We start from the raw sequence: 52,827 nt of genomic DNA, 5'->3' as shown, positions 1-52,827 counted from the left end.
GCCCAGGCACGAGGTCAATCAATAAATTGGCATTGACAATGTGCACGCTGTTGAGTTCTCAAGGACCAGACGCACTCCCCCGCTCGACACCCGAAGATGCTCCGCCAGAGAGGCTGGTGAATCCGCTGCCCGGGGAAGAACCGTGGCGGACAAGATCCCCGGGTAAACCCAGTGACCGTCTCAGCCGTTCCGTTCTCCGCCGCCGTGGCAACGAGTGATTACTTTACGCAGGGACGAACGGCTGCGCCAAGCCAGGCTGCATCCCGGGCGTGTCGCCCGGATCGGCGCCGAACGCGGAACGGCCCGCTCCCCCGAGGGGGAACGGGCCGCAAGGTGACGAGCCGGGTCAGTGGCGCGCGATCACCGGGTTCTTGAGCGTGCCGATGCCCGAGATCGTGACCTCGACGACCTCGCCGTCGCGGATCTGGCCGACCCCGGCGGGGGTACCGGTCAGGATGACGTCACCGGGCAGCAGGGTCCAGATCGACGACACGAACTCGACCAGCGAGGGGATGTCGTGGACCATCTCGTTCGTCGAGCCCGCCTGGCGCAGGTCGCCGTCCACGCGGGTCTCGATGCGGATGTCCGACGGGTCGATCTCGGTCTCGATCACGGGGCCGAGCGGGCAGAAGGTGTCGAACCCCTTCGAACGGGTCCACTGGCCGTCGCGGGCCTGCAGGTCGCGGGCGGTCACGTCGTTGGCGATCGTGTACCCGAGCACGACGCTCGCGAAGTCCTCGCGCCGGACGTTCTTGGCGAGCGATCCGATCACGATGGCGAGTTCGCCCTCGTGGTCGACGCGGCCGATGTCCGCCGGCAGACGGATGGGTTCGTCGGGTCCGATCACCGAGGTGTTCGGCTTGAGGAACACCACCGGGTCGTCGCCGGCACGCTCGTCCATCTCCGAGGCGTGCTCGAGGTAGTTGAGCCCCACCCCGACGACCTTCGACCGCGGAATGACTGGGGCGAGGAGCTTGGCGTCGGCGAGTGCGACGCGCTCCCCCGTGGTCTCGAACCCCTGGTACATCGGGTCCCCGGCGAGCACCACCAGGTGCCGCTCGTCGAGGATGCCGTACCGGGGGTCTTCACCCTTGCTGCTGAACCGTGCGATCTTCACCGTTCGACCCTACCCACGCCCGAGCCTCGATCAGGACGCGTCGGTCAGCTTCGTCATCCACCCGTGCGGGTCGGGACGACGGCCGTACTGGATGTCGGTGAGCTCGTCGCGCAGGGACATCGTGAGTTCCCCGGCGCCCTCGGTCGGCGAACCGATCGTGAAGCCCTCGCCGCGGAGCTCCGCGATCGGCGTCACGACGGCGGCCGTCCCGCAGGCGAACGCCTCGGTGATGGAGCCGTCGGCCACACCGTCACGCCACTCGTCGAGGGTCACCCGGCGCTTCTCGACCGTGAGCCCGCGGTCCTCTGCCAACTGCAGGATCGAGTCGCGCGTGATGCCCTCGAGGATGGAGTCGGAGTCGGGCGTGACGAGCGTGCCGTCGGACTTCACGAGCACGACGTTCATGCCGCCGAGTTCTTCGAGGTACTTGCCCTCGACCGAGTCGAGGAACATGACCTGCTGGCACCCGTGCTCGTAGGCCTCCTGCTGGGGCAGCAGCGACGACGCGTAGTTGCCACCGGTCTTGGCGGCACCGGTCCCGCCCTTGCCGGCGCGGGCGTACTGGGTCGACAGCCAGATCGAGACCGGCTTCGGGCCCGAGGTGAAGTACGCCCCGGCCGGGCTCGCGATGCAGTGGTACGCCACCGCCTGCGCGGCACGCACCCCCAGGAACGACTCGGTCGCGATCATGAACGGCCGGAGGTACAGGCTCGTCTCGGGCGCGGACGGCACCCAGTCGACGTCGGTCTGCACGAGCTGCCGGATCGACTCGACGAAGGCCTCGACCGGCAGTTCCGGCAGCGCCAGCCGACGGGCCGACCGCTGGAACCGACGAGCGTTGGCGTCCGGGCGGAAGGACCACACCGACCCGTCCGCGTGCCGGTACGCCTTGAGCCCCTCGAAGATCTCCTGCGCGTAGTGCAGCACGCTGGCGCTCGGGTCGAGCGAGAGCGGGCCGTAGGGGTGGATCGAGGCACCGTGCCAACCACCGTCGAGCGTCCACTCGACGGTGGCCATGTGGTCCGTGAAGTGCTTGCCGAAGCCCGGGTCGGCGAGGATCTCCTCGCGCTCGGCGGCGGCGCGGCGGTCCGCCGACGGGGTGGTGGCGAACTCGAGTCCGAAGGCGGTGTCGGTGCTCATGGGGAGGGCTCCTTCTCAGGCGGTGGTGGTGCGTGCCGTGGCCGCGGCGGCGATGGCGTCGCCGATCTCGGCCGTGCGACGCTGCGTGGTGCCCCGGTCTGCCAGGTCTGCCTCGACGGCCCGCGTCACCGCCGTCGCCAGGTCGCTGCGACCGATGTGGTCGAGCAGCAGGGCGACGGAGAGGATGGCGGCCGTGGGATCGGCCTTCTGCTGACCCGCGATGTCCGGCGCGGAGCCGTGGACCGGCTCGAACATGCTGGGGAAGGTGCCGTCCGGGTTGATGTTGCCCGAGGCCGCCAGACCGATGCCGCCGCTGATCGCGCCGGCCAGGTCGGTGATGATGTCGCCGAAGAGGTTGTCGGTGACGATGACGTCGAACCTAGCAGGATCCCGCACCATGTGGATGGTGACCGCATCGACGTGCTGGTAGTCCACCGTGACGTCCGGGAACTCCGCCCCGACGGCCGCGACCGTGCGCTGCCACAGGGCCCCGGCGTGCACCAGGACGTTGCTCTTGTGCACGAGCGTGAGGTGCTTCCGTGCCCGACGGTTCGCCAGGTCGAAGGCGTAGCGGACGACGCGCTCGACACCGAACGCGGTGTTCAGCGAGACCTCGGTCGCGATCTCCTGCGGCGTGCCCGTGCGGATGGCGCCGCCGTTGCCGACGTACGGCCCCTCGGTGCCCTCGCGGACGACGACGAAGTCCACCGCGCCCGGGTCGGCGAGCGGCGTCGCGACGGCGTCGTGGACCTTGGTCGGTCGCAGGTTGACGTAGTGGTCGAACGCGAAGCGCAGCTTCAGCAGGAGCCCACGCTCGATGATCCCGCCGGCGAGCCGGGGGTCGCGGGGGTCCCCGCCGACGGCGCCGAGCAGGATCGCGTCGTGCGACGCGATGGCGGACATGTCGTCCTCGGTGAGGATGTCACCGGTCTCGAGGTAGCGCGTCGCACCGAGGGAGAACGGGGTCTCCTCGATGACGAGGTCGTCCGGGGTCACGGCGTGCAGGACCTTGAGGGCCTCGTCGACCACCTCTGGTCCGATGCCGTCCCCGCGGATCACCGCGAGCTGGAGCGTCCGGACGGCCATCAGAGCGTGATGTCGATCTCGCGGAGCGAGGAGGCGTCGATCGCCCGGCCGACGTGCTCGAGGATCTCGGCGGGCACCGGCGAGTCGACGGTGAGGACGCTGAGCGCCTGGCCGCCGGCGGCTTCGCGCGAGATCTGCATCGCCGCGATGTTGATGCCGGCCTCGCCGAACTCCTTGCCGTAGACCGCGACGATGCCCGGGCGGTCGACGTACTCCATGACGACGTGGTGCCGGTCGAGCGGGACCTCGACGTCGTGCCCGTTGATCTCGACGAGCTTCTCGACCTGCTTGGGGCCGGTGAGCGTGCCGGAGACGCTGATCGCGGGGCCGTCGGACTGGGCGCCGCGGATCGTGAGCACGTTGCGGTACTCGGGGCTGTCGGTCTCGGTGATGAGCCGTACGGTGACACCGCGCTGCTCCGCGATGAGCGGGGCGTTGACGTAGGAGACCTGGTCGCTGACGACGTCGGTGAAGACGCCCTTGAGCGCCGCGAGCTTGAGCACGCTGACGTCGTACTCGGCGAGCTCGCCGTGGACCTCGACGTCGATGCTCGTGACGGGCGACGTGGCGAGGGCCGTGAAGACCTGGCCGAGCTTCTCGACGAGCGGGATGCCGGGGCGGACGTACGGGTCGATGACGCCGCCGGCGACGTTGACCGCGTCCGGCACGAGCTCGCCGCCGAGCGCGAGACGCACCGACTTGGCGACCGAGACGCCGGCCTTCTCCTGCGCTTCGTCCGTCGAGGCACCCAGGTGCGGCGTGACGACGACGTTGGGCAGCGCGACGAGCGGGGAGTCCCTCGGGGGCTCCGACACGAAGACGTCGAGACCGGCACCCGCGATGGTGTTCGCGGTCAGTGCACGGTGCAGGGCGTCCTCGTCGATCAGGCCGCCGCGGGCGACGTTCACGACGAACGCCGTCGGCTTCATGAGCGCGAACTGGTCGTCCGAGATCATGCCGAGGGTCTCGGGCGTGCGCGGCATGTGGATCGTGACGAAGTCGGCACGCCGCAGCAGGTCGTCGAGGGAGACGAGCTCGACCCCGAGCTGCTGGGCGCGAGCCGTCGTGACGTAGGGGTCGTACGCGATCACCTGGACGCCGAAGGCCTGCAGGCGCTGCGTGATGAGCGCGCCGATGCGGCCGAGACCGATGATGCCGACGGTCTTCTCGTAGAGTTCGACGCCGGTGTACGACGAGCGCTTCCACGCACCCGCGGCCAGCGACGCGTGCGCGGCCGGGATGTGGCGGGCGAGCGACAGGATGTGCCCGACGGTGAGCTCGGCGGCGGAGATGATGTTCGACGTCGGCGCGTTCACCACCATGACACCGGCGGTGGTCGCCGCCTTGATGTCGACGTTGTCCAGGCCGACACCGGCACGGGCGACGACCTTGAGGTTCGGGGCCGCGGCGATCGCCTCGGCATCGACCTTGGTGGCGGAACGCACCAGCACGGCATCCGCGTCGGCGAGGGCCGACAGGAGCGCGGGGCGGTCGGTGCCGTCCACGTTCCGGATCTCGAAGTCGGGCCCGAGGGCGTCGACCGTGGCGGGCGAGAGTTCTTCGGCGATCAGGACGACCGGCTTCGACACAGCTGCTGTTTCCTCACGAGAGACGGTTGGTATCCCACCATGCTATCGACGTGCGCGGCCCGTTACGACCGCGGGCGCCTAGAACTGCAGCAGGCTCGGCACGAACAGCTGCAGGTCGAGCCAGAGGGCGCCCGCCGCCGCGAAGGCGAGGACGAACACGGCGAGGGTGACCGCGAGCCGCGCACGGCGCGTGATCACCAGGGCGACCACGAAGGCGACCGGGGCGATCAGGATGTCCAGGACCAGCCACACCCAGGGCGTGCTCGCTTGCAGCGACTCGCCACCGGAGGTGGTCGCGAGGAACGCGTTGAACTCGTCCACCCGCTGCGAGATCTGCGTGAGGTTCCCCACCGCCTGCACCGTCATGTAGGCGAAGAGCACGGCGAACACGAGCCAGACCGCGATGCGGCCGACGACCGGTCCGCGCGACCGGCGGTCGACCGGCGTCGCGGCGGTCACCCGAAGCTCCGCGTCAGCAGGAACGGCCACGGGAACAGCACCACGGCGCCGAGCAGCATCCAGAGCAGTCGTGTCCGGGTCCGGCTGCCGCGGGCGGCCCACAGCACCACCGTGAACCACAGCGCCGGCGCGAGGATGGCGAGGAACCGGAGCACCTCGACGAAGACCGTCAGGACGGTGTCGACACCCGAGACGTACGAGGTCGACGCCGTCAGCAGCCAGGCGACCGTGTAGAGCAGGTAGAGCCCACCGAACACGCCGAACCCGACGAGGGCGCCGGAGGTCTCCGGTGCCTCGGGGTCGCGGTCGCCACGGTCCTTGACGGCGACCGGGTTGTGCGCGGCGTCGACGTGGGTGGCGTCGTCGGCGTCACCCCAGCTGAGCGCCTCGTCGTCGTGGTCGACGGCGTTCGTCACGTCCGGGTCGACCGACCCGTCGGGTGGGGATGCTGCCGTGTTCATGCCTCGATCCTACGAGGGACCGGCGCACGGGGAGACCACGGGTTCCCGGTGGGACGTGCGCTCAGGCATCGGCGGGCTGCGTCGCGAGCACCTCGGCGACGACGTCCCGCACGGCGGGGAAGAGCGGGTGGCTCTCCATCAGGCCGGTGAGGATCTCGGTGAGCGCGTGCGCCGTCGCGCCGGAGCGGAGCAGCGCGTGCAGCTCGATCGACTCCGGGTCGTTCTCGTCGTCGAACGCGAGCGCGACGCGGACGGCCCCGAGCAGGTGCTCGACCGGCAACCCGCGTTCGGCGAGCTGCGCGGCGGGACCGACGAAGCGCTCGCGTCGGCCGAGCTTGCGGAGCGGGTTGCGTCCGACGCGCACGGTGGTGTCGGGGAGGTGCGGGTTCGCGATGCGCGACAGGTTCGCCGCGACGTACCGAGCGTGGTCCTCCGGGTCGAAGCCGTGCTTCGCGACGAGCAGCGCGGTGGTCTCGGCGAGCACGCCGTCGACCTCGGCACGGACGGCGTCGTCCTCGAGGGCTTCGCGGATGAGCCGGATGCCCCGGACGTAGCCGTGGTAGGCGGCCGTCGCGTGCGCGGTGTTCACCGTGTAGAGCTTGCGCTCGACGAAGGGCTGCAGGTCGTCGACCCAGGTGACGCCCTCGATCGTCGGGGGTTCGGCGTCGGAGCCGAGGAACGGCGTGCGCTCGATGACCCACTCGTAGAAGGGCTCGAGCACGACGTCGAGGCCGCCGGACTGCCCGAGCACGCCGGACTGGTCGGGGACGATGCGGTCGATGGCGCAGTTCGCGAAGACCGCGGCGATGTCGCGGTCCTCGAGCACCGGCGCACGCCGGATGCTCGCGTGCAGCGAATCGGTGGCGTTGAACGCGTTCTCGCACGCCACGATCGTGACGTCGCCGCGCTCGAGCGGACGTGCCGCGAGTCCCTCGGCGATGAGCGGTGCGACGAGCGGGAGCGTCCGGGCGCCGACGGCGGTCGTCACGACGTCCGCCTCGGCGATCGCCTGGATCACGCGGTCGCGGTCGGTCTTGCTGCTGAGCGCCCGGAAGCCGTAGACGAGGTGCTCGACCGGCATCTCGCCGACCTCGTGCACCACGAAGCGTCCGGCTTCGTTCAACGCGGACACCACACGGTCGTCGACGTCGACGAAGGTGAGCTCGTAGCCGCTCGCCACGAGGAACTGGCCCACGAACCCACGCCCGATCTTGCCGGCGCCGATGTGGACCGCTCGTTTCGTCACCGCCATCCGATGATCATCCCATGCTGGTCGGTCCGCCCCTGACCGCTCGTGCGGACCGCGGACGACGGCTGTCGCACATCGTCCGGGCGCACGCCGAGGGGACGCCGGTCCACGGCGTCGGGGCTGGAGAAGAGCTGCTGCATAACGTTCGGGTCACGTCGCGAGGCGGCGGTGCAAGGGCTGCACCGCCGCCTCGTCATCGAGTGTTCCTCGGAAGACTACCGCGCTGCCGAGCCGTCCACGTAGTCGCCGTCGTTCTGCTTCCACGCGAAGAGCGCGCGGAGCTCGCGGCCGGTCGCCTCGATCGGGTGGCCCTCGCCCTTGGCGCGCAGCGCCTTGAACTCGGGTGCGCCGGCGTCCTGGTCGTCGATGAAGCGCTTCGCGAAGGCACCGTTCTGGATGTCCGCGAGCACCGCCTTCATGTTCTCCTTGACGTCGGGCGAGATCACGCGCGGGCCGGAGACGTAGTCGCCGAACTCGGCGGTGTCGGAGATCGACCAGCGCTGCTTGGTGAGGCCGCCCTCCCAGATCAGGTCGACGATCAGCTTGAGCTCGTGCAGGACCTCGAAGTACGCGATCTGCGGCTGGTAGCCCGCCTCGACCAGGGTCTCGAAGCCGTACTGGATGAGCTGCGAGGTGCCACCGCACAGGACGGCCTGCTCGCCGAACAGGTCGGTCTCGGTCTCCTCGGTGAAGGTCGTCTTGATGCCGCCGGAGCGCAGACCACCGATGGCCTTCGAGTACGACCAGGCGAGGTCCCAGGCGGAACCCGACGCGTCGACCTCGACGGCGACGATGACGGGGACGCCGCGGCCGGCCTCGTACTCGCGACGGACGGTGTGACCCGGGCCCTTCGGGGCGACGAGCGACACGTCGACGCCCTCGGGCGCCTCGATGTAGCCGAAGCGGATGTTGAAGCCGTGGCCGAAGACGAGCGTGGCGCCCGGCTTGAGGTTCGGACGGATGTCGTCGGCGTAGACGATGCGCTGGACCTGGTCCGGCGCGAGGATGACGACGACGTCGGCCCAGGCGGTGACGTCGGCCGGGGTGAGGACCTCGAAGCCGGCCTCTTCGGCCTTCTGGCGGCTCTTCGAGCCCTCCTTGAGGCCGATCTTGACCTCGACACCCGAGTCACGGAGGTTGAGGGCGTGGGCGTGGCCCTGCGAGCCGTACCCGATGACGGCGACCTTCTTGCCCTGGATGAGCGTCAGGTCGGCGTCGGCGTCGTACACGATGTCAGTCACGAGGGTGTGTCTCCTTGGTTCTGGTGGATTGTGGGGGTGGCGGACCGCTGGTCAGCGCACCCGGTCGGTGATGCTCTTCGGTCCGCGACCCATGCCGAGGAGTCCCGCACGGGCGAGCTCCTTGATGCCGTAGGGCTCGAGGACGCGGAGGATCGCCTGGATCTTGCCGGGGTCTCCGGTCACCTCGACGATGAGCGAGTCGTTCGCGACGTCGACGACCTGTGCGCGGAACAGGTTCACTGCCTCGAGCACGGCCGACCGTGTCTGGTTGTCGACGCGGACCTTCACGAGCATGTGCTCGCGCTGGACGGACTGCGAGAAGTCCAGTTCGACGATCTTGATGACGTTGACGAGCTTGTTGAGCTGCTTCGTCACCTGCTCGAGCGGGAGGTCCTCGACGTCGACGACGACGGTGATCCGGCTGAGGCCGTCGACCTCGGTGTTGCCGACGGCGAGCGACTCGATGTTGAACCCGCGGCGGGCGAACAGGCCCGCGACGCGGGTCAGCAGACCGGGCTTGTCCTCGACGAGGAGGGACAGGACGTGGCTCATGCGGTTTCCCCCGTCATGTCGGCGTCCTCATCGTCCCAGGTGGGTGCGAGGGCCTGGGCGTACTCGATGGACGAGTTGCTGACTCCCTGCGGGACCATCGGCCAGACCATCGAGTCACGGCTCACGACGAAGTCGATCACCACGGGGCGGTCGTTCGTCTCGAGTGCGAGCTGGATGGCGGCGTCGACCTCGTCGGCCTTCTCGACGCGGATGCCGAGGGCACCGTACGCGTCCGCCAGCTTCACGAAGTCGGGCACTCGGCGCGAGTCGTGGCCGGTCTCGAGGTCGGTGAACGAGTGACGACCGTCGTAGAACAGCGTCTGCCACTGCCGCACCATGCCGAGCGACGAGTTGTTGATGATCGCGACCTTGATCGGGATGTCGTTGATGACGCAGGTCGCGAGTTCCTGGTTCGTCATCTGGAAGCAGCCGTCGCCGTCGATCGCCCAGACCACGCGGTCCGGCTGGGCGACCTTCGCGCCCATCGCGGCGGGGACGGAGTAGCCCATCGTGCCCGCGCCGCCGGAGTTCAGCCAGGCGTTCGGGCGCTCGTACTTGATGAACTGCGCCGACCACATCTGGTGCTGTCCGACACCCGAGGCGTAGACGGCCTCGGGTCCGGAGAGCTCGCCGATGCGCTTGATGATGGCCTGCGGGGCGAGCAGCCCGTCGGTCGGCTCGGCGTACCCGAGCGGGAAGTCGACCTTGAGCTGGCGGAGCTTCGTCCACCAGTCGGCCGTCGAGGCGCGGTCGTCGACGGCGATGCCGCCCCACGCGTCGAGCAGGTCGACCAGGACCTCACGGGCGTCGCCCACGATCGGGACGTCGGCGAAGCGGATCTTCGAGATCTCGGCCGGGTCGATGTCGACGTGCACGACCTTGGCGTTCGGCGCGAACTCGTCGGCCTTGCCCGTCACGCGGTCGTCGAAGCGGGCACCGAGCGCGATGATCAGGTCGCTGTCCTGCAGACCGAGCACCGCCGGGACGGTGCCGTGCATACCGGGCATGCCGAGGTGCTGCGGGTGCGAGTCCGGGAAGGCGCCGCGTGCCATCAGCGTCGTCACGACGGGCGCACCCGTCGCCTCGGCGAAGCGGAGCAGCTCGGCGGTCGCACGGGAGCGGATCACGCCGCCGCCGACGTAGAGCACCGGACGCTCGGCCTCGGCCAGGAGCTGCGCGGCCGCGGTGATCTGCTTGCCGTGCGCCTTGGTGACCGGTCGGTAGCCGGGCAGGTCGATCTTGGGCGGCCAGACGTAGGGCGCCGACTTCTGCTGGGCGTCCTTCGTGATGTCCACCAGCACGGGGCCGGGCCGACCGGTCGTCGCGATGAGGTGCGCCGCGGCCAGGGTCGCCGGCACGTCGGCCGGGTCCGTGACCAGGAACGAGTGCTTCGTGATCGGCATCGTGATGCCGACGATGTCGGCTTCCTGGAACGCGTCGGTCCCCATAAGCGTCGAGAACACCTGGCCGGTGATCGCGATGAAGGGCACCGAGTCCATGTAGGCGTCGGCGATGGCCGTGACGAGGTTCGTCGCACCGGGGCCGGACGTCGCGATGGCGACACCGACCTTGCCGGACGCCGAGGCGTAGCCCTCGGCGGCGTGGCCGGCGCCCTGCTCGTGGCGGACGAGGATGTGGCGGATCGTCTTCGACGCCATGAGCTCGTCGTAGAACGGGATGATGGCACCGCCCGGCAGGCCGAAGACGTCGGTGATCCCGAGGTGCTCGAGCGTCCGGAGGACGGCTCCCGAGCCGGTCAGGATCTCCGGCGACCGGCGTGCACCGGCGGCCGCGGACAGCGGAGTTGCTTCCGTGGGCATGAGGTGGTCCTTGCCTGGAGAGGTGGCGATGGTGCGTGTGTCGAACGCTAGCCCGTGACCGCGCCCTGGGCGGCGGACTTCACGAGCTTGGCGTACTTCGCGAGGACTCCGCGGGTGTAGCGCGGGGGCAGCGGGGCCCAGCCGTCACGGCGGGCCTCCAGCTCGGTCGGGTCGACCAGTAGGTCGAGCGAGCGAGCCGCGATGTCGACACGGATGCGGTCGCCATCGCGCACGAAGGCAACTGGACCTGCGTCCACTGCCTCGGGTGCGATGTGGCCGATGCACAGGCCGGTTGTGCCGCCTGAGAATCGTCCGTCGGTCAAGAGTAGTACATCCTTGCCGAGGCCCGCGCCCTTGATGGCTGCGGTGATGGCGAGCATCTCGCGCATGCCCGGGCCGCCCTTGGGGCCCTCGTAGCGGATGACGACGACGTCGCCCTTCTGGATCTTCCCCTCGGTGAGGGCGTCCATCGCGGCACGCTCGCGGTCGAACACCCGCGCGGGGCCCTCGAACACCTCGGCGTCGAAGCCCGCGGTCTTCACCACGGCACCCTCGGGGGCGAAGGTCCCCTGCAGGACGGTCAGGCCGCCGGTCTCGTGGATCGGGTTGTCGAGCGTGCGGAAGACCTCGCCGTCGAGCGCCGGCGGGTCGATCTCGGCCAGGTTCTCGGCGACGGTCTTGCCCGTGACGGTGAGGCAGTCACCGTGCAGCAGGCCGGCGTCGAGCAGCGCCTTCATGATCACCGGGATGCCGCCGTTGCGGTCGACGTCGACCATGACGTACTTGCCGAAGGGCTTCATGTCGGCCAGGTGCGGGACCTTCGAACCGATGCGGTTGAAGTCGTCCAGCGACAGCTCGACCTCGGCCTCGTAGGCGATGGCGAGCAGGTGCAGGATGACGTTGGTGGAGCCGCCGAGGGCCATCGCCACGGCGATCGCGTTCTCGAAGGCTTCCTTCGTCAGAATCTGGCGGGCGGTGATCCCGTGCTCGAGCATGTTCACCACGGCCTCGCCGGAGCGGTGCGCGTAGTAGTCACGGCGGCGGTCGGCGCTCGGCGGGGCGGCGGAGCCCGGCAGCGACATGCCGAGGGCCTCGGCCACGCTCGCCATGGTGTTGGCCGTGTACATGCCACCGCAGGCGCCCTCGCCCGGGACGATGGCGCACTCGATCTTCTTCAGCTCTTCCTCGGACATGGTGCCGGCCTTGCAGGCGCCGACGCCCTCGAAGGAGTCGATGATCGTGACTTCCTTCATCGTGCCGTCGGCCTGCTTCACGTAGCCAGGCATGACCGAACCCGCGTACAGGAACACGCTCGCCAGGTCGAGGCGCGCGGCGGCCATGAGCATGCCCGGCAGGGACTTGTCGCAGCCAGCGAGCAGGACGGTGCCGTCCAGGCGCTCGGCGTTGACGACGGTCTCGACGCTGTCGGCGATGACCTCGCGCGAGACGAGCGAGAAGTGCATGCCCTCGTGGCCCATCGAGATGCCGTCCGAGACGGAGATGGTGCCGAACTGCAGCGGGTAGCCGCCGCCGGAGTGGACGCCTTCCTTGGCGCCCTGTGCGAGGCGGTCGAGCGAGAGGTTGCAGGGCGTGATCTCGTTCCACGAGGACGCGATGCCGATCTGCGGCTTGCTCCAGTCCTCGTCTCCCATACCGACGGCCCGCAGCATGCCACGCGAGGTGGTTGCTTCGATCCCGTCGGTGACGACCCGGCTGCGCGGCTTGACGTCGATATCAGGCATGGAGCGAGTCTAGGACGCTTTGGGATACCAGTTGGACAACAACATGCGTTCGCATGTTCTGGAGCCCGACCGGGAGGCCCGGATCACCCTGGTCAGCGCGTCGCATCACGCAACCTCGGTCGCAGGCTCCCTCGGCGCGCGTCGCGAACCGCTGGCGCGGTTCACTGTGCAAACCGCGCGCGCGCGAGCTGCTTCAGGACGCCGGTCAGGGCCGCCGGGTCCGCGATGCGGTACCCGGCACGGGTCTCCCCCGGGCCCACCTTCACGCCGACGTCGCCGTCCCCGAGCACGCGGAAGCCGTCCTCGTCGGTGACGTCGTCACCGGCGAAGAACACCGCGTCGGCACCGTGGAGCTCGCGCAGCCGGGCGATCGCGTCGCCCTTCGTGACGTGCCGGACGGCGAACTCGACGATGTCCTTGCCACCGCGCTCGAGCACGTCGGCGTCGGCATCGTGCGCCGCACGGCTCGCGTCGGCGTTCGCCTGCGCGGCGACCTCGGCGCTCACGCGACGGGTGTGCACGCCGTGGCCGGCCGGCTTGTGCTCGATGACGACGCCCGGGTACCGCGCGCCGACCTCGTCGAGCGCCGCACCGATGCGTGCGACGCGGGCGACCTCGTCGTCGGTCAGGGCGGCCTCGTCGTGGCCGTCCACGCGCCACTCGACACCGTGCGACCCGACCAGCGCCATGTCCTGCGGCGCGTGCGACACGGCCGCGAGGCTGCCGAGCGGGCGACCGGAGACGAGCACGACCTCGGTGTCCTTCGCGCGGTGCAGGGTCAGGACCGCTGCCCACGAGCCCGGCAGGGCGCCGACCTGCGACGGCTCGTCGGCGAAGGGCGCGAGCGTGCCGTCGAAGTCGAGGGCGACGATGAGTCGCGGCGCAGCCGCGAGCGTCTCGAGAGCCGTGTCGATGGCGGTCTGGTCGGTGGTGGTCTCAGTCATCACGTGCCTCCCGGGTGTCCTCGGCAGCCCTGGCGGACTGGGCGTCCTGGTCGAAGATCGACATGTTGTCGGTCTGCGCCTCACGGTGTCGGTCCGCCGGCTCGGTGGCGGACGGGTCGAGCTGGGCGTTCCGCGGCGCGTGCCGGTCGAGCGCCTCGAGGAACGAGCGCGACCAGCGCGCCACGTCGTTGTCGCGCACGCGCTTCCGGAGCGCACGCATGCGTGTCGAGCGCTCGCGGCGCGGCATCTCGATCGCGCGCTCGATGCTGTCCTTCAGCGCGCCGATGTCGTGCGGGTTGACGATGACGGCCTGCTTCAGCTCGTCGGCGGCACCGGCGAACTCGGACAGGATGAGCACTCCGTCGCTGTCGAAGCGGGCCGCGACGTACTCCTTCGCGACGAGGTTCATGCCGTCGCGCAGCGCGGTGACGAGCATGATGTCGGCGGCCAGGTAGAGCGCCACCATCTCCTCGCGCGGGTAGCCGTGGTGCAGGTACGAGATCGGCTGGTGGCCGATGACCCCGAGGTCGCCGTTGATGCGGCCGACGCTCAGCTCGATCTCGTCGCGGAGCGTGGCGTAGGTGTCGACGCGCTCGCGGCTCGGACTCGCGACCTGGATGAGGGCGGCGTCCTCGACCTTGATGCGGCCGTCCTCGACGAGCTCGCCGAAGGCCTTGATGCGGTGTCGGATGCCCTTGGTGTAGTCGAGGCGGTCGACGCCGAGCAGCACCGTCTTCGGGTTGCCGAGGCTCTCGCGGATCTCGCGGGCACGCTCCTGCACCTCGGGACGGCGCGCGATGTCCTCGAAGGCCTCGGCGTCGATCGAGATCGGGAAGTGCCGGGCCTCGACGTGGCGGACCGTGATGCCCTTGCGGCTGCGCGGTGCGTCCGGGTCGTCGACCGGGACGTCGATCGTCTGGCCCTTCGTCGTGTAGCCCTTGATGTGACGGACCGCGCGGAGGAAGTCGCTCGCGTCGTCGTGGCGCTGGAAGCCGATGACGTCGGCGCCGAGCAGGCCGTCCAGGATCTGCGCGCGCCAGGGCAGCTGGGCGTAGATGCCGACCGGCGGGAACGGGATGTGGTTGAAGAAGCCGATCGTCAGGTCGGGACGCTTGGCCCGGAGCAGTGCCGGCACGAGCTGCAGCTGGTAGTCCTGCACCCAGACGATGCCGTCCTGCTCGGTGATCTCGGCGATCTGGGCGGCGAAGCGCTCGTTGACGCGCTTGTAGGCGTTCCACCAGTCGCGGTGGTAGCTCGGGTGCTCGATGACGTCGTGGTAGAGCGGCCAGAGGGTGTCGTTGCTGAAGCCCTCGTAGTACTCCTCGACGTCGTCGTCGGACAACGGGACCGGCACGATGTGGATGCCCTCGTTGTCGAACGGCTCGACCTCGACCTCGGGCTGGCCGACCCAGCCGACCCAGGCCCCGTCGTTCGCGCGCATCACGGGCTCGAGGGCGGTGACGAGGCCACCGGGCGAGTGCCGCCACCCCTCGTTGCCGTCCTGGTCGACGACCCGGTCCACCGGCAGGCGGTTCGAGGCGACGACGAAGGCGTACTTGGTGGAGGAACGAGAAGGCGCAGACACGGTGGGAACCTACCAGCGCCCGGACAGCGGATTCACGGCGGATCGGCGGGTTCCGGTACGCTGCGGGTGCGTGTCGGGGGGACACGGGTGCTGGCGTGCGGCATCGGCCTCCCGGTCGGAGAGGACCCACCAGCCATGAGCGAGAACCCGCCGAACCCGCCCGTCCCGCCCGTCCCGCCGGGGCAGCCCGGCCCGCAGTCGTCGGATGCGTTCGGTCGCCTGCTGCGGTCCGTGCCCGGCCGTGACTGGCTGGCGGCCGTGCTCGCCGCCGTCGGCGGCTGGGTCGCCGCCTACGTGGTCGCTGCGATCTCACTGCTCCTCACCGTCGCCGTGCTGGCAGCGGGCGGATCGGGATCCGGTTCCGTCGGGTCGGGGTCGACCGGCACCGGGACCGACCTCGGCGCCGGGAGCAGCCCCGACGTCCAGTCGCTGCTGTCCGGGGTCAGCGTCCTGCTCGGCACCCCCGCCCAGCTCGTCGCCCTCGCCGACCTCGGCCGTCTGCACCTGTCCGGCTCGATCGGCTTCCTCGGGTCGGGGTCGGGCGCACTCGCGGTCGTCCCGGCGCTCGTGCTCGCCGCGCAGGTCGTGCTGGCCGTCGTGCTCACCCGTCGCATCCGCACCCGCGGCCTCGGGCGCACCCCGATCCTGCTGACCGCCGTCCTGTCCGGGCTGGTGACCACGGTGCTGACCAACGCCGCCGCGGGCATCCTCGCCATCCGGTTCCCCGCCGTCTCCGGCGCCTCCATCGACCCCGTGCACGCGGTCGGCCTCGGCAGCATCCTCGGGGCCTTCGTGATCGGCGCACTCGCCGCGGTGCTCGCACGCCCGTCGGCCCTGCTCGGCCGGAACGTGTTCGCCGGTCGCGTCCTCGGCACGCTGCGCGTCGCGGCGTCGCAGCTCACGGTGCTCGTCGTGCTGGTGACGGTCGTCGTCATCGTCGTCGCCCTGGTCGCACAGCCCTCATGGGGCGCAGCGCTGCCGGTGCTCGTCGGCAACGTCGCGGTCGGCCTCACCGCCCTCGGGTTCCTCGGCGGCGTCGGGCTGTCCGGCTTCGGCTCGGCGGGCAGCACGGCGTCGGTCTTCGGCGGCGCCGGCGGCTGGACCTGGCTCGTCGTCCTGCTCGTCGTCGTGACCTCGGTCGTCGCGGGCCTCGCACTCGCCGTCCGCCGCAACGACCGGTTCCGCACCACGCTGGACTGGGTCGTGACCCCGGTCGTCTGGTTCGCCCTCGGGCTCCTGCTCTTCGTGCTCGGCACCGGGCTGGTGTCCTACCAGGCGACGGGCATCAGCGCCGTCAGCGGGACCGGTTCGATCGGGATCGCACCGTGGACGCCGCTCGTGTTCGCGCTGTGGGGCGGCGCGATCGAGGCCGTGGCACGGTACCTCGCGCCCTCACTGCTCCCCCGCCTCGGCGGTGGCGTCGTGCTGCGGACCTCGCGCCTCGTCGGAGCGGACCCGCGCCCGGCGGCCGCACCGACCTCCCCGGCAGCGACTCCGGCGTTCCCGCCGGCCGGCCCGGCGTTCCCGCCGGCCGACCACGCGTTCCCGTCGGCGGCGCCCGCGGGCGACCCGGCAGCAGCAGCGTGGGCGGCGACGCCCGGCGTCGGCCACCCCGGTCAGCCGGAACAGCCCTTCGTCGGCGGCGGCGCTCCCACGCCCGCTCCGATGTCGCCGCGCGCCAAGAAGGTCCTGGTCCGCTCGCTCATCGCCGGCGGCGCCGTGGTCGTCGTCGTCATCGCGGGAGCCGTCACCACCGGTGTGCTCCGTGCCAACGTGTGGGGGCCGGCTCCGACCGTGAAGTCCTACGTGCAGGCCATCGCGAGCGGCGACGCCGACACCGCCGCCCGACTCAGCGAGGTGCCGTCCGACGCCGCCATGCTCGACACCGCGGTGCTGAAGAGCGCGAAGGACCGCCCGTCGGACATCCGCGTCGGCCGCGTCTCGACGAGCGGAGACAGCGCCCTCGCCACCATCAGCTACACCCAGGACGGCAAGAACCGCTCCGGCCAGGTCAGCCTCCGGCGCACCGGCACCTCGTTCCTGGTGAAGGACGAGTGGCGCGTCACCGAGCCGCTCGCCCAGACCGTCACCCTGACCGCGTCCGAGGTGCTCGAGGGCGCCCCGGTCACGGTCGGCGGCAAGGAGATCGGTGAGATCAGCGACGGCCGGTTCACCTCGCTCGCCTACCCCGGCACCTACGAGGTGCAGGTCGGCGGGACGAAGTACTTCACCGGCGGCACCGAGCAGGTGTCGGTCGGCGCGACGTCGTCCGGGTACGTCGACTTCACCCCCACCGCCACGAAGGCGCTGCAGCAGGACGCCGAGCAGTACGTGACCGACCTGATCGACGACTGCGCCACGAAGACCGACCTCAGCGCGCTGAGCGGGTGCCCCTGGTACGGCCCGTACGACGCTGATGGTGCCGTGCGCTACGACGTCACGACGATGCCCGAGGTCGAGGTCGAGGCCTCCGGTTCGGGCACGGTCATGGTGCAGAGCACGAAGGACGGTGTCGTCGAGTACGACTACACCTCGTACTTCGGGGACGAGGAGCACGGCGAGGACAGCTTCGATGTGTACCAGTACCTGAAGGTCGAGGACGGGAAGCTCGTCTCCGCCTACTGACGCACCACCGCACGCGACGACGGCGGCCGGCCTGGGATCCCCGGGCCGGCCGTCTCACTAGGCTGACGCGCATGGTCAGGACACGGGCGTGGCGGAACGGCGACGCGGCGGAACGGGACTTCCCGGTCGACCGGGTCTCGGACCTCGTCGCCGACGCGGACACCTTCGTCTGGGTCGACTACACCGACCCCGTGCACGACGACCTCGTGCAGGTCGAACAGGAGCTCGGCATCCACGCCCTCGCCGTCGAGGACGCCGTCGAGCAGGGCCAGCGCCCGAAGCTCGACCGGTACCGCGACAGCCTGTTCCTCGTGGTCTACGACGTCGGCGGTCTCGGCGAGGACGGTGAGCTCGTCACCCACGAGGTGAAGGCGTTCGTCACCGAGCACGCCCTCGTCACCATCCACGGGGACGACGTCGACACCGCCGCGATGGAGCACCGGCTCGATGCGAACGCCGACGTGGCCGAGCACGGTGTGCCGTGGCTCGTCTGGGCGTTGCTCGACGCCGTCGTCGACCACGCCACCGAGACCGTGGAGGACATCGAGCGACGGATCGACGACCTCGAGGACGACCTGTTCGAGCGGGGCAACGCCCGCGAACAGCAGATCCAACGCCGGTCGTTCCGCCTCCGCAAGGCCCTCGGCGTGCTGCGGCGGCTCGTCGTCCCGACCCGCGACAGCGTCGCGTCGCTGCTGCACGGCGACGCGGAGACGATCTCGGACGGCATCCGGCCGTACTTCCGCGACGTCGAGGACCACCTGGTGTCGATCTCGGACTCCGTCGAGCAACTGCGCGACGCCGTCTCGAGTGTCCTCGACACGAACCTCAACCTGGCGTCGAACCGGCAGAACACCGTGATGAAGAAGGTGACGAGCTGGGCCGCGATCATCGCGATCCCCACCGCCATCACCGGCTTCTTCGGGCAGAACGTGACGTTCCCGGGCGAGGGTGCGTGGAGCGGGTTGTACGTCTCGCTCGCGCTCATCGTCGCGTCGTCGCTCGTGCTCTACCGCGTCTTCAAGGCCCGCGACTGGCTCTGACCGCGACCGCGCGTCGGAGCGCGAGCACCCCAGCGGCCCCGCGTCAGAGCGCCAGCGCGAGCACCCCGGCGACCACGGTGAGCGGAGCCGCGACGCACCCGAGCAGCATGTACTTGCCCCACGACAGGTGCACGCCCTCGGCCGACAGCCGTGCGTGCCACAGCAGGGTGGCGAGCGAGGCCCACGGCGTCACCAGGCACCCGGCGTTCACGCCGATGAGGAGCGCCGCGTACCGCACGGCCTCGTGACCGGCAGCGGGCTCGAGCACCAGGTACGCGGGCAGGTTGTCGATCGCGTTCGCCGCCACCGCTCCCCCGGCGCCGAGCAGCAGGAGCGGTCCGGTCCCGGTGCCGTCGCCGAGCGCCCGCACGATCGGGTCGGTGAGTCCGGTGCTGTGCAGGGTCTCGACCACGACGAAGAGCCCGGCGGCGAACAGCAGCGTCGACCACGGCACCCGCGACGGCCGGAGCTCGGCGGGCGACCGGAACGCCGCGACGACGACGAGCACGAGGGCACCGGCGACGGCCGCGATCCAGACCGTCACCCCGGCGGTCAGCGCCACCACGAGCGCGACGAGCACAGCGGACGCCGCCCAGAACGACACCGGGTCGGACGGACGGCGCACCGACACCGGCGTGTAGCGCCCGAAGAGCTTGCCGCGGAACACCACGAGCAGGACGGCGCACGGCACGACGACCCCGGCGACGGCCGGCCAGGCCATCAGCCCGGCGAAGGGCAGCGGGCCGCCGAGGCCCATCCGGTCGACGGCGAGCAGGTTCGTCAGGTTCGACACCGGCAGCAGCAGGGACGCGGTGTTCGCGAGCCAGACGGTGGTGAGCGCGAACGGCATCGGCGGCAGCCCGACCCGGCGCGCCAGTGAGATCACGATCGGGGTGAGCAGCACCGCGGTCGTGTCGATCGACAGGAAGACGGTGCAGAGCACGGCGAGGACGACGACCGCGCCCCAGAGCCCGATCGTGCGTCCGCCGCCGACACGTGCCGCGACGTCGGCGAGCCGGTCGAACACCCCGGCGTCCGCGGCGAGCTCGGCGACGATCGTCAGCCCGAGGACGAACCCGAGGACGGGCAGGACCCGCTCGGCCAGGACCCCGAGGTCGTCGAGCGGCAGCAGGCCGAGCGCGACGCACACCGCGCCGATGACGAGCAGCACTGCTCCGATGACGGCCTGACGCACGGGCGTTCCTCCACGAGTGCGCCGGGCAGGGTGTCCGGCGGCGCTCCAATGTACTGACCGGTAGCGTTGGCAGCACGACGACAGGAGGCCTCTGTGCGCAAGTTCATGTTCAACGGTGCGGTGTGGAGTTCGCTCATCAGCGGCTACAGCGTGCTCCAGACCACCCGCCAGGGACCCCGCGACTGGCGGCTCGCCCTGACGTGGGTCGCGTGGATCGCGACCACGATCGTGGCGATCGGCACGGTGGTCGAGGACGACCGCGCCGTCAAGGCGCGCCAGCCGTAGGTCGCGACCATCTGACGGACGGGAGGCCCGGTGCCAGCTGGCACCGGGCCTCCCGTCCGTCCCGTGTCGGGTCCGGAGCCCGTCAGCGCTCCGCAGGCGGGATGTCGGACGTCTGGATCGGGCCGGTGAAGAGTGCCGCGCGGTCCTCCTGCCCCGGCGCGAACAGCGCCGAGTCGGCAGCGGTCGACGCCGTGCGCCGCCGCGGTGCGGTCTCGTCGACCATGAGCACGCGCTGGACCGGCAGGGCGTCGGGGTGGGTGCGCTGGATCCACTCGACGAGTTCCTCGCGGATGTAGCAGCGCAGGTCGAACAGCGACGGGGCGTCGTGCGACGTCGCGAGCACCCGGACCCGCACGGAGCCCTGCACGGCGTCGGTCACCTGCAGCACCTTGACACGGCGGTCCCACAGCTCGGTGCGGTCGAGGATCCGGTCGAGTTCCTCGCGCATCTCCCCCGGTCGGACCCGCCAGTCCAGGTCCATCTCGACGGCGCCGAGCAGTTCGCTGTTGGTGCGCGTCCAGTTCTCGAACGGGGTGCTCGTGAAGTACGTCGACGGCAGCACGAAGCGCCGGTCGTCCCACAGGTGCACGACCACGTAGGTCAGGGTGATCTCCTCGATCCGCCCCCACTGCTGCTCGACCACGACGACGTCGTCGACGCGGATCGACCCGGAGAACGCGAGCTGCATGCCCGCGAAGACGTTGCCGAGCGTCGACTGCGCCGCCAGACCCGCGACGACCGAGATGAGTCCGGCGCTCGCGAGGACGCTCGCGCCCGCCGCCTCGACCCCGTCGAAGGTGAGCAGGATCGCGCCGACGGCGATGATGACGAGCACGGCGACGGTCAGCCGCCGGATGATGAGGACCTGCGTGCGGATGCGGCGGGCCTGCCGGTTGTCGGGGACGTCGATGCGGAACCGGTGCAGGCCGAGGTCCTCGAGGAAGATCGCGATCTGGCACGCCAGCCAGCAGCCCACCGCGATCGTGACGATGAGGAACCCGTGCACGACCTCGTCGCGCCACGGGTACGAGTCGGCGTCGCGCGGGACGCTCGAGGTGAACGCGATCCAGAGCAGGACCACGAGCAGGGTGGTGCGGAACGGGTGCTTCGCCCGGCGCGAGAGCACGCCGGCCCACCGCTCCCGTCGCGCGACCGTCCGCAGCACCAGGTGCAGGACGACCGCGGCGACGGCGGTGATGAGGAGGGCGAACCCGATCGCGACCAGGAGTCGGAGGAGGATGTCCATCCCTCCATGCAAGCAACGGACGACAGGCGTTGTTCGCAGGACCCGGCCACGCACTCGAGGAGGCCCGGTGCGCACGACGCGCAGCGGGCCTCCTGTCCGAACGGAACCGCTACTTGCTCGCGGTGAGCGAGTCCACGTAGTCCTCGTTGTCGGCAACCCACTTCTCGACGATCGACTGGTACTCGGACTGGTCCGCGCCGCTGTTCACGAGCGCGTCCTCGAGCGAGTAGAGCGTGTCGGAGTCCATCTTGAACGCCTGCAGCCACTTCTGCGCTTGCGGGAAGTCGTCGCCGAAGTCCTCGTTCACGATCGTGTGGATGCTCTCGTTGTCGCCGAGGGCGTTCTTCGGGTCCTCGAGGTCCTTCACGTCGAAGGCGTTGTAGGCCCAGTGCGGACGCCAGAGGGTGACGACGATGTCCTTGCCGTCCTTCTCGGACTTCTTCAGCTCGGACAGCATCGCCGGCGTCGAGCTCGTGACGAGCTCCCAGTCGTCGAGCCCGTAGGCCTTCATGACCTTCTCCTTGACGATCTTCGTCTCGCCCGCGCCGGGCTCGATGCCCACGATCCGTCCGCCGAAGTCGTCCTTGTGCGCGGCGAGGTCGGCGAGCGAGTCGATCGGAGCGTCCGCGTTCACGGTGAGTTCGAGCGACGCCTGGTCGTTCCACGACCCGAGGTCCTCGAGGTCGTCGCCGTACTTGTCCATGTACGCCTTGTGCGTGTTCGGCAGCCAGGTGTCGAGCACGGCGTCGTAGTCGCCCTGAGCCAGCCCCTGGTACGCCGGCGCGGGGTCCGCGTAGTCGAGCTCGACGTCGTACCCCTTCTTCTCGAGGACGTACTTCCAGAGCTCGCTTGCTGCGGTGTCCTCGTCCCAGCCGTTGAAGACGACCATCTTCATCGCCTGCTTGTCGCCGTTGTCCACCGTGTCGGACGCGTTGCTCGAGCCGGGCGGCGAGCAGGCGCTGAGCGCGAGGGCCGCGGCGGCACCGAGTCCGATGGCCGACAGGATCTTGGTTCGGGTGTTCATGGTTTCCTTCCTGGTTCGACGCTCGGCACCGGCGGACCGGGTTCGGCGTCGTCGACACGGCGTGCTGTCACCGTGCGGTCTGTGGGGTCTGGATGATCTGGTCGACCGGGTGCGCGACGGCGCTCCAGCCGTCAGGCGCCGACCGGCACGGGCTGCTCCGCCTGCTGGGTCGCCGACTCCTGGTCGTCGTCGCCGGTGGGCGCGGTGGCCGCCGTCGTCCGGCTCGGAGCGCGCTTCTTGCGGTCGCCACCGAACGCTGCGGTCATCCGGTCCAGCACGATCGCGAGGATCACGACCGAGATGCCTGCCTCGGAGCCCAGACCGACGTCGATGCGGTTCAGGGCGGCGACGATCTGGCCGCCGAGTCCCCCGGCGCCGACCATGCCCGCGATGACGACCATGGACAGCGAGAGCATGATGACCTGGTTGACGCCGGCCATGATGCTCGGACGAGCGAGCGGCAGCTGGATCTGACGGAGGATCCGCCACGGGCTCGAGCCGAACGCAGCACCGGCTTCGACGACCTCGGAGCTGACGCCGCGGATACCGAGCTCGGTGAGGCGGACGCCCGGCGCCATCGCGAAGACGATCGTCGCGACGATGCCCGGCACCGGCCCGATGCCGAACAGGATGAGCGCGGGGATCAGGTACACGAACGCCGGGGTCGTCTGCATGAAGTCGAGGACCGGCTTGATCGTCCGGCTCGCTGCGTCGGAGCGCGCCGCCCAGACGCCCAGCGGCAGACTGAGCACCACGGCGATACCGGCGGCGACGACGACGAGGGCGAGCGACTCCATCGCGTAGCTCCACTCGCCGATGCTCACGATGACAGCCAGGCCGACCAGGGTGCCGAGCGCGAGCTTCCAGCCCTTCGCCCAGAAGGCCACGGCGACGAGCACGACGATCACGGCCCAGAACGGCGGCGTCGTGAGGAAGTACTCGATCCACTCGTAGAAGAACGTGAAGATCGCGGCGATGACGTCGAAGACGCCACCGAGGTAGGTCGTGATCCACTCGACGATCGCGTCGACCGCGTCGCCGAGCGGCAGTCGGAATCCGAAGAGAGTGGTCATGCGTCGGCTCCTGTGCGGTCGGTCGAGATGATGGTCGGATCGCTCACGACGGGCTGTTCCCCGGTGGCCAGGGTCGCGTCGAGATCCGAATCCGAGATGCGCGTGACCGGCTCGAGCACCGGGATCGGCATGGTCGCGGTCGGCACGTTGCCGAGCGCTGCGAGCAGTGTGACCCGCGGCACGACGCCGAGCAGGCGGTCCTCGTCGTCGACCACGGCGATCGGCAGGGGCGACTCCACGGCGAGCTCGAACAGATCGGTGAGCGCGGTGTCGGGTGAGACCCGGGCGTACTCGGTGTTCACGATGGCGTCGAGGTTCGTGTCGCCGGCCTTGACCTGTCGCATCACGTGGCGATCGCGGACCCATCCGTCGAGCGTGCGACCACGCCCGGTGACGAACACCGCTGCGGTCTGCAGGTCGCGCATCACCCGGAGCGCGCCACGTGGGCCCGCCGTCGACGGGACGACCGCGCGCGCCGGTTCCATGACGCTCGCGGCGGTGAGCACACGGGCGCGGTCGACGTCCTGCACGAACTGGGCGACGTAGTCGTTCGCCGGGTCGGTGAGGATGTCCTCCGGCGACCCGATCTGCACGATCCGGCCGTCGCGCATCACGGCGATCCGGTCACCGAGGAACATCGCCTCGTTGAGGTCGTGCGTGATGAAGACGATGGTCTTGCCGAGCCGCTGCTGCAGGTCGACGAGCTGCTCCTGCATCTCACGGCGGATGAGCGGGTCGAGCGCGCTGAACGCCTCGTCCATCAGCAGGACGTCGGTCTCGGCGGCGAGGGCGCGGGCGATGCCGACGCGCTGCTGCATGCCGCCGGACAGCTCGTCGGGCTTCGCATCGGCCCAGACGTCCAGGCCGACCAGGTCGATGACCTCACGGGCCTTCGCGAGCCGAGTGGTCTTGTCGACACCGTTCACCTCGAGGCCGTACGCGACGTTCTCGAGCACGGTGCGGTGCGGCAGCAGGGCGAAGTGCTGGAACACCATCGACACGCTCGACCGACGGATCTCGCGGATCTCCTTGGCGCTCGCCTTGGTGACCGTGCGCCCGCCGATCTCGACGCTGCCGGCGCTGGGCTCGAGCAGGCCGTTGAGCATCCGGATGAGGGTCGACTTGCCGGAGCCGGACAGTCCCATGACGACGAAGATCTCGCCGGGGCGGACGTCGAAGGACGCGTCGATGACCGCGGCGGATCCCTGCTCGCGGACCTCGTCGCGGGTGGCGCCGGCGGCGAGGCGGCGGACGGCGTCGCCGGGTCGGCGGCCGAACACCTTGTAGACACCGCGCACACTGAGCGCGGCGCCCGTGCCGTCCGGCGACGTGTCGTGCCGGATCTCGGATGGGGCAATGGACAACTGGACTCCTCGCGTCGCCGCGGCGCCGGAGCGCACGTGCGGTGACGGTGTGGTTGCGAACGGGTCGCCCGGGACGGCGCGCACGGCCCACGTCAGCCCGCGCAACGGCGCAGGGCGAGCGAACACGCACGCAGGGACCACGCTCGGGGCGGTCCCGGTCCGGCCGACCGTACGGTCACGGCGCTGCTGGCCGCGGACGCGTTCTGGTCGTCGTGCCCCCGGCCGTCGGGCCTGTGGGGACGTTCAAACCTAACGGCTTCCTGTCCCCCGATCACAATCGACGTCCGCCGGAATCCCGGCATCGCCGTACCCCGTCGTCGGCGTGTCGCCCACGCACATGGGGATCACGATCGTGACCGTCTCGTTACAGATCAGCTCGTTCGGAGGTTTGTGTGCCGCCCCGGTTCCGTGCGCATGTAGGTTGGCGCGCATGACAGCGCAGAACGACACGGGCGTGAACCGTGCTCCGGCGAACGACTTCTCGCACGAGCAAGAGGGCTACCAGCACGGTCTGAAGCCCCGGCAGCTGCAGATGATCGCGATCGGTGGGGCCATCGGTACCGGACTCTTCCTCGGTGCGGGTGGACGACTCCACACCGCGGGCCCCGCGCTCGCGCTGACCTACCTGATCTGCGGCATCTTCGCGCTCTTCATCCTGCGCGCCCTCGGCGAGCTCGTGCTGCACCGTCCGTCGTCGGGGTCGTTCATCTCCTACGCGCGTGAGTTCTACGGCGAGAAGTTCGCCTACGCCGCCGGCTGGATGTACTTCCTGAACTGGGCGATGACCTCGATCGTCGACACCACCGCCGTCGCCATCTACCTGCAGTACTGGTCCGCGTTCACCGCCGCACCGCAGTGGCTCCTCGCGTTGATCGCCCTGATCGTCGTGCTCGCCGCCAACATGGTCGCGGTCAAGGTGTTCGGCGAACTCGAGTTCTGGTTCGCGCTCATCAAGGTCGCGGCACTCGTCGCGTTCCTCGTCGTCGCGATCATCTGGCTCGTCTTCGCGTTCCCGGTCGAGGCCGGCGGCGAAGCCGTCCGCACGGGCTTCTCGATCTGGGGGGACAACGGCGGGCTGTTCCCGAACGGGCTGCTCCCCGCGGTCATCGTGATCCAGGGTGTCGTGTTCGCGTACGCGGCCATCGAGCTCGTCGGCACCGCGTCCGGTGAGACGCAGAACACCGAGAAGGTCATCCCCCGCGCCATCAACTCCGTCGTGTTCCGCATCGCGGTCTTCTACGTCGGGTCGATCATCCTGCTCTCGCTCCTCCTGCCGTACACCGCGTACAAGGAGGGCGAGAGCCCGTTCGTGACGTTCTTCTCGTCGCTCGGCAACCCGCAGGTGGGGTCGATCGTCGGCGGCATCATGAACTTCGTCGTGCTCACGGCGGCACTGTCGTCGCTCAACGCCGGCCTGTACTCGACCGGTCGCGCCCTGCACTCGATGGGCATGAACGGCTCGGCGCCGAAGTGGACCACCAAGATGTCGAAGGGCGGTGTGCCGTACGCCGGCATCCTGCTCACCGCCGGCTTCACGGTCGCCGGGGTCGTCCTCAACTACTTCGTCCCGAGCCAGGCGTTCGAGATCGCGCTGAACATCGCGAGCCTCGGCATCATCACCGCGTGGGGCACGATCATCCTCTGCCAGATGCGGCTCCGGTCCTGGGCGAAGCAGGGACTGGCGAAGGAGCCGTCGTTCAAGCTGCCGGGTGCCCCGGTGACCGCCTGGCTCACCCTGGCGTTCCTGGCGTCGGTCATCGTGCTGATGGCGATCGACTACCCGGTCGGCACCTACACGATCGCGTCCCTCGTGATCGTCATCCCGCTGCTCATCGTCGGCTGGTTCCTGCAGCGCGACCGCATCCTGCGCATCGCGTCGCTCCGACAGGGCGTCACCGGTCCGTACCCGATCGGTGTCCGCGACCCGGCGAACCAGGTCCGTCGCGACGGCGAGGACGGCGACGAGCAGAAGGGGTCCGACGACACCGTCTGATCTGTCCCCGGAGCGCAGCACATCGCGCGCCGAGTGCAGTGGGTCCGGCTCCCGTCGGTACGATCGGCGGGTGCCGGACCGCTCTGTCTCCCCTGCGTCAGTCCCACCCACCCTCGATCTCCGGCTCAGCTGGCGAGGCGCGTACGGACACCTCCGGGTGTTCCCCGACCGCCTCGAGGCCGAGACCGACTACGAGCGCGAGGCGCGGGTCTCCGTGCCGATGGACGCGGTGTCGGGATGGCGCCTCGGCCCGTGCGACGAGGACGCCGTCTGCGTCGAGTTCGTCACGGAGCCGGAGACATTCCGCGTGCTGCTCGACACCTCGGACGAGCAGCTCGCCGCGCTGGCGATCCAGAAGGTGCTCGGACCGCCGCTCACCACCGGCTGACGATCCACGGGCGCTGCGCTCAGGCGTCGCCCTCCGGGGCGAACTGCGTGACGCGGAACGTCGCGCCCTGCGGGTCCCGCAGCTCGGCCGCACGCGTCCACGGACCCTGCCAGGTGCCGAGTACGGCGCCGCCGAGCTCCTCGGCCCGTGCGGCGGCGGCGTCACGGTCCGCCACGCTGAACGACACGTGCCAGTCGTCCGGCCCGTCGTCGAGTCGGGCGAGGGCGCCGATGACGTCCGCGAAGCCCTCCGGTGCGCCGACCTGCCGTTCGCGGATGTCGGGGTCGGAGGTGGCCGCGAGGTGGTCCCCGTAGCCGGGGAGCCGGACCATGGCGCTCGGGCCCTCCTCGATGCCGGAGACCCGCCAGCCGAACAGCTGCTCGTAGAACGAGATCGCCTGCTCCGGCTCGGTCGAGCGGAGGTCGCTGAAGACCCAGCCGCCGGGGGCGTTGATGTGCTGCGACCCGAGCCGCTCGCGCGCCTGCCAGAGTCCGAACGCCGCACCGCGCGGATCGACGCAGTCGACGCTGCGGCCCGCGGCGCCACCCGGCCCGGCGTCCTCCGCCGGAGCGGCGGTGCCACCGAGCTCGACGACCCGAGCGGCCCCCACGTCGGCGTCGTCCACGGCGATGTACGTCGTCCACGACGCGGGCTCGTCACCCGAGGCGATCGCGCCGACCTCGCGCCCGTCGATGCTCACGATCCGGTACGAGCCGGGGGCTCCGGGCGGCAGGCGCTCCTCGAAGTCCCAGCCGAACAGACCGCCGTAGAACGCCTGCGCGGCGTCGGGGTCCGGGTGTCGTCCGTCGATCCAGCTCGGCACGCCCTGCGGGTAGGTGCGAGGGGTCTGGTCCGTCATGGTGTCTCCCGGGGTCGCCGACGCCCAGGTCGGATGCCCCAGGTCTACCGCTGACCGCCGACGTCGGCCGGGTCGGTCGTCGGGTCGTTCGTCGGGTCAGTCGTCGGTGTCGACCTGGTCGGTGACGACGTCGCCCGAACCGGCGTCGATCCGGACGCTGTGCTTGGTGCCGGACCCGTCGACGACGTCACCCTCCCAGACCACCTTGCCGAGGTGGTCGTCGAGGCCGAGCTCGGTGATCGCACCGGCGTGCAGGTCCTCGAAGGCGCTGACGGCCTTGCTGACGTCGACGTCGGCCGCTGCGACGAACCGGTCGTGCTCGGCACGGTCGTCGGCGTCCGCGGTCTCGGTCTGCGGGGTACCGGTCACCCCGGTGCCGGCGGCGTCGGTGTGCACCTCGTGCTCGGTGCCGTCCTTCGTCACGACGAGGACCTCGTACGCGCTGCCACGCTGCTCCTGCTCGACCGAGATGACGGTGCCGGAGCCGACGCTCCCGCGTGCGGTCGCGACGGCGGCGAGCAGGGCGTCGTTCGACGTGGCCGAGGCGGCGGTCGCGGACGCGCCACCCGACGTGCCGGTGGTGGCGCCCGTCGCGGCCGATCCGTTCGAGGACGACGCCGCCGAGTCGGACGACCCGTCGGTGGAGCAGCCGGTGAGGGCGAGCCCGGCCACGACGGGCAGGGCGGCGAGGGCGGCGACACGGCGGGCGGAGGGCTTCTGGAGCTGGGTGCGGAAGGTCATGGGACGAGCATGTCGGCGGGGTGCTGAAGCAGACCTGAAGCCGCCTGTTCAGCCGCCGAGTGCGATGCGCACGACGAACCGCGCCCCGCCGAGCGGCGAGTCCGCCACCGTCGCCTCGCCGCCGTGTGCCCGGACGGCGTCCCGCACGATCGCCAGACCGAGGCCGGCACCACCGGCGTCGCGGCTGCGGGCCTCGTCGAGCCGGACGAACCGCTCGAACACCCGGTCGCGCTCGACCTCCGGGATCCCGGAGCCGTCGTCGTACACGGTCAGCACCGCGGCGCCGTCCTGCTCGACCAGGGCCACCGCGACGCGCGACGTGGCGTGCCGGACGGCGTTGTCGACGAGGTTCCGGACCACGCCGGTGAGCAGCCGTTCGTCGCCGAGCACGCGTGCGGCGGAGATCCCGGAACCGTCGACCCGGATCGCACGGTCGCCGGTCGCACCACCCGGCACCCGGGCCCGCGCCCGCGCCCGCGCCCGCGCGACGGCGTCGAGTGCGAGGTCGTCGAGGTCCACGGGACGACGGACACCCGTGCCGCCCTCGTCGAGCCGTGACAGCTCGAGCAGCCCGGTGACGAGGTCCTGCAGGCGCACGGCCTCGGACCGCACGACGTCGGAGAACTCGGCCACGTCCGTCCGGTCCGGGTACGCGACGGCGACCTCGGCGTGCTGGCGGAGGGACGCGATCGGCGACCGCAGCTCGTGCGAGGCGTCGGACACGAACTGCCGCTGCCCCGCCGCGGATCGGTCGAGCCGGTCGAGCATGGCGTTCATGGTGGTCGCGAGCCGTGCGATCTCGTCGCCGGTGTCCGGCACGACCACGCGGGCATCGGGCTGCGCGGCACGGATCGTCTCGACCTCGGTGCGCATCCGTTCCACCGGCCGCAACGACCGCCCGGTCACGGACCAGGTCACGATCCCGAGCACGAGGACGAGCACCGGCACCCCGACGGCGAGGAGCACCACGGCGGTCCGGATGGCGGTGTCGGTCTGCTCGAGGGAGACGCCGTACACCAGGGTCGCCTCACCCCCACCGGGCAGGTCGACGTCGTCGGCGACGAGCAGCCAGCGTTCGCCGTCGTGCGACCACCGGGACTCGTCGGCGGTCGACAGGGCCGGAGCGTCGGCGTCCTCACCGTGTGCGAGGACCGAGCCGCCGGCACCGACCACCTGTACCAGGACGTCCTCGTAGTCGGTCACCGCACCGGCACCGTCGGACTCGACCCGTGACGACACCTGTTCGAGTCCGGCCTCGGCGGACGTCCGCACCCCGTCGAGCAGCACCAGGCGGAGCACCACGACGAACCCCACGGCACCGACGACCAGGGCGGCGAGCACGACCACGCCGGCGCCGAGCGTGGTCCGCGCGCGCACGGACCGGAAGCGGCGCGTGCGCCCCGTCCCCCGGTCAGCCACCGTCGGCCGCCAGTCGGTAGCCCGCACCGCGGACGGTCTCGAGTGACGTCCGTCCGAACGGCCGGTCGAGCTTGCGCCGGAGGTGCCCGACGTACACCTCGACGATGTTCGGGTCGCCCTCGAAGTCGACGTCCCAGACGTTCTCGATCACCTCGCGCTTCGAGCACACCTGCCCGGAGCGCCGCGCGAGGTACTCGAGCACCGCGAACTCCCGGCTCGTCAGGTCGACCGGGGTCCCGGCACGCGTCACCGTCCGTGCGGCCGGGTCGACGACCAGGTCGCCGAGGGTCAGCACCGCCGGGCGTTCCCGAGCACCGCGGCGGACGAGCGCGCGCAGCCGGGCGACGAGGACCGGGTGCGAGAAGGGCTTCGTGACGTAGTCGTCGGCGCCGGCGTCGAGGGCCTCGACCTGGTCCCACTCGCCGTCCTTGGCGGTGAGCATGAGCACCGGCGTCCAGTCCTGGTCGGCCCGGAGCTGGGCGCAGACCGCCCATCCGCTCATCCCCGGCATCATCAGGTCGAGGACGATCGCGTCGTAGCGGAACTCGCGGGCGTGCCACAGGCCGTCGACGCCGTCGTGGGCGACGTCGACCGCCCACCCCTCGGCCTCGAGGCCGCGACGGACGCCGTCGGCGAGCCGCACCTCGTCATCGACCACCAGGACACGCATGGCGACGATCCTGCCGTGCCGCCCTGAAGCAGCGCTGAAGCGACGCCCGACGGCGATCGGCGATCGGCGAATGGCTCAGACCAGCAGCAGGACCCCGGCGACGACCGCGGCCACGGCGATCGCGAGCGCGATGAGCAGCAGCACGAGGTGCACCGTGTAGAACGTCGTCGGCTTGCCCGCGGCGTCCCGCGCGCGGGTGTCCTTCGCGACGCGCTGGAAGAAGCGCGGCCAGGTGACGACGTTGAAGACGGCACCGATGAACAGGACGACTGCGGCGAAGACGAGCACCGTCCGAGTCTAGACAACGAGTGTCGGTGGTGCTCGGCCGCCCCTAACGCGGCCGAGTCCCACCGACGAGCCACAGGATCTGTAGCACTTGCTACAAACCCTACACGGGCGTCGGGAGACCGTCGAGTCACCCCTTCGGGCTACGCGGAGTCGAGCGCCGACTCGGCCTCGGCGAGGACGGCTCGCTCGGCATCGGTCAACGGCGTACGCGTCCGCCGGAGCCCGTCGTTGACCTCGACGATCGCGCGGCTCAACCGCGTCGCGGGGTCCTCGGTCGACGGGTAGGCGTTGTCGGCACCGATCCGCTCGTGCAGCGGCGCGAGACGCCGCAGCGCCGCGTCGACCCGCCGGGTGTGTCGACGTCGCGAGACCCGGTGTCCGACGACGAGCAGCAGCATCCCCGTCGAGACGCAGATCACGGCGCCGGGCGTCGTGACGTCGTACGGCAGCGCGAGGGAGCGCATCCGGTCGAGGTCCCCCGTGACGTGCGCCAGGTCCATGACCACGACGACGACCATCCGGACGACCCCCAGCACGCCGCCGAGCACCAGGACCCACAGCCCGACCAGGTCCGTCGTCGTCCGGGCCTCGCGCAGGCGGAGGACGCAGATGAGGCCCGTCGCGCCGAGCGCCACCCCGAGGTACACCGTCTGCGCGATCGAGTAGACGGTCGCGGCCGGGTGCGACCCGGCGTCGAGCATGAACGTCGTCGTGGTGGCGGGCTTGTCCAGCACCGAGAAGGCGACGACCACCACGACCACCACCGCGGCGCACGACGCCACGATCGCGTTCCGGAGCCACGGCCGGGCTGCCCCGACCGCCTTCGCCACGCCCCAGAGCAGCGTGCTCGTGCCGGCGACCATCAGGCAGTCGCTGACCACGGTGACCACGTTGAAGCCACCGAGCAGTGGGTCGAGCCACCGGTACAGCGGGTCGACGTTCGTGACGATGGTGCCGGCGAACAGCAGGAAGGTCACCGCCAGGGTGCGGTCCTGCCCGCGTTGCAGGACGAAGAGCGCGATCGTCCCGGCGATGAGCAGCACCGCCTGGACGACGGCGACGATCACCCGAAGACCCCGCGGAAGGCGCTCGGGCGGCCGCGGTGTCGCCGGATGAGCGTCGCGAGTGCGTCGGCGAAGACCTCGGCCTCGTGTTCGTACGCGTTCGAGAACATCCCCCGCGCCAGCGCCCGCTCGACCTTGTACTCGGGCAGGTCCGGGATGACGTCGCGGATGTAGGCCGACTGGGGCGCGTGCTCCTGGTGCCGGTGCAGGACGTGGCCGAGCTCGTGGCCGATGACGAACGCCCGGAAGGTCGGCGACGCGGTCGGCGAGATCATGATCAGGTGGGCGTGCTCGAGCGTCGCGACGAAGCCGCACACGGGTTCCGTCGCCAGGAACGCCTCTTCGCGGACGACGATGGGCTTGTCCACGACGACGGCTGCGGCTGCGACGGCCTGGTCGACGTCGGACCACCCCTCGACCGCACCGCGTGCCCAGAAGGACTCGAGCAGCGGGTCGGTCACGCCACGCTCCCGCGCTGTGATTCCTCCTCGAGCACCTCGGCGATGCGCCGCAGCGCCTCGGGTGAGAGCTCGCCGGGGAAGGTGCGTGCAGCGAACCCGCTCACGCGGGCGGAACGCAGGGAGCGGACGAGGGCGAGCTGGGCGCCGATGCGCTCGGGGACGTCGCTGTCCTCGAGCAGGAAGCGCTCGTCGACCTCGAAGTACCCGGCGAGGAGCCGGAGGAGCTCGGTGTCGCGGTTGCGTCGGCCGTCGCCGGAGAGCATGTAGGTCCACTTCGCCCGCGAGAGCGAACCGCCGTGGGCGGCGACGTACTCCTCGATCGAGGCGAACGGCACCGGGGCACCACGCTGGGACTCCTCGAAGTCGAGCAGCAGGTTGATGCGCCGTGCGAGTTCGGCGGCGTCCAGGACCCCGCCCCTCGGATCACCGGTCTCCATGTCGGACTCCTCCCCAGCCGTGCGTGCACGACATCGTAGCGCGGCGGACACCGTGCACGCCGTTAGCCTCGTGGGCATGGCCCGCAGCTTCCCCGCGACGATCGCCGACCTGGTCGAGCACGAGATCGTCATCACGAAGTCGCGGTTCATCACCACGGTCGCCCCCGTATCGGACGTGGCAGACGCCGAGCGGGTCATCGCCGAGGTGAAACGCCGCCGCTGGGACGCCCGGCACAACTGCACCGCGATGGTCACCGGCACGCTCGGCGACCAGGCCCGGTCGTCGGACGACGGAGAACCGTCGGGTACGGCGGGCGTGCCGATGCTCGAGGTGCTCCGCCGCCGCGAACTCACCGACCTGGTCGCCGTCGTGACGCGCTACTTCGGCGGCGTGAAGCTCGGCGCCGGCGGACTCGTCCGCGCCTACTCGACCTCGGTCTCGGAGGCCCTCGACACCGCCGCGCTCGTCCGACGCGAGGCGCTCACGCAGGTGCACTTCGACGCCCCGCACGCCGAGGCCGGCCGGCTCGACAACGTCCTGCGCGACTGGGTCCGGCACCACCACGCGACCCTCGGTGCGACGGCCTACGGACGTGCGGCGACGTTCGAGGTCTGGGTGCCCGCCGACGCGCTCGGGACCCTGACCGCCGACCTCGCAGCGGCCTCCGCCGGCGCCGTCGACCTCGTCGTCGGCCCGGAACGGATCGTCGACGTCGCCGCCGACTGAATCCGACCGCCGGAAGCACCTCGGGCGTGTCCCGCTCGGAACGCGTGCACACCCCCGGAACGCACGAAGGCCCCGACTCGATGAGTCGGGGCCTTCGTGGTTGTGGTGCACCCCCTCGGACTTGAACCGAGAACCCACTGATTAAGAGTCAGTTGCTCTGCCAATTGAGCTAGAGGTGCATGTTCCGGCTTCCGTGCCGCAACGGGAATCAACAATAGCATGGGTTCTGCGCGCTCACGACCACTCGTGGGCACCAAGCGAACAGGAGCACCATGACCGACCGTCTCGCCGCCGGCGACACCGCCCCCGACTTCACGCTGCCGGACCAGGACGGCGTCGAACACTCGCTCGCCGCACTGCGGGGCAAGAAGGTCATCGTGTACTTCTACCCGGCCGCGTCCACCCCGGGGTGCACCACCGAGGCCTGCGACTTCCGCGACAACATGTCGTCGCTGCAGGCAGCCGGCTACGAGGTCCTCGGCGTCTCGAAGGACGAGCAGGCGAAGCTCAAGACCTTCCAGCACGAGCAGGCACTCACGTTCCCGCTGCTGAGCGACCCCGACCTGGCGGTGCACAAGGCCTACGCCGCGTGGGGCGAGAAGAACAACTACGGCAAGATCGTGACCGGCACGATCCGCTCCACGATCGTGGTCGACGAGGACGGCAGCGTGCAGCTGCCGCTCTACAACGTCAAGGCGACCGGACACGTGGCGAGCCTGCGGAAGAAGCTCGGCCTGGTCTGAGGACCGGACCACAGCGAGACGGGAGGCGCGGTGCCAGCTGGCACCGCGCCTCCCGTCCGTCTGTCGGTCTCGTCTACTCCACGGGACGCGCGAGCGCGGCCGTCACCGACCGCGACAGCACGAACGTGATGCCGAGCAGGGCGGGGATCAGCAGGACCCAGCCGACCGCCGGCTCACGGAAGACGCCCTGGAACGCGCCGATCGCGATCGCACCCTGCAGGACCTGCCAGACGATGATCCCCGACCGCACCCAGGCACGACGCTTCCACAGGCCGTTCAGGAGCGCACCGAGCCAGAGCGCCGCGACGGCCGACAGGATCGTCAGGGCGATCCCGGACGCCAGGCTCGACGCCGGCGCGACGATCAGCTCGACGACCAGGACGACCGTGACCACGACGAGCGCCGCGAACTCGAGGCCGACCACCACCAGCAGGCCGATCAGCGCGCGTGAGCGTCGCTCAGGACGGTCGACCGCGGTCGGGTCGTCATCGTGCACAGTGATCCTCCAGCATCGGAACCCTTGATTTGCCCCTACCAGTATGGAACGATATTCGAGGTCGTTTGGACGGCACGATGTGGTGTGCGTCTCCCGTGGTTCGTCGCTCCTCCCCCGAGCGTCACGCGGGCGTCAGACTCGCTTCCAGCGGACTCCTCCCCACAGTTGTCCCCTCATGCCTCATGCATGGTCAGCGTTCCGATCCCCCGAACCCCGGCCCCGGCCTGCCGTTCGAGCATCGACATCAAGGAGCACCACACATGGACTGGCGTGACAAGGCAGCTTGCCTCACCGCGGACCCCGAGCTCTTCTTCCCCGTCGGGAACACCGGGCCCGCCGTCGATCAGATCGAGAAGGCCAAGTCGGTCTGTGCGCGCTGCACGGTCACCGAGATGTGCCTGCAGTACGCACTCGAGAACAACCAGGACTCCGGTGTCTGGGGTGGCCTCAGCGAGGACGAGCGTCGTGCGCTGAAGCGCCGCGCCGCTCGCGCCCGCCGCGCTTCCTGACCCGGGTCGGTTCCCGCAGGACACACCGACGCCCGTCGTCCCTTCAGGGGCGGCGGGCGTCGTCGTGCGCGCGGGGCGCGGGGCGCGGGGCGGGGGGCGGGGGCGGGGCGGCACGCCGTGCGCTGGTCCTCGGGGTTCCACAACATGCCGCGCACCGACCGTCGAGGTTCCACAACACGCGCGATCGCACGCCGAGATGCGCAGATCTCGGAACCTCGGCGCGGCCCGAGACGCGACCGAACGACGGACGGGAGGCCCGTGGCAACGCGCCCACGGGCCTCCCGTCCGGCAGCCGCCCGGGTTCCACAACACGCCGCGCGTTGATCACGGCGGTTCCGCAACACGCGCGATCGCGCGCCGAGATGCGCAGATCTCGGAACCTCGCGAGCGGGCGCGGACCCGACGCGCGACTCCCGCGGGCGCGGCGCGGCGCAGCGCGCGGGCTAGGCGGGAGCGGTCAGCCAGCGGAACGGGATGGTGATCGTCACCTCGGTGCCGCTGCCGGTCAGGGTGTGCCAGTCGATCGTGCCGCCAAGTTCACCCTGGATGAGCGTGCGGACGATCTGGGTGCCGAGGCCCGACCCGACCTTCCCCTCGGGCAGACCCACGCCGTTGTCACGGACCTCGATCTCCAGGTGGTCGTCGAACCGGCGGGCGACGATCTCGACCTCACCGTCGCGGCCGTCCAGCCCGTGCTCGACGGCGTTCGTGACGAGCTCGGTGAGTCCGAGTGCGAGCGGCGTGGCAGCCTCGGACGGCAGCACCCCGAACTCGCCGGTCTTCTTCGGGTGCACGGTCGTGTTGTGCGACGCGGCGACCTCGGTGACGAGCTTGAGCACCGAGTCGAAGACGTCGTCGAAGTCGACCGTCTGGCTCAGGCCGCTCGACAGCGTGTCGTGCACGACTGCGATGGCTGCAACGCGGCGCATCGCGTTCTGCAGCGACGTGCGTGCCTCGTCGGAGTGCGTCCGACGAGCCTGGATGCGGAGCAACGACGCCACCGTCTGCAGGTTGTTCTTGACGCGGTGGTGGATCTCGCGGATCGTCGCGTCCTTGGTGATGAGCTCGCGCTCCTGGTGCCGGAGCTCGGACACGTCGCGGCAGAGCACGATCGCTCCGATGCGGTCGCCGTGGTCGCGGAGCGGGATCGACCGCAGCGACACCGTCACGCCCTTCGACTCGATGTCGGCCCGCCACGGGGCGCGACCGGTGACCACGAGGGGCAGTGACTCGTCGACGTCGAGCTGCGCGCCGATGAGCTCGGTGGTGACCTCGGCGAGGGACTTCCGTTCGAGCTCCCCCTCGAAGCCCATCCGGTTGAAGGCGCTCAGGCCGTTCGGGCTGGCGAACGTCACGATGCCGGCGGTGTCGAGGCGCAGCAGACCGTCACTGGCGCGCGGGGCGCCGCGGCGCGGACCGGCCGGTGCGCCGAGGTCCGGGAAGTCGCCCGTCGCGATCATGCCGAACAGGTCGTTCGCACTCGCGGTGAAGTTCAGTTCCTGACGGCTCGGCGTCCGCATCTCGTCCTGGTTGGAGTGCCGCGTGACGACGGCGATCGGACGCTCGGTGGTCTCTGCACTCTTGGCGCTGAGGCGTCGCAGCACCGGGATCGCACGGACCCGGGTGGGGGTGTCCTCGTACCAGTCGGGCTCGGCGGAGTCGACGACGCGGGCGCCGGCGAAGCTCTCGGTCACCTGACCGCGCCACTCCTCGCGGATCTCCTGCCCGACGATGTCGCGGTAGAACAATGTGGCGGCGGAGCTCGGTCGGGCGTGTGCCACGGCGACGAACGAGCCGTCCTCGGCAGTCGGCACCCACAGCACCATGTCGGCGAAGGACAGGTCGGCGAGGAGCTGCCAGTCCCCCACGAGCAGGTGGAGCCACTCCACGTCGGCTTCGGAGGAACGGCCTTGCGCGAGGACGAGGTCACTGAGGGTCGACACCCAGCCAGTCTAGGTGCGCCGACATGTGGACAACGTCGTGCTCTCCACAGGCCCAGCAGCTTTGTATTTCTCATGTTGCACGCCCCATACGCTCGCTCCAGCAACGGAAGGGGCAGGGGTGGCGGAGCAGGCACGCCGGATCGACCACACGACGACGACGGCACACTCGCCGCCACTGACGATCGTCGTACCGCAACCGGTCGAGGAGCCGGCGAGCGGCCCACCGGACCCGGCGGACACCGCACGCGCCCTGGGACTGTGCGTCGCCGAAGTCCTGACCGGGGCCCGCGAGGTCGACAGCATCGCCCGCTGGATCACCGACGACGTGCACCGACACCTGCAGCAACGTGCAGCCGTGGCCGCGCACGCCCGCTCGGTGCGCCGACGGTCTCGGAGCCGAGCGGTGCTGCGGGTCGGCAGCGTGCTCGTCTGCCGACCGGCGGACGGCGTCGCCGAGGCGACCGTCGTCGTGCACACGCGCAGTCATGCACGCGCCGTGGCGATGCGGTTGGAGACGCGGGACGGGAGGTGGCGGGCGACCGCGATCGGCGTCCTGTAGGTGCCTGACGCGGACGGGAGGCCCGTGGCGGTGTCGCCACGGGCCTCCCGTCCGCCGGTCGGTGCGCTTGGTGAGCAGCAATGGTCGGGTCCCGACGCGGGACCCGACCATTGCTGCTCACGATGCGCTCGCGCGCACGCGGACTACTTCTTCGACGCCTGACGACGCTCGGCACGGTTGCCGGCCGCGGCAGCCTGGCCGGAGGCCGTGGCTGCGTTGCCGAACGCGGAGCCCTGCTCGGGCTCGGCAGCTGCCTCGGCCTCGGCCTGGGCCTGCTGCGCACGCGCCGTGGCGGCCTGCTCGAGGCGGCCCTTCTCGTCGCGCACCTCGACCTCGCCGTCGATCGACGGTGCCGAGTACTCGAGGCCGGAGACCTCGTCCTCGCCGAGACCCTTGGCCTCGATGACGGCGTTCTCGCCGTCGGACTGCACCTGGACCTCGAGGTTGAACAGGTAGCCGACCGACTCTTCGCGGATCTGGCCCATCATCGTCTGGAACAGCGCGTAGCCCTCACGCTGGTACTCGACGAGCGGGTCACGCTGCGCCATCGCGCGGAGGCCGATGCCGTCCTTGAGGTAGTCCATCTCGTACAGGTGGTCGCGCCAGCGGCGGTCGATCACCGACAGGACGACACGACGCTCGAGCTCGCGCATCGCCTCGTCGCCGAGGAGCTCCTCACGCGTGGAGTACGCCAGCTTGGCGTCGGAGAGGATCTCGCGGCCGAGGAAGTCACGCGATGCCTTGCCCTTCGAGCCGGCCTCGGTGATGACCTCGTCGATCGAGATCGAGATCGGGTAGAGCGTGCCGAGCTCGGTCCACATGGCGTCGAGGTCCCAGTCGTCCGGCGAGCCCTCGCCGGTGTGGGTGTCGATCACGTCGTCGATGACGGCCTTGAGGAACGACTGCGCGCGGTCGTGCAGGTCGTCGCCCTCGAGGATGTGGCGGCGGTCGCTGTAGATCGCCTCGCGCTGCCGGTTCAGGACGTCGTCGTACTTCAGGACGTTCTTGCGGATCTCGGCGTTCCGGCCCTCGACCTGCGCCTGGGCGGAACGGATCGCGCGGCCGACGAGCTTGTTCTCGATCGCCAGGTCGTCCGGCACGTTCGAGCGGCCCATGAGGCTCTCGGCGGCACCGGAGTTGAACAGGCGCATGAGGTCGTCGGTGAGCGACAGGTAGAAGCGGCTCTCGCCCGGGTCACCCTGACGACCGGAACGACCGCGCAGCTGGTTGTCGATGCGGCGCGACTCGTGGCGCTCGGTGCCGAGGACGTAGAGCCCACCGGCCTCGCGGACCTTGTCGCCCTCGACCTCGACCTCGGCCTTGACGCGGGCGAAGACCTCGTCCCACTCGGCTTCGTACTCGTCGGGGGTCTCGGTCGGCGACAGGCCCTTGGCGTGCATCTCCTGCACCGCCAGGAACTCGGAGTTGCCGCCGAGCATGATGTCGGTGCCTCGGCCGGCCATGTTCGTCGCGACGGTGACGGCGCCGAGGCGACCGGCCTGGGCGACGATCGCGGCTTCACGCGCGTGGTTCTTCGCGTTGAGGACCTCGTGCTTCACGCCCTTCTTGGCGAGGAGCTTCGACAGGTACTCGGACTTCTCGACGCTCGTGGTGCCGACGAGGACGGGCTGGCCCTGCTCGTGGCGCTCGGCGATGTCCTCGGCGACCTGCTCGAACTTGGACTTCTCGTTCTTGTAGACCAGGTCGGTCTGGTCGATGCGCTGCATCGGCTTGTTCGTCGGGATCGGGACCACGCCGAGCTTGTAGGTCGACATGAACTCGGCCGCTTCGGTCTCGGCGGTACCGGTCATGCCGGAGAGCTTCTGGTACAGCCGGAAGTAGTTCTGCAGCGTGACCGTGGCGAGGGTCTGGTTCTCCGCCTTGACCTCGACGTTCTCCTTCGCCTCGATCGCCTGGTGGATGCCCTCGTTGTAGCGACGGCCCATCAGGATGCGGCCGGTGTGCTCGTCGACGATGAGCACCTCGCCGTTCATCACGACGTAGTCCTTGTCGCGCTTGAACAGGGCGACGGCCTTGATGGAGTTGTTGAGGAACGAGATGAGCGGGGTGTTCGCCGACTCGTACAGGTTGTCGATGCCGAGGTAGTCCTCGACCTTCTCGATGCCGGGCTCGAGCACGCCGACGGTGCGCTTCTTCTCGTCGACCTCGTAGTCCTCGCCCGGGGTCAGGCGCTTGGCGATCGAGGCGAACTCCGTGAACCACCGGTTGGCCTCGCCCGAGGACGGGCCGGAGATGATGAGCGGCGTGCGGGCCTCGTCGATGAGGATCGAGTCGACCTCGTCGACGACGGCGAAGAAGTGGCCGCGCTGCACCATGTCGGAGGCCTGCCACGCCATGTTGTCGCGCAGGTAGTCGAAGCCGAACTCGTTGTTCGTGCCGTAGGTGATGTCCGCGGCGTACTGCTCGCGGCGCTCGGCCGGCGTCTGGTTGGCGATGATGCAGCCGGTCGTCATGCCGAGGGCGCGGAAGACGCGACCCATGATCTCGGACTGGTACGACGCCAGGTAGTCGTTGACCGTGATGACGTGGACGCCGCGCGACGGAATCGCGTTGAGGTAGGCCGCCGTCGTCGCGACGAGGGTCTTGCCCTCACCGGTCTTCATCTCGGCGATGTTGCCGAGGTGCAGGGCCGCCCCGCCCATGAGCTGTACGTCGAAGTGCCGCATGCCGAGGGTGCGCTTCGCTGCTTCCCGCACGGCCGCGAACGCCTCGGGGAGCAGGTCGTCGAGGGTCTCGCCGTTGGCGTACCGCTCGCGCAGCTCCTTCGTCTCGTCCTGGAGTTCCTCGTCGGTGAGGCTCGAGAAGTCGTCCTCGAGGTCGTTGATCGCCGAGGCGTACGCCTTCAGCCGGCGGACGGTGCGTCCTTCGCCGATGCGGAGGACCTTCTCCAGCACGTTTGCCACGTGAGCTCCTTACGGGGTCGTCGTGCGCGACCTGCGCGCCCGATCGACCAGTCATGCTAGCAACCCCCCGGTGCCGTGCGCTGTGAGGGGCGTCGGTGTGGGGGCAGCGGTGTGCGCGGCCCGCGAACGGACCGCGCACACACGGGTCGGACGGTGTCCGCAGCGATCGCGTCAGGCGAGCGCGGCGGCCGGCTCGGCGTCCACCGATGCCGCGGCACCGGTCTGGTCGTCGATGCCGATCACGCCGTAGTCCCAGCCCTTGCGTCGGTAGACGACGCTCGGGCGGTGGGTCTCGGCGTCCACGAACAGGTAGAAGTCGTGTCCGACGAGCTCCATGAAGTACAGGGCGTCGTCGACGGTCATCGGGGCGGCCTCGAAGACCTTGTGCCGGATGACCACGGGGCTGTAGACCTCGTCGTCCTCGTCCTCCGGTGCGTCGGCGTCGACGACCGTGACCGCGCCGGTGGCGACGTCCTCGATGAGGCGGCCGTCAGCGGGGACCACCCCCATGCCGTCGAAGCCACTGCCTGCGGCCTCGGCCACCGAGGTCGGGCGGTGACGACCGCGGTGCACCTTGCGCCGGTCACGAGCACGACGCAGCCGTTCCATGATGCGGGCGAAGGCGAGGTCGAAGGCGGCGTACTTGTCGGACGCCGCGGACTCCGCCCGCACGAGGGGCCCGGGACCGATGAGCGTCAGCTCGATGCGGTCCTCGCCCTGGCTGCCGCCCGACTTCTCGTGGTGGCGGCTGATGCGCACCTCGAAGGCGAGCGCACGGTCAGCGAGCACGTCGATCTTCTCGGACTTCTGTTCGACGTAGGTGCGGAATCGGTCGGTGACCCCGACGTTCCGGCCTGTGATCGTCACGTCCATGTCGCGGCTCCCATCGAGCTTCGGCGCGTCGCCTCCATCCGGCGAACCCGAACGCCTTGCCGCGAGGCTAGACCCGCCGCAGGTCCCGCGTCACGGTGCGTCGGCGAGTCTGCCGGACACCCACCGGACGCACAGCGGTCACCCGGTGTTCACCGAGCCGTCAGTCCTCGACGCTCGCGACGGCCACGCACCGGACGACCCGGCCGCCCGCGGCGCGGACCGCCCGCACCCCCTCGGCCATCGTGACGCCGGTCGTCACGACGTCGTCCACGAGCACCACGTCCCGCCCGTCGACCCCGCACGCCCGCAGCGTCCCGACGGTCGCGGCGACCCGCTCGATCGCCGTCCGTTCCTTCTGGCCCGGCCCCCCGCTCGCCGGTCCACCCCGGCCCCGCACCCGTCGGAGCCGCCCGGTGCCACGGACGCCGCCGCGGGCGAGCAGCAGCACCACGGGGTCGAACCCCCGACGCCGTGCCCCCGCCCGCGACGGCGGGACCCGCAGCACGACGGTGCCGACGGGTGCCTCGGCGAGCGCGGCACGCACGAGCGAGCCGAAGCGAGCGCCGAGCGGTCGTGCGACGTCCACCCGACCGCGGAGCTTCAGCTCGAGCAGCAGGGTCCGGACGAGTCCCTCGTACTCGAAGGCGGCGTCGAGCCGCACGCCCGCGACGAGTCGGACCCGGCGCGGGCGCGCGGCCAGGGCGGCGCGGCAGGCCCGGCAGAGCGCACGGTCGGGGCGTCCGCAGCCCAGGCAGTCCACCGGCAGGAACAGGCCGAGCACCGCGAGCGCCGCGTCGCGCCACGGGGTGAGCGGGTCCGCGGTGGACCGGTCCTCGGTGGGCGGGTCCTCGGTGCGCATGCGACGAGTGTGGTGGCGACCGGACGGCGGTCGTGGACCGACGGGGCGGACGGTGGACGGGCCTCCCGGCCGGGGTGGGTGTGCAGGGGTGACCGCGACGTCAGCGCTGGACGCCGAGCACGTCCGCGGTCACGCCGGTGGTGTCCCAACCGCCGCCGGTGGACTGCAGCACCGACCCGCTCGACATCCGGAGCAGCAGCGCACCACCGCTCCCACCGCTGATCGAGGTCGCGCGCCCGTCCGGCTTCGGCAGGGTGCTCGACTGCCCGCCGATGGTGGTCCGGACGACGTTCGGCCCGGCCGTGGTCTGCCCGACCGAGGCCACGTCGGTGTCGTTCACCCACGTCGCCCCGACGGCGTCGCCGGTGGCCGCCTGCACCCGGACGGCTGCGCCGAACGACGTCGGGGACCGGTCGGACCCGCGGATGATCGCCATCACGTACAGGCCGGGGCCGTCGGCGGTCTGGATCAGGGCGAGTGCCCGGGTCGAGTCGCGGGACACCTGGAACGACACGAGGTCGCCGCGCGGCAACGACGTCGCGACCTGGTGCGGGTCGCCGCCGAGGCCGTAGGCGGTGATCCGGCGGGTGTCCGACGACTGGCCGACCCACACGAACCCGAGGTCGTCGATCGCGGGGGCGACGAGGTCCTCGCGGGCGTCGACGCGCAGGTGGTCGTCGCCGCGGACGACGACGGCACCGTCGCGGTTGCCGACGGCGGCCGTGGTGCCGGAGGCGGACAGCGAGATCGAGGTCGGGTCGAGGCCGGCCACGGTGTCGCCGACGCCGCCGCCGAGCTTCGAGACCTTGCCGGTGCCCGTGGCCGCGTAGCCGACCACACCGTCCTCGTCGACGAGGGGGCGGGGGTCGACGTCCGGGTTCTGCTGCGCGTTCGCCCCGCTCGAGTCCGGGACGGACAGGCTCGCGCCCTCGATGGTCATCGACACCGACGAGATCGTGGCGACCGAGGCGAGCGACTTGCTCAGCTGCTCGCGCATCCGGACGCGGTCGACGGTGCTGGCCCGCAGGGCGTCGCTGGACAGGTCGACGAGTGCCGTGCCGCTGTCGATGGTGACCGCGTTCAGGGAGAGCTGGGTGCCCTCGGGGAACGACGAGACGACGGCGCCCTTCAGCCAGTCGGCGGGACCGGCCATCAGGGCGCTGGCGATGCGGGTGCTGGTGGACGAGCGGGCGAGGAACCAGCGCTCGTCGGGCACGAGGAACCGGAACGTCGGGTCGTAGAAGTACAGGGCGTGCTGCTGGAAGACGGAGTCGAAGCTCACCGGGGACAGGATGATGCCGTCCGGGGCGTAGGCGATGCGCCACTCGCCGTCCTCGCGGGTGAACTGGAACGTCAGGGTGGACGAGGTCGGGCGGACCGCCTGGGTGTACTCCCCCTCGGAGTCCACCGTCGCGCTCGCGGTGAGCGTGTACGTCAGCTCGCGGTCGTCGGCGCGCTCGACGGTGCCGCTGCCGTCGCGGATCGTGACGCCCTGCCGCGGGTTCCACTGCTGCGAGAAGTCCGAGGCGAGGAACTGCCGGGCGATGGCGTAGTTGTCCTGTGCACCGGTGGCCGCCGCGATGAACCCGCGCAGGATCGCCGTCTGGTCGGAGCCGGTGATCGGCTTGTCCGGCCGGAAGTCGACGCCGGACAGCGACTCGTCCTTGATCGTCTGACCGGTGCGGACGGCGCCGTCGACGGGGATGGCGGCGCAGGCGGTGAGCGCCAGCACGCTGACGGCCGCCATCGCCGCGGCGACGACGTGCCGGAAGCGGGGACGGAGACGGGGGCGCATCAGGACTCCTCTCGCACGGCGCGGGGGCCGTCGTACGACTCGTCGAGCTCGGGCAGCGGGATCGCCGACGTCGCGGCGGTGACCTGTTCGTTGCGGGGCAGCGTCAGCACGAAGGTCGACCCCTGACCGGGGCGGGACCACACGTCGATCCGACCGCCGTGCAGCTTCGCGTCGCCCAGGCTGATCGCGAGACCCAGGCCGGTGCCGCCGATGGTGCGCTTGCGGCTCGGGTCGGCGCGCCAGAACCGGTCGAACACCCGTGCTGCGTCCTCCGGCGGCATGCCGACGCCCTGGTCGCGCACCGCGATGGCGACCGTGCGGGCATCGCTGTCGACGACGACCTGGACGGGCTTGGCGTCACCGTGCTCGATCGCGTTGCCGACCAGGTTGCGCAGGATGCGGCGGACGCGCTTGGCGTCGAGCCGCATCGTGGTGTGGCCGCCGGGGGTCGCGAGCTGCAGGTCGATGCCGGCGCGTTCGGCCAGGGGGCGGAACTCCTCGACGATGTCCGCGGCGAGCGCCGCCGGCACCGACGGCTCGGTGTCGAGCTGCACGGCCTGGGCGTCGTAGCGGGAGATCTCGAGCAGGTCGGCGAGCAGCAGCTCGAACCGCTCCACCTGGGCGTGCAGGAGCTCGGCCGATCGCCCGACCGAGGGCTCGAACGCGTGCCGGGAGTCGAAGAGCATGTCGCCGGCGAGCCGGATGGTGGTGAGCGGCGTGCGCAGCTCGTGGGACACGTCCGACACGAAGCGCTGCTGCACGCGGGAGAGCTCGGCGAGCTGGGTGATCTGCCGGCTGACGGCCTCGGCCATGCCGTTGAAGCTCCGCGCGAGGGTCGCCAGGTCGTCCTGGCCGCGCACCGGGATGCGTTCGTCGAGGCGTCCGGCGGCGATCTTGCGGCTCGTCTCCGCTGCCTCGCGGATCGGGACGACGACCAGCCGGACGACGAGCGACGTCACCAGGGCGATGAGCACCATGAGCGCGACGCCGCCGATCGAGAGCGTCTGCGACACGAAGTCCAGGGTCTGCTGCGCATCGGACAGGTCGTAGACCAGGTACAGCTCGTACTGGCCGGCGCTCGGGATCTGCAGCGTCGAGCCGACGGCCAGCCCGGGCACGCGGCGGCCGTCGTCGTCGAGCTGCACCGGCTGCAGGCTGAGCTTGCCGGTGTTCGCGCCGACCTCCTTGCGCAGGGCGTCCGTGATGACGGCGTCCGGGAAGTCCTGGCTCGCGATGGTCTGCAGCGTCTGCGGGGTGGACTGGTCCGGGCTCCGCTCGATCGCGATGCTCGTGCCGCCGGGGCTCGTCGTGTTCGACAGGATCGCCTGCTGCGCCTCGTTCTGCAGCGTCTCGAGCTCGGACTGGTTGTTGTCCTCGGCCGCGGTGGCGGCGTCGAAGATCCCCTGCGCGACGATGGTCGCGCGGGCCGACTCGGACTCGATCTGGTCGCGGCGCTGCGAGTAGACGTTCGTCGAGATGCTCACCATGACGGCGGTGCCGATGATCCCGACCGCCAGTCCGGTCGTCATCACGGTGATGGCGACCGAGCGGAACATCAGGGACCGACGCCACACGTACGCGACGGGCCGCCAGCCACGGCGGACCCAGCGGCGCATCCGTCGTCGGCCACGGCCGACCACCCCGATCGACACGGTGGCCGTGCCGGGGGCGACACCGGCTGCCGTGCCGGGAGCGGTGCCGGCGGGCGGGGCGGGCGGCACGGTGGTCAGGCTCCTCCGGCCCGGTACCCGACGCCGCGGACCGTGGTGACGGTCTTCGGGTTGTCCGGGTCGTGCTCGATCTTCGCGCGCAGGCGCTGGACGTGCACGTTCACCAGGCGGGTGTCGGCCTTGTAGTGGTAGCCCCAGACCTGCTCGAGCAGCATCTCGCGGGTGAAGACCTGGTTCGGCTTCTCGGCGAGCGCGCGGAGCAGGTCGAACTCGAGCGGGGTGAGCGCGATGACGGTGTCACCGCGGCGGACCTCGTGCCCGGCGACGTCGACCGTCACGTCACCGACGTGCAGCACCGTAGCGTCGGTGGCGCTCGGCCGCAGCCGCGTGCGGATGCGGGCGACGAGCTCCTTCGGGTTGAACGGCTTGACGACGTAGTCGTCGGCACCGTTCTCGAGGCCGAGGACGACGTCGGCGGTGTCGCTCTTGGCGGTGAGCATGATGATCGGCGTGCCGCTCTCGGCACGGATGCGCTTGCAGACCTCGATGCCGTCGATGCCCGGGAGCATCACGTCGAGCAGGACGAGGTCCGGCTTCGTGCTGTGGAACGCGTCGACGGCGTCGTTGCCGTCGGCGCTGAACTCGGGTTCGTAGCCCTCCGAGCGGAGGACGATGCCGATCATCTCGGCGAGGGCCTGGTCGTCGTCGACGACGAGGATGCGCGGTGTCATGTGATGTGGACTCCGTGTGGCGTGCGGGTGGTGCCGGGTCGGCACGTGTCCCCACACGATAGCCGAGGCCCCGTCACGCGGCGTTTTCCGCCAGGATGGAGGTGGACCGCGCGTCGCAGCGCGGACCGACACGACGAAGGGGGCCGAGGTCATGTCCGATTGGCAGACGCCTGGCGGTGGTCAGCAGGGGGCCGGGCAGCAGGGTGCCGGGCAGCAGGGTGCCGGGCAGCAGGGCGCGTGGCAGGGACAGCCGGGAGGCCCGCCCCGCTTCTCCGCGCCGCCGCCGCCCGCCCCGGGGCCGGGTCGACCCCCTGGCGGTCGTCCGCCGTCCGGCTCGCGTCCGGTGATCCCCCTGCGCCCGCTCGGGTTCGGTGACGTGCTCGGCGGCGCCTTCACGGTCTTCCGCCGGAACGCCCGCGTCCTGCTGCTCTGGAGCGTGCTGCTCAGCGGCGTGCTCGGGCTGCTCTCCACGCTCGTCAGCACGTTCGGCCAGCAGGCGCTGCAGTCGCGGATGATGACGGCGTTCGACGGCAGCGGTGGTGGCGACACGATCGTCGCGGGCTCGGTGACGCTGTGGATCCTGCTGACGATCGGCCTGCCGTTCCTGGCGTACCTCGGTCGCGGCTTCCTGGTGGCACCGGTCGCCGCGGACACCGGCCAGCGGGTGCTCGGCCGTCGCGCGACCTTCCGGGGTCTCTGGGCGTTGCTCGCCGGGCGGCGGTGGCCGGTCGTCGGGTGGATGTTCGTGCAGATCGGCGCGGGACTCGTCGTCGGGATCATCGTCGTGGTGGTCTTCGTCGCGTTCTTCGCGGCGCTCGGGGCTGGGGACGCCAGCGCCGGGTGGTTCGTGCTGGCGGTCTTCGTGATGGTCCTCGGCCTCGGCGTGGTCCTGACCTGGCTCGGCATCCGCTTCGCCTTCACCGTGCCGACCATCGCGCTCGAGGGCCGACCGGTCTTCGCCGCCGCCGCGCAGTCGTGGCGGCTGACCCGCGGGGCGTTCTGGCGGACCTTCGGCATCCTGCTGCTCGTGCAGGTGATGTTCGGCGTCGCGGCCTCGATCGCCACGGCGCCGCTCACCATCGGGGCCGTGCTCGTCGGCGGGGTGTTCGACCCGCTCGGGCAGACCGACGCGTCCTCGGGCATCGGTGCGGGCGCCCTCGTCCTGATCGTCATCGGCAGCCTGCTCGCGATCGCGGTGCAGTGCGTCACCGACGTGCTGAGCGCGGCGGTCGTCACCTTCCTGACCATCGACCGGCGGATCCGGACCGAGGCCCTCGACCAGCGCATCGCCTCGCACCTCGACACCGGGCAGCCGGCCGACCCGTTCGCACCGTCCGCACCGGTCGCCCGACCGCCGTGGCCGCCGCAGCAGTGGGCCGGGCAGCAGCAGCCGTGGGCGCAGCAGCAGCCGCAGCAGTGGCCCGGGCAGCCCCCGCAGGCGTGGCCCGGACAGCAGCAGGCGCAGCAGCCCTGGACCGGACAGCAGCAACCGTGGCCGCAACACCCGCCGCAGCAGGGGCAGCACCGCCCGCCGGACGGGACCGCATGACCGCGGTCGACCCCGACGAGGCCCGCCGTCTGCTCGAACGCGAACTCGACCGGCCCGCGTACGACGGCGCGCACGTGACGTGGTGGGACCGGGCGTCACGGACGTTCCTCGACTGGCTCGGGTCGCTCCGCGCCGACGGACTCGACTCCCCCGTCGCGGCCCGCACGGCCCTGGTGATCGCGATCGTGGTGCTCGTCGCCGTCGTCGTGCTCGTCGTCGTGGCCCGCGGGCTCCCCCGACGTCGTGCACGCAGCGGCGCAGACGACGCCGGCGGGGTGTTCGACGACGACGACCTGCGCTCCGCCCGCGAACTGCTCGACGCCGCACAGTCCGCGATCCGCCGGGGCGACTGGTCGGCCGCGGTCCTCGACGGCTTCCGGGCGACCGCCCGCGGCCTCGGCGAGCGCGACCTGGTCCCGGACGTCCCCGGGGCCACCGCACGCACCATCGCCGCCCGCGCAGCCGTGCCCTTCCCCGCCGAGGCCCCGGCGCTCGACGACGCCGCGACGGCCTTCGACGCCGTCCGCTACCTCGGGCTCGACGCCGACGAGGCCACCGCTCGCCGGGTCCTCGACACCGAGCGTGCCGTGCGCCAGGCTCGTCCGGCCAGGTCCTCGGGGCCGGTGGTACCGGCATGACCGCCAGCGCTGCCACCGCCGCCGCGCCGCGCACGGGTGCGCCGTCGCCGGACCAGCCAGAGGGCCGCCGACTCCGGGTCGGCTTCTGGGTCGCGATCGTGCTCGTCGGGCTCGTGCTCGCCGTGCTCACCGCCGTGGTGCAGGGCGCCGAGGGACCGGACCGCCGGCCGCTCGACCCCACCTCGACCACCGCGAGCGGATCTGCGGCGCTGGTCCGTGTCCTGGAGCAGCGTGGCACATCCGTCCGGGTGACCGACCGTGCCGACGGGATCGACGGTGGCACGGTGTTCGTCGACGACTCCGACGGCGTCCTCGACCCAGGCGTCGCCGAGCGCATCGCCCGGACCGCCGACCACGTGGTGCTGGTGGGCGTCGACTCGACGCCGTTCGCGTCGTTCGGCCTCGACGTCACCACGGCCACCGCGCCCGAGGGCGACGACACCGTGTCCACCGCGTCCTGTTCGATCCCGGCCGCGGCGTCGGCTGCGCGGGTGTCCACCGCCGGGTACGGCTACACGGTCGACGACCCCGACGCGGACCGCTGCGCGCCGTCCGGCAGCGGCGACGACCGAGCCTGGGAACTCGTCCGCACGGTGACGCCCGGCGGCGACGTCACCCTCGTCGGCACCACCTCGGCGTTCCGCAACGACACGATCACGACCGCCGGGAACGCCGCGCTCGCCCTCGGGCTGCTCGGCTCGGACGACCGCCTCACCTGGTACACGCCGACCGTCGGCGCGCCCGACGCCGCCCCGACCCTCGGCGAGCTCGCGCCGCCGTGGGTGCCGAGCGGCCTCGCGCTGCTCGCCCTGGTGGCCGTCGCCGCCGCGGTGTGGCGGGGCCGACGTCTCGGGCCGCTCGTCGTCGAGCGGATGCCCGTCGTGGTCCGCGCCGCCGAGACCACCGAGGGCCGGGCCCGGATGTACGCCCGCACCCACGACCGCACGCACGCCCTGGACACCCTCCGCGTCGCCGCGGTGCGCCGGATCGGTCGGCTGCTCGGACTCCCCCGGTCCGCGCACGTCGACGACGTCGTCCGCGCAGCGGCCCGCGCCATCGGCATCCCGCACGACCGCGTCGGCGCCGTCCTCGTCGGCGGTCCGACCTCCGACGACCGCGCCCTCGTCGACGGCACGAGGGCACTCGACGACCTCGAACGGGCCGTCCGACGATCCACCTCGGGCGACCGTCCCAGCACCGACCACGACCGACCAGGAGCACGACCGTGACCGACCTGCCAGCTGCCCCCGACCAGCACGTCCCCGCACCGGGCGACCGCGCCCCGCACGACCGGAACCAGCACGACCCCGGGCTCCGCGACGCCTTCGGGCGGGTCCGGGCCGAGGTCGCCAAGGCCGTCGTCGGGCAGGAGGGCGCGGTGTCCGGCATGATCGTCGGACTCCTGGCGCAGGGGCACGTGCTGCTCGAGGGCGTGCCCGGCGTCGCCAAGACCCTGCTCGTCCGCAGCCTGGCCGCCGCGATGTCCCTCGACACGAAGCGGATCCAGTTCACGCCGGACCTGATGCCCGGCGACGTGACCGGTTCGCTCGTGTACGACGCCTCCACCGGCACGTTCCCGTTCCGCGAGGGCCCCGTCTTCACGAACGTGCTGCTCGCCGACGAGGTGAACCGCACACCCCCGAAGACCCAGTCCGCCCTGCTCGAGGCGATGGAGGAACGCCAGGTCAGTGTCGACGGCGACGCCCGGCTGCTGCCCGACCCGTTCTTCGTCGCCGCGACCATGAACCCGATCGAGTTCGAGGGCACGTACACGCTCCCCGAGGCGCAGCTCGACCGCTTCCTGGTGAAGCTGACGCTCGACATCCCGCCGCGCGACGTCGAGTGGCAGGTCCTCCGTCGGCACGCCGACGGCTTCGTGCCGCGGGACGTCCGGTCGGCGGGCATCACCCCGGTGGTCGGCGTCGACGAGGTCCTCGCCGCGCAGCGCGCCGTCCGGGCCGTCGGTGCCCGTGACGACGTGCTGGCGTACATCGTCGACCTCGCCCGTGCCACCCGTCAGGCTCCGTCCGTCCGCGTCGGGGTCAGCCCGCGCGGTGCGACGGCCCTGCTCGCCGCCGCGAAGGCCTGGGCGTGGCTCACCGGCTACGACGCCATCACGCCCGACCACGTGCAGGCGATGGCCCTGCCGGTCTGGCGCCACCGGCTCCGGGTCGCCGCCGACGCCGAGCTCGAGGGCGTCGGCGCCGACGGGGTGCTCCAGCAGGTGCTCGAGCAGGTGCGGGTGCCGATCTAGTGGCGGTCTCCGGCCGGTTCGTCGCGCTGCTCGCCGTCGCCGTCGTGCCCACCGTGCTGCTCGCCAGCGGGTGGGCCGGCCTGGCGTGGGTCGTCGTCGTGCTGCTCGCCGCGGCCCTCGACGTCCTGCTCGCCGCCGACCTGGCACGCGTGCGAGTCGAACGGCGGATGCCACGACTGGCCCGCCGGGACAGCACCGCCGACGGCACGCTCGTGCTCGCGAACGACGGCGGGCGGGTGCTCCGGGGCATCGTCCGCGACATGTGGGAGCCCTCGGCCGGACACCGGCCGCGCCGGGTCCGGATGACGGTGCCCGCGGGCGAACGACGGACCGCCCGCATGCGGTTCACCCCGTTCCGCCGCGGTCGACGCCGCACGGCCGGCGTCGCGGTCCGGGCGTTCGGTCCGCTCGGTCTCGCCGCCCGCCAGCGGGTCGTCACGGCACCGGGCGAACTCGTCGTCACGCCGCCGTTCCGCTCGCGACGGCACCTGCCGTCACGGCTGGCCCGGTTGCGCGAACTCGACGGCGAGACCACCCTGCAACTCCGCGGCCACGGCACCGAGTTCGACTCGCTGCGCGACTACGTCCGGGGCGACGACGTCCGCTCGATCGACTGGCGAGCGACCGCCCGACGACAGGACCTCGTGGTCCGCACCTGGCGCCCGGAGCGCGACCGGCGGGTCGTGGTCGTCGTCGACGCCGGACGCGCCGGGGCCGGCAGGGTCGCGGACGAACCGCGCCTCGACACCTTCATCGAGTCCGCACTGCTCCTCGGCGCCCTGGCCGCGGCCGCCGGCGACCGGGTCGACCTGGCGGTCCTCGACGACACCGTCCACGACCGTGTGCACGGGGCGACCCGCACCGACGTGGTCCAGCGCTTCGGCGAGGCCCTCGCGATGGCGGAACCCGGACTCGCCGCGACCGACTGGTCCGCCGTGCCGGCGCTCGTCGACTCGATCACGACCTCACGGGCGCTCGTCGTGCTGGCGTCGAGCCTCGACTCGGTCGGTGCCTCCGGCGACCTGCTGGCGGTGCTGCCCCGGCTCACCCGGCGGCACGCCGTCGTGGTGACGAGCATCGAGGACCCGGCGGTGCAGCGGACCGCGCGCGGCGGGGTGGACCCGGCCACGACGATCCGCACCGCGCGGGGCGGACGCGTGCCGGGCCTCCCCACCGGCGCGGAGCGCGACGTGTACCGGCGGGCAGCCGCCGAACGCACCCTGCTCGATGCCGACGGCGTCGCCGACGTCGCACGCCGGAGCGGCGCCGAGGTCGTCCGTGGCGCACCGGAGGAGGTCCCACCGCTCGTGGCCGACGCCTACCTGCGCGCGAAGGCGACCGGCCGGCTCTGAGACCGGGCGGACGCTACCCGGCGACCAGCGCGGAGGTGCCGCGCT

The 52,827-nt window shown here is 71.1% G+C and carries 49 protein-coding genes and 1 tRNA gene (1 of these 50 only partly in view); 14 read left to right on the top strand and 36 right to left on the bottom strand.

Going from position 1 to position 52,827, the window contains the following annotated elements; genetic code table 11:
• Positions 1-346 precede the first annotated feature (346 nt).
• From HQQ88_RS10960 to otsA, 13 genes are all read right to left on the bottom strand, one after another.
• The gene (locus HQQ88_RS10960; RefSeq protein ID WP_123292275.1) at positions 347-1,117 is read right to left on the bottom strand and encodes a fumarylacetoacetate hydrolase family protein; all 771 of its coding nucleotides are present in this window, start codon (positions 1,115-1,117) and stop codon (positions 347-349) included.
• Positions 1,118-1,147: 30 nt separating this feature from the next.
• Entirely contained in the window at positions 1,148-2,257 is a 1,110-nt protein-coding gene (locus tag HQQ88_RS10955) for a branched-chain amino acid aminotransferase (RefSeq protein WP_123292274.1), read from the bottom strand.
• A 15-nt stretch (positions 2,258-2,272) separates the two neighbouring features.
• Complete coding sequence (locus HQQ88_RS10950; protein ID WP_123292273.1) at positions 2,273-3,343, bottom strand: 3-isopropylmalate dehydrogenase; 1,071 nt, start codon at positions 3,341-3,343, stop codon at positions 2,273-2,275.
• The gene (gene serA, locus HQQ88_RS10945; RefSeq protein WP_173169433.1) at positions 3,343-4,932 is read right to left on the bottom strand and encodes a phosphoglycerate dehydrogenase; all 1,590 of its coding nucleotides are present in this window, start codon (positions 4,930-4,932) and stop codon (positions 3,343-3,345) included. The genes HQQ88_RS10950 and serA overlap by 1 nt, the downstream gene beginning before the upstream one ends.
• A 78-nt stretch (positions 4,933-5,010) precedes the next feature.
• Positions 5,011-5,391: a hypothetical protein gene (locus tag HQQ88_RS10940; protein WP_159574067.1), complete on the bottom strand. Its 381-nt coding sequence runs from the start codon at positions 5,389-5,391 to the stop codon at positions 5,011-5,013.
• Positions 5,388-5,852, bottom strand: a complete 465-nt coding sequence (locus HQQ88_RS10935; protein WP_111085937.1) for a hypothetical protein — start codon at positions 5,850-5,852, stop codon at positions 5,388-5,390. The genes HQQ88_RS10940 and HQQ88_RS10935 overlap by 4 nt, the downstream gene beginning before the upstream one ends.
• 61 nt (positions 5,853-5,913) lie before the next feature.
• Positions 5,914-7,104, bottom strand: a complete 1,191-nt coding sequence (locus HQQ88_RS10930) for a mannitol-1-phosphate 5-dehydrogenase (RefSeq protein ID WP_123292269.1) — start codon at positions 7,102-7,104, stop codon at positions 5,914-5,916.
• Positions 7,105-7,316: 212 nt separating this feature from the next.
• On the bottom strand, positions 7,317-8,342 hold the full coding sequence (gene ilvC, locus HQQ88_RS10925) for a ketol-acid reductoisomerase (RefSeq protein WP_111085939.1): 1,026 nt from the start codon (positions 8,340-8,342) through the stop codon (positions 7,317-7,319).
• A gap of 51 nt (positions 8,343-8,393) precedes the next feature.
• Complete coding sequence (gene ilvN / locus HQQ88_RS10920) at positions 8,394-8,894, bottom strand: acetolactate synthase small subunit (RefSeq protein WP_022907763.1); 501 nt, start codon at positions 8,892-8,894, stop codon at positions 8,394-8,396.
• Positions 8,891-10,714, bottom strand: coding sequence for an acetolactate synthase large subunit (locus HQQ88_RS10915; RefSeq protein WP_123292268.1), 1,824 nt, complete (start codon positions 10,712-10,714; stop codon positions 8,891-8,893). Before HQQ88_RS10915 ends, ilvN begins: the two co-directional genes overlap by 4 nt.
• A 47-nt stretch (positions 10,715-10,761) precedes the next feature.
• Positions 10,762-12,456: a dihydroxy-acid dehydratase gene (ilvD, locus tag HQQ88_RS10910; protein ID WP_123292267.1), complete on the bottom strand. Its 1,695-nt coding sequence runs from the start codon at positions 12,454-12,456 to the stop codon at positions 10,762-10,764.
• 161 nt (positions 12,457-12,617) lie between these two features.
• Positions 12,618-13,400 carry a trehalose-phosphatase gene (gene otsB, locus HQQ88_RS10905; protein ID WP_173169432.1) on the bottom strand — a complete coding sequence of 261 codons (783 nt, stop codon included), beginning with the start codon at positions 13,398-13,400 and terminating at the stop codon, positions 12,618-12,620.
• The gene (otsA, locus tag HQQ88_RS10900; protein WP_173169431.1) at positions 13,393-14,985 is read right to left on the bottom strand and encodes an alpha,alpha-trehalose-phosphate synthase (UDP-forming); all 1,593 of its coding nucleotides are present in this window, start codon (positions 14,983-14,985) and stop codon (positions 13,393-13,395) included. The genes otsB and otsA overlap by 8 nt, the downstream gene beginning before the upstream one ends.
• A gap of 135 nt (positions 14,986-15,120) precedes the next feature.
• Between otsA and HQQ88_RS10895 the strand changes: the two genes are divergently transcribed.
• On the top strand, positions 15,121-17,610 hold the full coding sequence (locus HQQ88_RS10895) for a hypothetical protein (RefSeq protein ID WP_173169430.1): 2,490 nt from the start codon (positions 15,121-15,123) through the stop codon (positions 17,608-17,610).
• 71 nt (positions 17,611-17,681) lie between these two features.
• Positions 17,682-18,653 carry a magnesium transporter CorA family protein gene (locus HQQ88_RS10890; protein ID WP_173169429.1) on the top strand — a complete coding sequence of 324 codons (972 nt, stop codon included), beginning with the start codon at positions 17,682-17,684 and terminating at the stop codon, positions 18,651-18,653.
• Between the two features lie 43 nt (positions 18,654-18,696).
• Here HQQ88_RS10890 and HQQ88_RS10885 read toward each other — a convergent pair whose 3' ends face one another.
• Complete coding sequence (locus HQQ88_RS10885; RefSeq protein WP_173169428.1) at positions 18,697-19,848, bottom strand: SLC13 family permease; 1,152 nt, start codon at positions 19,846-19,848, stop codon at positions 18,697-18,699.
• A 93-nt stretch (positions 19,849-19,941) separates the two neighbouring features.
• Here HQQ88_RS10885 and HQQ88_RS10880 point away from each other — a divergent pair, with 93 nt between their 5' ends.
• Entirely contained in the window at positions 19,942-20,133 is a 192-nt protein-coding gene (locus HQQ88_RS10880) for a hypothetical protein (RefSeq protein WP_111085947.1), read from the top strand.
• Between the two features lie 82 nt (positions 20,134-20,215).
• Here the strand turns inward: HQQ88_RS10880 and HQQ88_RS10875 are convergent, their stop codons facing one another.
• From HQQ88_RS10875 to HQQ88_RS10860, 4 genes are all read right to left on the bottom strand, one after another.
• Positions 20,216-21,379 (bottom strand): mechanosensitive ion channel domain-containing protein, encoded by a 1,164-nt coding sequence (locus HQQ88_RS10875; protein WP_173169427.1) that lies wholly within the window; start codon positions 21,377-21,379, stop codon positions 20,216-20,218.
• A 109-nt stretch (positions 21,380-21,488) separates the two neighbouring features.
• Entirely contained in the window at positions 21,489-22,403 is a 915-nt protein-coding gene (locus HQQ88_RS10870) for a glycine betaine ABC transporter substrate-binding protein (protein WP_123292260.1), read from the bottom strand.
• A gap of 131 nt (positions 22,404-22,534) precedes the next feature.
• Positions 22,535-23,476: a proline/glycine betaine ABC transporter permease gene (locus HQQ88_RS10865; protein ID WP_132100143.1), complete on the bottom strand. Its 942-nt coding sequence runs from the start codon at positions 23,474-23,476 to the stop codon at positions 22,535-22,537.
• Positions 23,473-24,840 carry a glycine betaine/L-proline ABC transporter ATP-binding protein gene (locus HQQ88_RS10860; RefSeq protein ID WP_216834478.1) on the bottom strand — a complete coding sequence of 456 codons (1,368 nt, stop codon included), beginning with the start codon at positions 24,838-24,840 and terminating at the stop codon, positions 23,473-23,475. The genes HQQ88_RS10865 and HQQ88_RS10860 overlap by 4 nt, the downstream gene beginning before the upstream one ends.
• A gap of 430 nt (positions 24,841-25,270) precedes the next feature.
• Between HQQ88_RS10860 and HQQ88_RS10855 the strand changes: the two genes are divergently transcribed.
• Positions 25,271-26,833, top strand: a complete 1,563-nt coding sequence (locus HQQ88_RS10855) for an amino acid permease (protein ID WP_173169426.1) — start codon at positions 25,271-25,273, stop codon at positions 26,831-26,833.
• Positions 26,834-26,903: 70 nt separating this feature from the next.
• Positions 26,904-27,221, top strand: coding sequence for a hypothetical protein (locus tag HQQ88_RS10850; protein WP_131881479.1), 318 nt, complete (start codon positions 26,904-26,906; stop codon positions 27,219-27,221).
• A 19-nt stretch (positions 27,222-27,240) separates the two neighbouring features.
• Here HQQ88_RS10850 and HQQ88_RS10845 read toward each other — a convergent pair whose 3' ends face one another.
• The 8 genes from HQQ88_RS10845 to HQQ88_RS10810 form a co-directional block, all read right to left on the bottom strand.
• On the bottom strand, positions 27,241-28,080 hold the full coding sequence (locus HQQ88_RS10845) for a VOC family protein (protein ID WP_123938745.1): 840 nt from the start codon (positions 28,078-28,080) through the stop codon (positions 27,241-27,243).
• 96 nt (positions 28,081-28,176) lie between these two features.
• Positions 28,177-28,821, bottom strand: a complete 645-nt coding sequence (locus HQQ88_RS10840) for a PepSY domain-containing protein (protein ID WP_173169425.1) — start codon at positions 28,819-28,821, stop codon at positions 28,177-28,179.
• Positions 28,822-28,869: 48 nt separating this feature from the next.
• Positions 28,870-30,198 (bottom strand): HAMP domain-containing sensor histidine kinase, encoded by a 1,329-nt coding sequence (locus HQQ88_RS10835; protein WP_173169424.1) that lies wholly within the window; start codon positions 30,196-30,198, stop codon positions 28,870-28,872.
• Between the two features lie 34 nt (positions 30,199-30,232).
• Positions 30,233-30,910 (bottom strand): response regulator transcription factor, encoded by a 678-nt coding sequence (locus tag HQQ88_RS10830; RefSeq protein WP_173169423.1) that lies wholly within the window; start codon positions 30,908-30,910, stop codon positions 30,233-30,235.
• Between the two features lie 75 nt (positions 30,911-30,985).
• Complete coding sequence (locus tag HQQ88_RS10825; RefSeq protein ID WP_123938741.1) at positions 30,986-31,198, bottom strand: SCO4848 family membrane protein; 213 nt, start codon at positions 31,196-31,198, stop codon at positions 30,986-30,988.
• Positions 31,199-31,338: 140 nt separating this feature from the next.
• The gene (locus HQQ88_RS10820) at positions 31,339-32,265 is read right to left on the bottom strand and encodes a hypothetical protein (RefSeq protein WP_132100139.1); all 927 of its coding nucleotides are present in this window, start codon (positions 32,263-32,265) and stop codon (positions 31,339-31,341) included.
• Positions 32,262-32,723, bottom strand: a complete 462-nt coding sequence (locus tag HQQ88_RS19525; protein WP_111085958.1) for an ImmA/IrrE family metallo-endopeptidase — start codon at positions 32,721-32,723, stop codon at positions 32,262-32,264. Before HQQ88_RS19525 ends, HQQ88_RS10820 begins: the two co-directional genes overlap by 4 nt.
• Positions 32,720-33,160: a hypothetical protein gene (locus HQQ88_RS10810; protein ID WP_123292254.1), complete on the bottom strand. Its 441-nt coding sequence runs from the start codon at positions 33,158-33,160 to the stop codon at positions 32,720-32,722. The genes HQQ88_RS19525 and HQQ88_RS10810 overlap by 4 nt, the downstream gene beginning before the upstream one ends.
• Before the next feature lie 70 nt (positions 33,161-33,230).
• Here HQQ88_RS10810 and HQQ88_RS10805 point away from each other — a divergent pair, with 70 nt between their 5' ends.
• Complete coding sequence (locus HQQ88_RS10805; RefSeq protein WP_173169463.1) at positions 33,231-33,887, top strand: YigZ family protein; 657 nt, start codon at positions 33,231-33,233, stop codon at positions 33,885-33,887.
• A gap of 103 nt (positions 33,888-33,990) precedes the next feature.
• On the opposite strand, the gene HQQ88_RS10800 is transcribed toward HQQ88_RS10805, so the two are convergent.
• Positions 33,991-34,066: transfer RNA gene (locus HQQ88_RS10800), tRNA-Lys, on the bottom strand.
• A 93-nt stretch (positions 34,067-34,159) separates the two neighbouring features.
• Between HQQ88_RS10800 and bcp the strand changes: the two genes are divergently transcribed.
• Positions 34,160-34,630 (top strand): thioredoxin-dependent thiol peroxidase, encoded by a 471-nt coding sequence (bcp, locus tag HQQ88_RS10795; RefSeq protein WP_123672221.1) that lies wholly within the window; start codon positions 34,160-34,162, stop codon positions 34,628-34,630.
• 73 nt (positions 34,631-34,703) lie between these two features.
• Here the strand turns inward: bcp and HQQ88_RS10790 are convergent, their stop codons facing one another.
• Positions 34,704-35,126 carry a hypothetical protein gene (locus tag HQQ88_RS10790; RefSeq protein WP_111085962.1) on the bottom strand — a complete coding sequence of 141 codons (423 nt, stop codon included), beginning with the start codon at positions 35,124-35,126 and terminating at the stop codon, positions 34,704-34,706.
• Positions 35,127-35,386: 260 nt separating this feature from the next.
• Here HQQ88_RS10790 and HQQ88_RS10785 point away from each other — a divergent pair, with 260 nt between their 5' ends.
• The gene (locus tag HQQ88_RS10785) at positions 35,387-35,635 is read left to right on the top strand and encodes a WhiB family transcriptional regulator (protein ID WP_017888820.1); all 249 of its coding nucleotides are present in this window, start codon (positions 35,387-35,389) and stop codon (positions 35,633-35,635) included.
• Between the two features lie 443 nt (positions 35,636-36,078).
• Here the strand turns inward: HQQ88_RS10785 and HQQ88_RS10780 are convergent, their stop codons facing one another.
• Positions 36,079-37,578, bottom strand: a complete 1,500-nt coding sequence (locus tag HQQ88_RS10780; RefSeq protein ID WP_111085963.1) for a sensor histidine kinase — start codon at positions 37,576-37,578, stop codon at positions 36,079-36,081.
• A gap of 118 nt (positions 37,579-37,696) precedes the next feature.
• Between HQQ88_RS10780 and HQQ88_RS10775 the strand changes: the two genes are divergently transcribed.
• Complete coding sequence (locus HQQ88_RS10775) at positions 37,697-38,137, top strand: Rv3235 family protein (RefSeq protein ID WP_173169422.1); 441 nt, start codon at positions 37,697-37,699, stop codon at positions 38,135-38,137.
• Positions 38,138-38,280: 143 nt separating this feature from the next.
• On the opposite strand, the gene secA is transcribed toward HQQ88_RS10775, so the two are convergent.
• From secA to mtrA, 6 genes are all read right to left on the bottom strand, one after another.
• The gene (gene secA / locus HQQ88_RS10770) at positions 38,281-41,061 is read right to left on the bottom strand and encodes a preprotein translocase subunit SecA (RefSeq protein ID WP_123938737.1); all 2,781 of its coding nucleotides are present in this window, start codon (positions 41,059-41,061) and stop codon (positions 38,281-38,283) included.
• Between the two features lie 171 nt (positions 41,062-41,232).
• Positions 41,233-41,934: a ribosome-associated translation inhibitor RaiA gene (gene raiA / locus HQQ88_RS10765; RefSeq protein ID WP_123292249.1), complete on the bottom strand. Its 702-nt coding sequence runs from the start codon at positions 41,932-41,934 to the stop codon at positions 41,233-41,235.
• 160 nt (positions 41,935-42,094) lie between these two features.
• On the bottom strand, positions 42,095-42,793 hold the full coding sequence (locus HQQ88_RS10760; protein ID WP_173169421.1) for a phosphoribosyltransferase family protein: 699 nt from the start codon (positions 42,791-42,793) through the stop codon (positions 42,095-42,097).
• Between the two features lie 100 nt (positions 42,794-42,893).
• Positions 42,894-44,588: a GerMN domain-containing protein gene (locus HQQ88_RS10755; RefSeq protein WP_173169420.1), complete on the bottom strand. Its 1,695-nt coding sequence runs from the start codon at positions 44,586-44,588 to the stop codon at positions 42,894-42,896.
• Positions 44,588-46,309: an MtrAB system histidine kinase MtrB gene (mtrB, locus tag HQQ88_RS10750; protein ID WP_367917007.1), complete on the bottom strand. Its 1,722-nt coding sequence runs from the start codon at positions 46,307-46,309 to the stop codon at positions 44,588-44,590. Before mtrB ends, HQQ88_RS10755 begins: the two co-directional genes overlap by 1 nt.
• A gap of 5 nt (positions 46,310-46,314) precedes the next feature.
• Positions 46,315-46,989, bottom strand: coding sequence for an MtrAB system response regulator MtrA (mtrA, locus tag HQQ88_RS10745; RefSeq protein ID WP_123292246.1), 675 nt, complete (start codon positions 46,987-46,989; stop codon positions 46,315-46,317).
• A 151-nt stretch (positions 46,990-47,140) separates the two neighbouring features.
• On the opposite strand from mtrA, the gene HQQ88_RS10740 reads away from it, so the two are divergent.
• From HQQ88_RS10740 to HQQ88_RS10720, 5 genes are read left to right on the top strand one after another with little or no spacing between them, the layout of a single operon-like run.
• A complete protein-coding gene (locus HQQ88_RS10740) occupies positions 47,141-48,538 on the top strand; it encodes a glycerophosphoryl diester phosphodiesterase membrane domain-containing protein (protein WP_173169419.1) in 1,398 nt (465 codons plus the stop codon).
• The gene (locus tag HQQ88_RS10735; RefSeq protein ID WP_173169418.1) at positions 48,535-49,176 is read left to right on the top strand and encodes a DUF4129 domain-containing protein; all 642 of its coding nucleotides are present in this window, start codon (positions 48,535-48,537) and stop codon (positions 49,174-49,176) included. The genes HQQ88_RS10740 and HQQ88_RS10735 overlap by 4 nt, the downstream gene beginning before the upstream one ends.
• Positions 49,173-50,405, top strand: a complete 1,233-nt coding sequence (locus HQQ88_RS10730) for a DUF4350 domain-containing protein (protein WP_173169417.1) — start codon at positions 49,173-49,175, stop codon at positions 50,403-50,405. The genes HQQ88_RS10735 and HQQ88_RS10730 overlap by 4 nt, the downstream gene beginning before the upstream one ends.
• On the top strand, positions 50,402-51,430 hold the full coding sequence (locus HQQ88_RS10725; protein ID WP_131845592.1) for a MoxR family ATPase: 1,029 nt from the start codon (positions 50,402-50,404) through the stop codon (positions 51,428-51,430). The genes HQQ88_RS10730 and HQQ88_RS10725 overlap by 4 nt, the downstream gene beginning before the upstream one ends.
• Positions 51,430-52,782 carry a DUF58 domain-containing protein gene (locus tag HQQ88_RS10720; RefSeq protein ID WP_173169416.1) on the top strand — a complete coding sequence of 451 codons (1,353 nt, stop codon included), beginning with the start codon at positions 51,430-51,432 and terminating at the stop codon, positions 52,780-52,782. Before HQQ88_RS10725 ends, HQQ88_RS10720 begins: the two co-directional genes overlap by 1 nt.
• Before the next feature lie 13 nt (positions 52,783-52,795).
• On the opposite strand, the gene HQQ88_RS10715 is transcribed toward HQQ88_RS10720, so the two are convergent.
• On the bottom strand, positions 52,796-52,827 hold the 3' end of the coding sequence (locus tag HQQ88_RS10715) for a stage II sporulation protein M (RefSeq protein WP_111085975.1). 967 nt of this gene lie beyond the right edge of the window; the window shows 32 of its 999 coding nt (coding positions 968-999); its start codon lies beyond the right edge, outside the window — the gene reads right to left on this strand; the stop codon is at positions 52,796-52,798.

Source organism: Curtobacterium sp. VKM Ac-2861, from assembly GCF_013204965.1.
Lineage (GTDB): Bacteria > Actinomycetota > Actinomycetes > Actinomycetales > Microbacteriaceae > Curtobacterium.
This window is presented reverse-complemented; position numbering and strand designations above follow the sequence as displayed.

Bases quoted from the DNA above. Each gene is read 5' to 3' on its own strand.
- HQQ88_RS10810 (WP_123292254.1), bottom strand. From the start codon at position 33,160: ATGGAGACCGGTGATCCGAGGGGCGGGGTCCTGGACGCCGCCGAACTC.
- HQQ88_RS10760 (WP_173169421.1), bottom strand. From the start codon at position 42,793: ATGCGCACCGAGGACCCGCCCACCGAGGACCGGTCCACCGCGGACCCG.
- HQQ88_RS10875 (WP_173169427.1), bottom strand. From the start codon at position 21,379: ATGGACATCCTCCTCCGACTCCTGGTCGCGATCGGGTTCGCCCTCCTC.
- ilvN (WP_022907763.1), bottom strand. From the start codon at position 8,894: ATGAGCCACGTCCTGTCCCTCCTCGTCGAGGACAAGCCCGGTCTGCTG.
- HQQ88_RS10845 (WP_123938745.1), bottom strand. From the start codon at position 28,080: ATGACGGACCAGACCCCTCGCACCTACCCGCAGGGCGTGCCGAGCTGG.
- bcp (WP_123672221.1), top strand. From the start codon at position 34,160: ATGACCGACCGTCTCGCCGCCGGCGACACCGCCCCCGACTTCACGCTG.
- HQQ88_RS10890 (WP_173169429.1), top strand. From the start codon at position 17,682: ATGGTCAGGACACGGGCGTGGCGGAACGGCGACGCGGCGGAACGGGAC.
- HQQ88_RS10930 (WP_123292269.1), bottom strand. From the start codon at position 7,104: ATGGCGGTGACGAAACGAGCGGTCCACATCGGCGCCGGCAAGATCGGG.
- HQQ88_RS10830 (WP_173169423.1), bottom strand. From the start codon at position 30,910: ATGCGTGTCCTGGTGGTCGATGACGAGGTGCGGCTCGCCGACGGCGTC.
- HQQ88_RS10855 (WP_173169426.1), top strand. From the start codon at position 25,271: ATGACAGCGCAGAACGACACGGGCGTGAACCGTGCTCCGGCGAACGAC.
- HQQ88_RS10755 (WP_173169420.1), bottom strand. From the start codon at position 44,588: ATGCGCCCCCGTCTCCGTCCCCGCTTCCGGCACGTCGTCGCCGCGGCG.
- HQQ88_RS10895 (WP_173169430.1), top strand. From the start codon at position 15,121: ATGAGCGAGAACCCGCCGAACCCGCCCGTCCCGCCCGTCCCGCCGGGG.
- HQQ88_RS10785 (WP_017888820.1), top strand. From the start codon at position 35,387: ATGGACTGGCGTGACAAGGCAGCTTGCCTCACCGCGGACCCCGAGCTC.
- HQQ88_RS10955 (WP_123292274.1), bottom strand. From the start codon at position 2,257: ATGAGCACCGACACCGCCTTCGGACTCGAGTTCGCCACCACCCCGTCG.
- HQQ88_RS10935 (WP_111085937.1), bottom strand. From the start codon at position 5,852: ATGAACACGGCAGCATCCCCACCCGACGGGTCGGTCGACCCGGACGTG.
- HQQ88_RS10870 (WP_123292260.1), bottom strand. From the start codon at position 22,403: ATGAACACCCGAACCAAGATCCTGTCGGCCATCGGACTCGGTGCCGCC.
- ilvD (WP_123292267.1), bottom strand. From the start codon at position 12,456: ATGCCTGATATCGACGTCAAGCCGCGCAGCCGGGTCGTCACCGACGGG.
- HQQ88_RS10865 (WP_132100143.1), bottom strand. From the start codon at position 23,476: ATGACCACTCTCTTCGGATTCCGACTGCCGCTCGGCGACGCGGTCGAC.
- HQQ88_RS10950 (WP_123292273.1), bottom strand. From the start codon at position 3,343: ATGGCCGTCCGGACGCTCCAGCTCGCGGTGATCCGCGGGGACGGCATC.
- HQQ88_RS10840 (WP_173169425.1), bottom strand. From the start codon at position 28,821: ATGACCTTCCGCACCCAGCTCCAGAAGCCCTCCGCCCGCCGTGTCGCC.
- HQQ88_RS10740 (WP_173169419.1), top strand. From the start codon at position 47,141: ATGTCCGATTGGCAGACGCCTGGCGGTGGTCAGCAGGGGGCCGGGCAG.
- otsB (WP_173169432.1), bottom strand. From the start codon at position 13,400: ATGACTGAGACCACCACCGACCAGACCGCCATCGACACGGCTCTCGAG.
- HQQ88_RS10915 (WP_123292268.1), bottom strand. From the start codon at position 10,714: ATGCCCACGGAAGCAACTCCGCTGTCCGCGGCCGCCGGTGCACGCCGG.
- HQQ88_RS10730 (WP_173169417.1), top strand. From the start codon at position 49,173: ATGACCGCCAGCGCTGCCACCGCCGCCGCGCCGCGCACGGGTGCGCCG.
- raiA (WP_123292249.1), bottom strand. From the start codon at position 41,934: ATGGACGTGACGATCACAGGCCGGAACGTCGGGGTCACCGACCGATTC.
- HQQ88_RS10735 (WP_173169418.1), top strand. From the start codon at position 48,535: ATGACCGCGGTCGACCCCGACGAGGCCCGCCGTCTGCTCGAACGCGAA.
- mtrA (WP_123292246.1), bottom strand. From the start codon at position 46,989: ATGACACCGCGCATCCTCGTCGTCGACGACGACCAGGCCCTCGCCGAG.